We start from the raw sequence: 57,671 nt of genomic DNA, 5'->3' as shown, positions 1-57,671 counted from the left end.
TCGAGTTCCTCGTCGTAAAGGGGGCGATGATGAAGCGGCGTTTCAGGCGATTCAGTGCCCCGAGCGCGTCCGGCCATGGATCGAGACGATGCCAGGCCAGGTTGAGTTCGCCGATCTCGGCGTCCGTCACGCCGGCAATACCGCTGCGCGCCAGCACCTTCACGAGGTTCTCGCGATGCAGAACGTCGAGGCGCACGTAAGACCGGCGGCCGCTGCGGATTTCCTCCATGGCAGGCGAATACTCGCGTCGCCAGGCGTCGGCGAACTCGAAAGCGTCGAGGTGCGGTGCGTGGCGGTGCAAAAACGCGGCGGCTTCCCTCGCGACGCCGCTTCGCCAGTCCACAACGGTGCCGAAGACGTCGAATACAAGAGCCTTGATTTCGGTACGGTTCGTCATAGGGGCCAGGGTGAGCAGTGGATCGAAGCACGACAGGGTGAAGCGCCAGGGCCAACCGGCAAAGGCGGCGCAACGTACATTGAAGCACTTGAGCGGGGTTCTTGCTCACTGTCGGCGGGGGCGGCACGATCGTCCAGCCAGTTGGACAAAGAGACCTTCCTTTGGACGCGCACGCGCATCCGCCCTACGATGCGTGTCGCCACGCTCACTCCGAAACGCCCGCCATGTCCTCAACATCCGCTTATCTCCCGCACGATCTCGATAGCGCGCTGCTCGTCGGCCGTGTCTGGCGGCCCACCCCGGAGGGCGACGGACCCTGCGTGGTCGTCGTGCGCGGCGGCATGGTCTTCGATATTTCGGAGGCGGCGCCCACCACCGCCGACTTGTTCGATTACGACGATCTGCTCGATGTCGTGCGGCATACGCCCGGCGAGCCGCTCGGCACCGTAGAGGCGCTGCTCGAACACAGCTTCGCGGGCGATCGCCCCGCGGATCGCCCCTGGCTGCTCGCGCCGTGTGACCTGCAGGCCATCAAGGCCTGCGGCGTGACGTTCGCGGTGAGTCTTCTGGAGCGCGTGATCGAAGAACAGGCCGGCGGCGATCCCGCCAAGGCACAGGACGTGCGCACCGAGATCACGAAACTGATCGGCGCCGATCTTTCGAAGATCAAGCCGGGTTCCGAGGCCGCGAGCAAGCTGAAGGAGGAACTTCAGCGCCGTGGAGCGTGGTCGCAATACATGGAGGTCGGCATCGGTCCTGACGCCGAGGTGTTCTCGAAATCCCAGCCGATGTCCGCGGTGGGCTTCGGCGCCGATATCGGCCTGCATCCCGCCTCGGCGTGGAATAACCCCGAACCCGAGATTGTCCTCGCGGTCAACAGCCGGGGCGAGGTGGTTGGGGCGACGCTCGGCAACGACGTCAATCTGCGCGATATCGAAGGCCGCTCGGCCCTGCTGCTCGGCAAATGCAAGGACAACAACGGCTCGTGCGCGATCGGTCCGTTCATTCGTCTATTCGACGAACACTTCACGCTCGACACGGTTCGCACCACCAGCGTCTCGCTGCGCGTGGAAGGCGCCGGCGACAACTTCCTGCTCGAAGGCGTGAGCCATATGCAGGAAATCAGCCGCGACCCGCTCGATCTCGTTTCGCAGGCGTGGGGCCGCCACCATCAGTATCCGGACGGTTTCATGCTGTTCCTCGGCACGATGTTCTCGCCGATCAAGGACCGCGATGCGCCTGGCGGCGGCTTCACGCATCACCTCGGCGACCGCGTCACGATCAGCGCGCCGCCGCTTGGCGCCATCGTCAACACCGTGCGCCTTTGCACCGAAATCGAACCGTGGACGTTCGGCGTACGCGCCCTTTATGCCAATCTCGCCGAGCGCGGTCTTTTTTAATCTGGAGTGGATGCCGTAATGCAGACAGAAAACAACGCGACGTTCGCGCGTATCGACGAAGCCGCCGCGCTCGCACACGAAGCCCAGGCCTTTTACGGCGCCGCTTCGCGTGCCGTGCGCAGCGCCCTGCTGCGCGGCCTCGCCGACGCGCTCGAGCGCGACGCCGCCCAGCTCGTCGCGATCGCCGACGAAGAAACGTCGCTTGGCGCCGCACGCTTGAATGGCGAACTCGCGCGCACCGCGTTTCAGCTGCGCGGCTTTGCCGAGCGCGTGGAAGCGGGCATCGCCAATCGCCACGTCGACGACGCAGCCGTGCCCGGCGCGCCGCCCGCAGGCCGCCCTCACCTCACGCGTGTGCAACTGCCTCTCGGACCTGTCGCCATGTTCTCGGCGAGCAATTTCCCGTTTGCGTTCTCGGTGCTCGGCGGCGATACGGCCTCGGCGCTCGCTGCGGGGTGCACGGTGATTGTGAAGCCGCACCCGGGCCATCCCGAACTGTCGCGCCGCGTGCATGCGCTCGCTGAGCGCGTGCTGCGCGAACAGGGCCTGCCGGAGGGCGTGATCGCGTTCGTCGATCAGGCTTCGCGCGAAGCGGCCGTGTACCTCGTCGGTCATGCCGATGTCGCGGCGGTGGCGTTCACGGGCTCCTATCAGGGTGGCGTGGCCCTGTGGCGCGCGGCCAATGCGCGTCGCCGGCCGATTCCGTTTTATGGCGAACTCGGCTCGATCAATCCGCTCGTCGTGCTGCCGCACGCACTCGCGGACGGCGTCGACACGCCTGCCGCGACCCTCGCCGCCTCGATCACGATGGGCTGCGGGCAGTTCTGCACGAGCCCCGGGGTGATCGTCGTGCGCGACGACGCCGATGGTGAGCGCTTTGCGCATGCGCTGGCACAAGCGTTGTCCGCGCAAAAGCCGCACGCCATGCTCACGGCCGCGATGCGTCACGGTTTCGAAAGCGCCGCCGCGCATATCGCGAGCCAGGCGGGCGTGAGCGTGCGTCTCGCCGCGCCGGCGCACGACGAAGAAGCCGCTGCGCCCGCGCCGCGTCTGTTCGAAACCGACGCGCAGACGTTCATCGCCAACGCGGCGCTGCACGAAGAGATGTTCGGCCCGGCCGCGCTGATCGTGAAGGTGCGCGACGAAGCGCAGACACTCGACGTGCTCGGCGCGGTGGAAGGTTCGCTCACGGTCACGCTGTGGGGCGCGCAGGCCGATACGCCGGCCAATCGCGCGCTCGCAACGGCTGCGCAACGTATCGCAGGGCGCGTGCTGTTCGGCGGTGTGCCAACTGGCGTTGCCGTGTGCGATGCGCAGCAGCACGGCGGCCCGTGGCCCGCTTCGACGCAGCCGCACACCACCTCCGTGGGCTATGCGGCGATCGAGCGTTTCCTGCGCCCCGTTGCGTTGCAGGATGCACCGCAGTGGGCGATTGCCGCGACGAGTGGAACGGCAACGGCATAAGGCAGCACAAGCAGGATCGAAGCGTTAAAAGAAGCGGAGACCGGATGTCGAATCCGGTCTCCTTTCAGCGTTGGGTCTCTATCTTTCCCAGCGACGCCGACCGTTGCGCATGACTCGCACCAATACCAATCAGTCGTAAAGCACCGCCGCGATCTTCGGGTCGCTCATATTGGTCTTGTCGTACCAGTAAAAGCCCGTGTCGATTTTCTTCGGCAGCGTTTCGCCCTTCAACGCCTTCGCCGCGGAATCGACGACGCACTTGCCGATGCCGACCGGGTTCTGCGTGATCGCGCCCGCCATCAGGCCGGACATGATAGCTTCCTTCTGCTCCTTGCCCGAGTCGAAGCCAATCAGCACCAGCTTCTTGCCCGACTCCTTCACGCCGATCGCCGCGCCTTCCGCCGAGCCTTCATTGGCGCCGAAAATGCCCTTGAGGTTCGGATTCGCCTGAATCATGGCCTTGGCGATTTCCGCCGACTTCAGGTGGTCGCCCGCCCCGTACTGCACGGAAACGATCTTGATGCCCGGATGCTTCGTCTTCATCTCATTGAGGAAGCCGTCGCGCCGGTCGATACCCGTGCGGCTCGTCTGGTCGTGCACGATCACGCCGACTTCACCGGAATTGCCGATCATCTCCGCCATCTTGTCGGCGGCGAGCGCGGCGGCGGCGAGGTTGTCCGTGGCGCAGGTCGTGAGCGGAATATCGCTGTCGACGCCCGAGTCGAACGCAATCACAGGGATCTTGCTGGACTGCGCGCGTTTGAGCAGCGGAATGGCGGCCTTGCTGTCGAGCGCGGCAATGCCGAGCGCCTGCGGCTTCTTGGCGAGCGCGGCCGAAAGCATGTCGATCTGCTTGTCGACCATGGCCTCGGTTTCAGGACCTTCGAACGTGATCCTGACGTTGTTCGCCTTCGCCGACTGTTCCGCGCCGGATTTCACGGCTTGCCAGAACTGATGCTGAAATCCCTTCGAAATGATCGGAATATAGGGTTCCTCAGCGTAAGTCAGGCTGGACGCGCCCACGAGCGCGCCCACTCCGATCACGGCACCGATCAGTTTTCTTTTCAACATGACATTTCTCCTCCTAAGGTGGGCCATAGACCTCCAGCCGTTGCGGGAGCCCTGTTCGACTCCCCGTTCTTTCCGTGCTCCTGCCGTCTCCTCTTCTAGCGCTTCTTGCGGCGCAGGATATCCGCGTAAACCGCGAGAATGATGATGAGGCCCGTCACCACGATCTGCCATTCCTGCGCGACCGACATGATGCGCAGGCCGTTGGTCAGCACGCTCATGATGAACGCGCCGATGATGGTGCCGAGTATCGTGCCCGAGCCGCCGCTCAGCGACGTGCCGCCGATCACCACCGCCGCGATGGCTTCCAGCTCATAGCCCTGGCCAAGCGCCGGTTGAGCCGAGTTCAGGCGCGAAGCGATCAAGAGCCCTGCAATACCGCAGATCGCGCCGCCGAGACCGTAAATCGCGATCTTCCAGCGATCGACATTCACGCCGGAAAGGCGCACGGCCTCTTCATTGCTGCCGAGCGCGAACGTATAGCGCCCGAGCGCCGTGCGGTTCAGCGCGATCGAACTCATAATGGCGAGCACGAACAGGATCAGCACGGCGTTCGGCACGGGCACGCTGGGCAGGAAATAGCCGATCAGCGAGTCCTGTGAAATCATGTAGAAGTTTTCGGTGTCGGTGAAATAGATGGGCTTGTCGGACGAGACGACGAGCGAGAGCCCTTTGAGCAGCAGCATCATGCCGAGCGTAGCGATGAACGGCGGGATTTTCATCTTCGCCGTCAGCGTGCCGGAAATGGTTCCGCACACCGCCCCCGTGCCGATTGCGGCGAGCACGCCGATCCACATCGGCAAATGCCAGTAGGTCAGAAACACGCCGCAAATCACGGCCGTAAAGGTCATCAGCGTGCCGACCGACAAATCGATGCCGCCTGTGATGATGATGAACGTGCTCGCAATGGCGAGCACGCCGTTCACGGCGGTTGCCTGCAGAATGCCGAGGATGTTGTCCATCTGCATGAAGGCAGGCGAGGCGAAGCTGAAAAAGATCAGCAGCAGGATCAGGCTGGCGAACGCCAGCATTTTCTGCAACGCAGTGGGCGAGAAAATGCGCGCCTTCAAACCGGACGACCGTTTCTGGTCGGCCAGCGCCGCAGTATCCGATTGCATAGTCATGGATTCGACCTCTTGAGGCTCATGCCGCTTGCAGGGTTTCGCGCTGGGTCGCGAGATGCATGATGCGCTCCTGGGTCGCCTCGCTGGCGGAGAGTTCGCCAGTGATACGGCCTTCGCACATCACTACGATCCGGTCGCTCATGCGCAGGATTTCCGGAAGTTCCGACGAGATCATCACGATCGCCTTGCCTTGTTCGGCGAGCGCGCGCAACAGCTTGTAGATCTCGCTTTTCGCGCCGACGTCGATGCCGCGCGTGGGCTCGTCGAAGAAAAGCACGTCGCAGTCGCGCTCCAGCCACTTCGCAATGACGATCTTCTGCTGGTTGCCGCCCGAAAGCAGACGCACCGGCTGCGTCGCGGAAGGCGTGCGAATGGCGAGCAGACTGATGAAATGCGCCGCCGTCTTGCGGATCTGCATGCGGCGCAGGAACACGTTCAGCGAGAGGAATTTGCCGAGATTGGACATCACGATGTTCGATTCGACGTCCATACCTGTCGCGAGACCAAAGCGCTTGCGGTCCTCGGAGAGATACCCGATGCTGTGCGCGACCGCGTCGCTCGGCGTTTTGATCGATGCCTTCGCGCCTTTCACGAAGATGTCGCCGGATTCGACCGGGTCCGCGCCGAACACGGCGCGCGCGACCTCGGTGCGGCCCGCGCCCATGAGTCCCGCAAAACCCAGTATTTCGCCCTTGCGCAACGTGAAGCTCACATCCCTCACGAGCGGGCCTGCGTTCAGATGCTTCACTTCGAGCGCGACTTCGCCCTGGTGCGCCGGACCCTGATACGGTGCGGCATCGGCGAGCGTTCTGCCGACCATCATGCCGATGATGGCCTGCACGCTCGTATCGGCGGCCGCGACGGTGGCGACGTACTCGCCATCGCGCAGCACGGTGACGCGGTCGGCAATCTGCTTGAGTTCATCCATCTTGTGCGAGATGTAGACGATCCCCACGCCTCGTTCTTTCAACTGGCGAATGATGCGGAAAAGCTCGGCGATTTCCGCGTCGTTGAGCGCGGAAGTCGGCTCGTCCATGATGAGCACGCGCGAATCGAACGACAGCGCCTTGGCGATTTCGACCATCTGCTGGCTTGCGACCGTGAGCGAGCCGACCACGGTGCGCGGGTCGAGCGGCACGTGCATGCGGGCGAGAATCGCGCGCGCCTGCGCATTGAGTTTGTCTTCGTCGAGAAAGAGCCAGAGACGCCCGCGCGGTTCGCGGCCGATGAACATGTTCTGCGCGACGGTCAAGTGATTCATCAGCTGGAGTTCCTGATGAATGATGCCGACGCCCACGGCCTGGGCCTCGCCCGGACTCGCGAACGCCACAGGCTGGCCATCGTAGAGAATGTCGCCCGAATCTCGCGTATAGACGCCAGCGAGAATCTTCATCAAGGTCGACTTGCCCGCGCCGTTCTCGCCCATCAGCGCGTGCACCTCGCCCGCCATGAGTTCGAATTGCACTTCGTGAAGCGCTCTCACGCCGGGAAAGCTCTTGCTCAGCTTGTTGACGGAAATGAGCGGCGTCATGGCGCTAATCCGCGAAGAAAAGCCAGACACATTACCGGAGCCTCCTGATTGCGTGCGCGGCGTGGCTTGCAGCGCTGCACGATAGTGGTTGAAGGACGGGCGTTGCTCGACGTAAGACCAGGGCTCGTTATGAATGTCAACAGGCCCTGGCGTGCTCACGGTGCAAAGAGATCCGGCCGTTCTTTCGCGGACCGGTGCAATTCCTCGATCACCTGGTCGAGATGGTCGTGCATCGCTTTTGCCGCCGCGTCGGCGCGGCCGGCGCGAATGGCCTCGAAAATCCGTTCGTGCTCGTCGAGCGTGTGCACGAGACGCTCGGGACTTGCCAGCAATTGCCTCGCGCGGTCCAGCGCGTTGCGCGACACCGCAACGATCTCTTTCACGCGCGGCAGCTTCACTGCGTCGAGCAGGATTTCATGAAACGCCAGATCGAGCTCATGAAACTCGAACCGCTGGCCATTACCGGCGATCTTGCGCTGCGCATCGAGATTGGCTGCCAGTGCGTCGATCGTGGCACTGTCCTTCATGCGCGCGACACCGCGCACCGTTTCGACTTCGAGCGCGCTGCGAATGAACAGATGCTGGCGAATATCGTCGAGCGCGATTGGTTTGACGCGCGTTCCGCGCTGCGGCAACACTTCGACGAGACCCGCATGCGCGAGCTTCGCCAGCGCAGCGGAAACCGGAAAGCGCGACACGCCCATACGTTCGCAGACCGCCATTTTGTCGATCATCATTCCGGGTTCCAGCGCGAGCGTCACAATCGCTTCTCTCAGTGCCTGCTCGACCGCGTCGGTCAGGCTGCGATGCTCGCCGCCCCTGATCTTTTGCAGTGCGACATAAGGATTGCCGGCGACACTCGCCACTTCAGATGAAGAGTTCACGGCGCGCTTGATTTTGTGAAGACATGCTAGCATGCTAGGTAGCAGATTCAGCGTTGTCAACGCGTGCAAACGCCTGGTTTTCCCTACCCGAAAGCCGTCCCTTCCAGAGGGAGTTCGAATGACCACGATCAGCAGTCTGTCCGTTCGCGATATCCGCTTTCCCACTTCGCGTTCGCTCGACGGTTCCGACGCCATGAATGCCGCGCCGGACTATTCCGCGACTTACGTCACGCTCGAAACCGATTCTCCAGACAAATTCGCGGGGCACGGCCTCACGTTCACCATCGGGCGCGGCAATGAAATCTGCGTAACGGCGGTCAACGCACTGGCGCCTCTCATCGTCGGCAAGCGGCTCGAAGACATTACCGCGAACATGGGCGCATTCTGGCGCGCATTCACTTCGGATAGCCAATTACGCTGGATCGGACCTGACAAAGGCGCGATTCATCTGGCTACGGCGGCAGTCGTGAATGCGGTATGGGACCTGTGGGCGAAATCGGTTGGCAAGCCCGTATGGAAACTGCTCGCGGACATGAGCCCCGAGGCACTCGTGCGCTGCCTGGATTTTCGCTACGTGACCGATGCGATTACGCCGTATGAAGCGTTGGCCATCCTGCACCGCCACGCGACGACCAAGGGTGCGCGCGAAGCGGAAATGCTCGCGCAGGGCTATCCCGCCTATACGACTTCGGCTGGTTGGCTGGGCTACGACGACGACAAGATCCGGCGCCTCGCGCGGGAGGGTGTGGCGCTGGGCTGGACGCATTTCAAGCAGAAGGTGGGCGGCAATCTCGACGAGGACGTGCGGCGCGCGCGCATTCTGCGCGAGGAAATCGGCGAGAATCTGAAGCTGATGATGGACGCCAACCAGGTGTGGGACGTGGACGAAGCGGTGGCGAACATGCGGCGGCTTGCGGAGTTCGATCCGTGGTGGATCGAGGAGCCGACGAGCCCCGACGATATTCTCGGCCATGCGGAGATTCGCCGGCGTTTGGGGTCGATTGGGGTTGCCACCGGCGAGCACTGTCACAATCGCGTGATGTTCAAGCAGTTGTTGCAGGCGCAGGCGATCGATTTTTGTCAGGTGGATGCCTGTCGGTTAGGTGGACTCAACGAAGTGATCGTCGTGCTGCTGATGGCAGCGAAGTTCGGTGTGCCGGTTTGCCCGCATGCGGGTGGCGTTGGGCTGTGCGAGTACGTGCAGCATATTTCGCTGTTCGATTATTTGTGCGTTTCGGCTTCGCTCGAGAATCGTGTGCTCGAGTATGTCGATCATTTGCATGAGCATTTTGTTGATCCTGTTGTCGTTCGTAATGGGCGGTATATGCCGCCTCAGAGGCCTGGGTATAGCATCGAGATGATTGCTGAATCGCTTGGTCGATATCATTTTCCTGGGGGGGAGGCCTGGAGGAGTTAGGGGTGGATTTTTTTTTTGCGGTTCCTCCGCGGGTTGGTTGTAGCTTGAATTCGCGTCGGGACGCGGGCGTTGCCCCTGTGCGGGGCGGCACCTACTTTCTTTGCGGCGGCAAAGAAAGTAGGCAAAGAAAGCCGCTCAAACCGCCAGTGCCAGCCACGGTTCACCTCGCGCCGCCCCAGCTAGTGGCTCCGGAGCGTCTGTCACCACTCGCCCACAAACGGAGTGACAAGGCGCTCATGCTTCCGGCGGCGCTGCGCGCCCCGAAGGGCATAACCCAAACCCCGAGTCCTGGCAGACAGATCGGTTTCCCTTGCAGGCCCGACCGCTGCGCGCGTAGCGAGCAGCGGGAACGGATGAGTGCTTTGTCACTAGCTTGAGTGGCGCGAGGTGACAGACGCTCCGGAGCCACTGGCGATCACGGCCAGAGGTGAACTGTGGCAGGCATTGGCGGTGTGAGCGGCTTTCTTTTGCCTACTTTTCTTTGCCGCTGCAAAGAAAAGTAGGTGCCGCCCCGCACAGGGGCAACGCCCGCGCCCCGACGCGAATTCAAGGAAATGCCAAAGCAGTCCAAACAGTCAGGCACCCAAACGCGCCAACGTTTACTCACTCTCAGGCAGCAACCCAAGCGCCGCCCCCAACGCCCTGCCGCGCTCACCGGCCATCAGCTCGGCCAGCAGTTCCGGCAACGGCTTGCCGCCCCAGTCCAGCGCACGCTTGAGCATATAAGGCACAGGACTATGCGGCTCATACCGCATGAGGTAGTCCGCCACGACAGCGAGCAACCGATACGCCTCATCGCGCGACTGAGGCGCGTCCAGTCTCCGCGGGCCAGCCTGCTCCTGCACCGCGCCAGCCGCAGCAGCCTGAACCGCTGCAGGTTCAGCCACCGCGTGTTCCGGAATCGTTGCGACCTCAACCATCGATATGTCCTCCCACTCGGGATGCGCCGTAAGCCAGTCGCGCAACACACTCTCCATGCGCTCCAGCGTCTCCAGCAGCACTCCAAACGACGGCGCCTCCGCACCGAGCCGCTGCGTGCACCACGCATCGAGTTTCACGATGGGCACGCGCGCCGCGCGCAGCGCCTGTAACTGGTCGCGCAACGCGGCAGGCTCCGCTGCATGCGCAGCCTGAGCCAACGCCTGCGCCACGCGTGCGGCCTCCTCGCGCTTCGCGGCCGGCACATCTTTGCGGTCCTTCAACGCAACAGCCTCGCGCTGCGCGCCCTGCCAACGCGCAAGCGTCAGCGCAGATCCGTCAGGCCCCGCGCACAACGCGATCCTGCCGCCGAGCAAGGTCGGATACTGCTGGGCAACCCACGCGAGCGGCGCGGCCCGAAAGCCCAGATCGCCATCGCGCGGCAACGGATGAATGTCGTCCCAATAGCGCGCACACAATTCGCTCAGCAAGACGAAGCTATCCGGCAAGGCAATACATCCATACCGATGCAGCCAGCTCTCGCCCAGCCATGCTGCGAGCGTCAAGTCCTTGCTGCGGCGCGCGAGGAGGTCCTCGCAGCCCGCTTCGACGGCAGCCCAGTCGGCGACCTTGAGCGCGGTTTGCCAGATGCCCGCAGGCAATGCCGGATCGTCCTCGCGCCGAGCCGCCTTGATCGCGTCGAAGGCGGCGTCGTGCAGGAGCGAGACGCCGGCCGGCGCGCCGCCCGGTATCGGTTGAACGAGTGCTTTGATGTCGAATGCCGGGTTCATCCGCGCCCTGCCTGTGTGTTCGACGGATACGGTCCATAGGTGACCGCAGGGGCGCCGTATGCGCTGTAGCCCGGCGCCGCGTACGGCAAGTCGGGCCACGCGAGCGCCGTTTTCGATGCGCCCGTCATCCCCACGCGCATGAACATGCGCGCCGTTTGCGTGCCGCCGTTGCGGTCGCGCACCGGCACGCTCAGCACCATGCGCGCGTTGCCCGTGCCCGTGCCGCTATCCAGACCATCGTCCGGCACCGCGTGCAGGCGCACGAGGCGCAATAGCGACCACGCGTCGTTCGCCGCCCATGTGGCCGCTTCGCCGTCGACCGAGAGCGTCGGCTGCAAAGCGTCCTGCATGGGCCGCCACGGGCCGTCTTTCGCCCAGCGCAGGCTCAGCGCGGCAGGCTGGCCCGGCGCCCAGCGCAGCGGCGTGCCAGCCGCGGCGGGCCAGGCAAGCGTCTGGCTGCCGCTCGCGAGCGACCATTGGATGACCTGGTCCGCACCGGCTTCGTCGGCGCGATCGATACGCCAATCCACCGCCACATCCACACCCACGAGCGCGCCGTCCGCGCCGCGCGCCACCAGCGCGTCGAGCCAGGGCTTCGCGCGCGCGAGCTTCGCCAGAAATTGCTGCGCGAGCGCTTGCGAGCCGCCGCTGGCCGCCGCGGCGCTCATGCCGCGTTGCGCGTCCGCGAGCTTCGCGTCGAGCAGCGCCACGAAGGCCGCCGTCTGGCGCAGGTCGGCGGCCTGCGCGTTCGCATCGGCTGAGAACGGGAAGCGGCCGGCCAGATAGCGCGCGAAATAGCTGCGCAACTGTTCGTAGGCCTCCCCGCCGGTGCCGATCTGCAGCCGGTAGCAGCGCTCGCGCGCGGACGATACGAGCCGAGCGCCCGCGCTCGCGACGATGTCGCCCGAGCCCGGCACGTCCACCTGCGCGAGCGAGGCGCCGCACGTGTCGAGGTCCATCTTGTCGAGTTGGTTGGAGATGATCGACGGCACCGCCACCAGCGCGCTCGCCGGGCTGCGGGCGCGGTATTGCGCGAGGTCCGCGAAGAGCGCCTTCCAGCGCGCCACGAGTCGCGCGTCCGCGGTGGAGAGCGGCGGATTCTGCGTAGTCAGCCAGTCGAGCGCGCTCGACGCGAGCGTGGCCGTATCCGCCACCGCACTCGACTGCGCGGCAAGGTAGGTTTGCAGCGCTTCAGGCGTGGCGGCGCCGAATGCGCGCATCGACCCGCCGGCGTTGCCGTTCCACGCCGAGAAGTCGCCGCGCAGCGGTCGAAACGGTTCGAGCGATTGCAGCTGCACGTCGGTCGAGCGCAGCACGTCGAGCGCGGCGTCGCTCACGCGCAGGGCGACCGCTTGCGCGAGATCGGCGCGGCCGAGCGAGTCGAACGCTTCCACGAGGTCGGTCGCGTTCTTGCGCAGGATGTCGAAGGATGCGCCCTGCGTCTGCGGCGTGTAGGCGACATTGCGCGCGCCTGCTGCCGGCGTCCCCGTCGTTGCCGCCGTTGCAACCGGTGCCGAAAGCGCGGCCACCATGCTGTGCACGGTCGCGTTACCCGCCGCGGCGAGCAGCGCGCCGCGCCACGCTTCGGGCGCCTGGGCGAGAAGACCGGCGGAGTATTGCTTGTAGGCCGGCAAGATCGCCAGCGCACGCTGCGCCGAGTCGGCATCCACACCGCGAATTTCGGCCGACGCGCTGCCCTCGCCCGCGACGAACGACTGCCCGAGCAGGGTGCGCAACGCGTCGCGCAGCGGCAGCAGGTCCGGCGCCAGTTGCAGTCCTGTGGTGGGTTTGGAGGCCAGCACGCCAGGCAGGTTGCCGCTTGCGAGCCAGCGCGCCGCAAACGCGCTTTGTTCGCTCTGTTCGTGCTCCAGCACGCTCGCCACGGGCGTCGCGCCGATCAGACGCAGCCCCTTTGCGGTGTCGAAGGTCGCCGTGAGTCCCGGCACGAGTTCCTGCCCGTGTGTACCCGCCCAGCCGTGGTCCGCGGTGTCGACCTGAGTCGCGAGCGTGTCGATGCGCGTGGCCAGCTCGGAGAGCGAAGCGGTGGTCGGCACGGCGCCGGGCGCCTTGAGATCGGCGAGCATGGCCTGGATTTGCGCGGCGTTCGTCGTGAGCGAGGAGTCCTGATAAATGTCGTCGAACCAGCGATCGAAGGTGTCCTCGAAGCACACGCTCGCCCGCGCCTGGGCGGCGCGCGCCTCGGCGCCGTCGAACGACAGCTCGCCGCCCTCGACCGCGGTCGCGCGCACGGCGTCGTCCAGCCCCGCGCGGTCGGCCACGAGATCGGGCGCAAAGCTCACGCCCACCGCGCCGCGCATGAGCTGGGCGAGCATGACGGTGTTGCCCGAATCGCGTTCCACCAGTTCGTTGTAGTTCGTGATCAGCCGCTCGGTCTGCGCCGCGTTCGTGACGAGCCGTGTGCCCCGCGTGTACTCGGGCAGGTCCTGGGGACGCCGCGCGGCGGCCGCGAGGCTCGCGTTGCCGCCCGGCCCGGTGGCGCCGTCGCAGTTCAGATCGGCGAGGCGGCCGAGGAGCCGCGCGCGCAACGGCGTGAACACGAGCCCGCTCAGCACGCGGTATTGCGCCTCGTCGAGCCGGCGGCGCAGGCCGAAATACGAAAGCGGCATGAACGGCGTGGCGAGCTGCCAGCGCGGCACCTTGACGAAGGCGTTCGCGGCGCTGCCCAGCGCGTTCGCCGCCGCCTTTTCGCTGCTGCTCGCGCCCGCTTCGTGCCAGGCGGCGCTCGCGAGCGCGAGCGCGTCGTAGCTGCCCGCGAGCGAGCGCGCATCGCTGCGCACGTGCCAGGTGGCGACGCCGAGACCCACGCACCAGCACACGCCCAGCGCGATCGCGGCGAACGTGGCAATACGGTACCGCCGCATGCGCAGCGCGAGCACGCGCGGAATGGCGAGGGCGAGTCCCTGCCCCGGCATCAGCACGTCGTGCCAGAGACGCGACGCGAAGGCCGGCGCCGCGCGCGCCTCGCTGCGCGCCGTATTCGTGATGGCGGGCTCCGCCCGCTCCTGCGCCTGAGGCATCGCACCCACGCACCAGATGCCGCGCATGAGCGGCGCGGTGCCGTCGGCGGCGCCGCGCAAGGTGGGCTCGATGTACTCGCGCAACGGCTCGCGCAGTGTGTCGAGGCGCTGCGGCAGCAGGAACACGTCGCCGTCCAGGGCGCCGTCGAGCGTGCCCATTTCCGTGACCGTCGCCGCGAGCGCCCGGCTCATGTCGGCGAAGGCTTCGTCCACCCACGCGGGTTCGAAGGCGCGCCGCGGCGCATACGGCGAGGCCCAGCCTAGCGGCGTTTCGATGCGCTCGCGGCGCAGGCGTGCCGCGAGCGCATCGAAGCCCGGCAGCGCATCGCAGCCCGTCACCACCACGTAGAGCGGCAGCATCTGGCCCAGTTGACGTTGCAGCGCGAGCACCGTGCGCGAGGCTTCGAGCGCCGCGTCGGTATCTCCGCGCGCGGTCCCGCTTTCGTCGACGAGCGCATCGAGCGCGATCACCCACACGAGCGCGTCGAGCGGCCGGCCCGGCCGGTTGCGCAGCAGGCCGCGCAGCAAACGCCCGCCGGTCGAGCCGCGCCTGCGCTCGGCGGCCGCACGCGCGCCGAGCGAGTCCCCGGGCTCCGCGATCAGAATGCCTTCGGCGTCGTGCCAGAGCCTGCCGAACCAGGACGGTTCGCCGACGGGCGAGAGCCGCCAGCCAAGCGCCAGCGCGTCGAGCGCCGCGGGTGCACCCGTGGCCAGCACGCGCGGCACCGAGTACGGATCGCGCACGCCCATCGCGTTGTGCGCCGTACGCATCATGGCGGAGAAGTTGCGCAGCGGCCTGCGTTCGTCGCGCCCGCGCACCCAGCGCACGACGAGCGCGGCCGCGAGCCCCACGATCAACAGCGCGATGAGGACAATCAGGACGACTATCAGTGTGGTCGTCATGGCCGTGCTCCGCTCGGCGTGGCGTCCTGGCTGTTCTCGCCGGCTTCGTCGGCGCCCTGCGCGCTCACCGTGACGATGCGCCGTGCCGCGAGCGCGAGCGTGTCGGGCGCCAGCGTGGAAACCGTCGGCACCGCGGGCATGTCCTGAGCTTGCGGCATGGCCTGAACATCGGCAGGCACAGTCGCCGGCCTCAATCTGCGCACCGTCCGTGCGTGCGGCAGCACCATGCCCGTTGTGCTCGTATGGCTCGCCTGCGCCGGACGCCCCTGCGCCATCGACACGGTTTCGAACTGTTCGAGCGACGGCCGCACGGGCGCCGTCGCGTAGAGCCACAGCAGTTGCGACACGCCGAGCAGCACCGCGAATCCGCCGCCCACGAACAGCGCGAGGCGGGCGCGGTCGGGAAACATCTGCGTGAGCGGACGTGTTTCGCGCGGCGCCAGCGCGGCGCGCTCGAGCGGCGCGCCGAGCCGGTCGGGTTCGGGGTCGCGCTGCATGGCGAACGCGAACAGCGCGTGGCGCAACTGGTCGTGACGCAAGGCGCCCGCCTCGCCGCGCAGGCGCCCTCGAAAGCCTAGCGTGAGGCAGGCGAGATAGACGTTGGCGAGATCGCGCTGCGCCGGATCGCGTTGCGCGAGCAAGGTTTCGATGGCGGCCGGAATGCGCTCGCCCGCCGCACGCGTGCCGAAAATGCGCGCTTCGAGCGGATACGTTTCCCACGCGCTCGCGCCGTTCCACGCCGAAAACAGCAGCAATTCGTCGAGCAGCGCGACATAGGCGTACTGTGCGGCGGCAATGTCCGCTTCGCCCGCCGCGCCGGTCCAGGCCATCGCGTCGCGCGCGAGCTTGCGTGTGGCGGACTGCAGCTGCGTGGCGAGCGCGTTGGCATCGCGCTGAGGATCCGCAAGCGTCTCGGCGCTCGCGGCGTTCGCCGCGCCGGCTGCATTCGCTGCCTGCGCGACCGCACGCAGGCGCACGTTCTCCGCGAACGCGAACGCCACGACGAACGCGCGCATGAGCGGCAGGCGCTCGTCGCTCTGGCCGCTGGCATCAAGCATGATCGGCTCCCGCCTGGCGTGCGCCGTCGTCGGCGTCCGTGGGCGTGAAGAGTTGCACGGCCCAGGGCGCGCGGCCCGGCACGGTCGTGCGGACCTCGATGCACAACGGCTGCGCTCGGTCGAACCACGCATCCTCCACGGCTACCGCGAAGAGCGTCGTGTCGTCGCCCGTCGCGTAGGCCGCACGCTCCTCGCGCGCGAGCCGCCGGCGCGCGAGGCCGCGCATCCGCTGGCGCGCGAGCGTGGGTACGTAGGGCCGCGACGCGACGACGGCATGATCGAGCCACACGCTAGCGTCGTGCTCGCCCGCGTCGGGCGGCATGCGCAACCCGATCACCAGTTCGCGCGCCACGTTGCCGCCGCTTTCGAACGGCGGCGCGATCCAGAAGCTGCCGCCCTCCTCGGTGAATGCACGCACGCGATACCCCTGGCGGATCGTCGCGAGCGCTTCGTCCGCCCATGCGAGCAGCGGATCGAACGACGCGAGTAGCGCCATGTAATCGAACGTCGCGAATGCGGGCACGCCACGCGCGGGACGCAGCGCCGCGAGCGCACCCGTCATGCCGGCGACGGCGCGATACAGTTCGGCGGGATGCGCGATGCCGGTGACGAGGGTCGCCTCCACTTCGGGCAGGCGGCTCCAGAGCGCGCAAAGCTGGCGCTCGATCTGGCCCGCGTCGTCGCGCTCTTCCGCCCGTTGCGCCGCCTGCAGACGCCCGGCCAGGAACACGCATTTTTCGCGCACGCGCAGCAGCAGCTGCATCACGCGTTGACCGAGCACCGAGTCGGCGCGCACGAACGGACAAGGCGGAGCATAGTCCGCGATCGCCACGCCACCGCCCTGCTGCCTCACGCGCATGAGCGGCAAGCGGTCGAATTCGTGACGCCCGAGATCCGTCATGAGATGCAGGCGCGGCGTCCACGTCGTGATCGAAGCCGGCTCGCCGCCCGAGACCAGATCGGGAACGTCCGGACTCTCGCGCTGCGTGTAGCGCCCGGCCTGCGGATCGAGCTGGCCGCCGCGATACAGCGGCGGCACCGCGAGATAGATCGTGACTTCCTCGTCCGGCGCGCTGAATGCGTGGCTCACGTCGATCTCCAGGACGGGATCGTGCGGCGTGTGGCGGATGGCGAGGCCGTCGGCCAGAATCGCCTCCAGCGCGCTGATGCGCACGAGACCCTGGGCGAGCCCCGCGGCGTCGTGCTCGAGCGTTAGTACGCCCCAGTAATGCGCCCGCGCGGCGCCCGCGAGCAAGGCGGCGTGCCCCGCCGCGTGCAGCGCCTGGGTCTGGAAATGCTGCGGCAGCAAGGGCATGCCGTCGAACCAGCAGACCGGATCGGGAAACGAAGTTCGCATGATGTGTTTGCTTTCTATTGCTAAACGTGTCGTCGTGCAGTGTTGCCGCGCCGTCGTATGACATCGTCGTATGACACCGTTGCGTCACACAGTTTCGTTACTCAATGCGCGGCCTGCACGCTCAGATCCTGGTCGCCGAGCAGCAGCAGCGCGTGAGCGGGCCCCCTGTCGAGCCTCACGCGGTGCGCGCCCGGTGTCTGGTAGTCGGCAAACACCACCACGCCCGCGCCCCGCTTGCCGCCAAACGGAAACGGCGCCGCCGCGATCTGCTGGCCCGGCACGACTTCGAACGACACCACCGCGATGTCCTCGGGATGATCGCGGCGCCATTGATCGCGCTGCGCGAACCACTTCGCCGAAGGCAGGCCGAGCAAGGCGTCGAGCAGTTGCCGATTGCGCACGAGCACGGCGTCCACGGCAATGGGCGTGTCCTGATTCGCTTGAGTGGAAACGGCAATGGCCAGGGTATCTACCTGTACCTTGGGCAGCGACGAACACGCCGAGAGCCCCTGCGCGAGCGCGAACGCCAGCGTGGCGGCGCGCCAGCCGTACGGCTTCGCTGCGCGCGAAGCGCCGGCGAATAACGTGGTGATCACTGCGCAATCCCCATTGTGTGCGTCGCCTCTTGTCTGCGATGCCTCCTGCCCGCGCGCAGGAGAATTCATGCTAGTTCGTATTTCTAATCAAGACGCATGTTTTGCCCTGCGCAAGCTGTTTCGCGCGTAGTCTACAAGCGCCCCACGCGACATTGCAATAACGATTTTTATCGATCAATTCAAAAAACAATCCGTAAATAAACTTGAAAGACAATGAGTCTATGCGCCGTAAATATACTTTGAAATTCCCCGTTTACTGTCCTAAAGTCGTGACCGTCTATCTTCACGACTTCACGACGCGCGCGACGAAGCACAAGTTGAAGAGCCGATCAGCGCGAACGCTTGACGCCGTGAATGCTCTCGTCTGACGAATCCGGGGCATGCTTTAGCTGTGTTTTTTCTGAAGGACCGGGAATGCACGTGGCAATCGTTTAATTACGTTTTGCGGGGCATTGTCGTCTTAAAGAAAACGCATCATGAAAAGGGCAGATTGACGACAAACGCGCATCTCTCCCGTTACACAATGCAATAGAAGAACGACCGCCACCGAGGTGACCATGGCCGACAGTACCCAGCACTGGTTCGAACGGAACCGACCGCCGCGTGTCCAGATCACGTACGACGTCGAAACGGGCAATGCCATCGAAAAGCGCGAGCTGCCGCTCGTCGTGGGCATTCTTGCCGACCTGTCCGGCAAGCCTGTCGAGCCGTTGCCGAAAATGACGGAGCGCCGCTTCGTCGACATCGACCGCGACAATTTCAACGACGTGATGAAGTCGATCGGGCCGCGCGTGACGCTGCAGGTCGACAACACGCTCGCCGCCGACGGCAGCAAGATCAACGTCGAGCTGAAATTCGAGCATATCGACGACTTCGATCCCGTGAGCATCGTTCAGCAGATCGGCCCGCTCAAACAGCTCTACGACGCGCGGCTGCGCCTGCGCGACCTCCTCACCAAGCTCGACGGCAACGACGAACTGGACAAGCTTCTCCAGGAAGTGGTGCACGACCCGAAGGGGTTGAGCGAGATCCGTTCGGCGCACCCGCAGGACACGCCGGCTGCGCAGCTGCCGCCGCCCGCGGGCGAGGCCCCTGCGCCCGCCAGCCCTTCCAGTGACACGCCGGCCAGCTAAGCTCAACGCGAGGAGACGATCATGTCCGACATTCAGGCCGCCGCGACCGCGCAGGCGGGTACGGTCACGCTGCTCGACCGCATCGTGCACGAAGGACGCATGGCGCAATACGAGGAGCAGCAACAGCACGCACGCGAGCTGCTCGCCGAGTTCGCGCTGCAGGTGCTCGACAAGAACATGACCATCAGCCGCGACACGGTGGCGATGATCAACGATCACATCCGCAAGATCGACGAGCTGATCAGCGAGCAGCTCAACGAGGTGCTGCACCATCCCGACATGCAGGCGCTGGAGTCGTCGTGGCGCGGGCTGCACTTTCTGGTGAAAGGCTCCGAAACGGGCACGCGCCTGAAACTGCGCCTCCTGAACGCTTCGAAGAAGGACCTGCAGAACGATCTCGAGAAAGCGATCGACGTCGACACGAGCGCGCTCTTCAAGAAGATTTACGAAGAGGAATACGGCACGTTCGGCGGATTTCCATTCAGCGTGCTGGTGGGCGACTACTACTTCACGCGCCAGACGCCCGACGTGAGCCTGCTCGAAAAGCTCGCCTCGGTCGCCGCCGCCGCGCACGCGCCGTTCATTTCTGCGGCGCACCCGCAGCTGTTCGACATGTCGAGTTTCACGGAGCTGGGCGTGCCGCGCGATCTCTCCAAGGTCTTTGAGACGATCGACATGGCCCGCTGGCGCGAATTCCGCAAGAGCGAAGACTCGCGCTATGTCGCGCTCACACTCCCGCACGTCCTGATGCGGCGTCCTTATCATCCGGACAGCAATCCGGTGGAGGGCATGAACTTTTTCGAAGATGTGGACGGTACCGACCACTCGAAGTATCTATGGGGCAACTCCGCCTACGCCCTCGCGCAGCGCATCACCAACGCGTTCGCGCAGTACAGCTGGTGCGCGGCGATTCGCGGCGTGGAAGGCGGCGGCGCGGTCGAACGCCTGCCGGACCATATCTTCCAGACGGCGTCGGGCGACAAGGCCATGAAGTGCCCCACGGAAGTGGCGATCACCGACCGCCGCGAAAAGGAGCTCGACTCGCTCGGCTTCATTGCGCTCGTGCACAAGAAAAACGAAGGGCTCGCGGTGTTCTTCGGCGGCCAGACCGCCTGCAAGCCGGCGCTCTACAACACGCCCGAGGCCACGGCGAACGCGCGCATTTCGGCCATGCTGCCGTATATCCTCGCGGCGTCGCGCTTTGCGCATTACATCAAGGCGATCATGCGCGACAAGGTCGGCAGTTTCATGACGCGCGAAAATGTGCGCAGCTATCTGAACACGTGGATTGCCGACTACGTGCTCGTCAACGACAACGCGCCGCAGGAAATCAAGGCCCAGTATCCGCTGCGCGAGGCGCGCGTGGACGTGACCGAGGTGCCGGGCAAACCCGGCGCGTACCGCGCGACGGTGTTTCTGAGGCCGCACTTCCAGCTCGAGGAACTCACTGCCTCGATCCGGCTCGTGGCGACGCTGCCGCCGCCGGCGGCCGCCTGATCCGCCCGCGGAAAAAAAGCGGTTTCGATGAAGAGACGACGGCCGGGCGGCGCATGAGCGCCCCTGGGTCCCTGAACGCGCCTGGCGCCGCGCACGCGGCCCGCGCGGTTCTTTACGGCTTCGGGAGCAGCAAACCATGGATTCGATCATTCTCGACCTGGGCAGCGACATCAAAGGCGAGTGCACGCTGGAAGGCTATACCGACAAGATCGAGCTGATGTCGTACAGCCACAACGTGGCGATGCAGGTCACCAATGACGTCAGCAACTCGGAGCGCACCTCGGGCAAGCCCCATCTCGGCGAATTCACCGTGACGAAGTTCGTCGACGTCGCCACGCCCACGCTCAACGAGTATTGCTGCTCCGGCAAGGCCATTGCGAGCGCGACCGTCGTGGTGGGCCGCAACGCCGCCGAAAGCGACGGCAAGATCATGCCGTTCATCACCTATACGCTGAACAATGTCGTGCTGAGCAACGTGAGCGTGTCGGGCGGCGCGGGTGGCAAGCCCGTGGAAACGCTCTCGATGAACTTCACGAAGATCAAGTGGGAACTGACCGCGCAGAAGGACGACGCCACCAAGGAAGGCACGGCGGCCACCACGTGGGACCTGGCCGCGAACAAGGTCGTGAAGGCGGCCTAGCGCGCAGCGCCTGTGGCGAACGCCCGCGCCTTTATCGCCGTCGCGCCGATGCCGCTCTTCGAGCGGCTGGCCGACGACGCGCCCTTCGATGCGCATGAGTCCATCGACGAGCTGGCCGCGCGCACGCTCGACGCGGCCGGCTTGCGCGCGTCCGTGCGCTCGGAGTTGCTGCGCCTTCTCAACACGCGCCGCGGGACGCCACGCATGCCGCGCACGCCGGACGTCCTGCTTTACGGCCTGCCCGACTGGAGCGGGCAAAGCGCCGCGCGCGCGGAAGACCGGGCGGTGATCGAGCGCGAAGTGGCTGAGGCCATCCGCGCGTTCGAGCCGCGCCTTCGCGAGCCGCGCGTGAAGATCGAACCGGACGCTGCCGCACCATGGCGCCTGTGCCTGCGCATTCGGGGAACGCTGCGGGGCAGCGACGGCGTGGAGCACGTCGTCACCTACGTCGCCGGGCAGGACGGCGAAACGCAGTCCATCGGGATCGTCGATGAACGACTCGCTTGATGCGCAATTGCTCGACTACTACCAGCGCGAGCTGACTTATCTGCGCCGCGCGAGCGAAGGCTTTGCGCAGCGCTATCCGAAGATCGCCCGCCGGCTCGAACTCGGCCCCGGCGAGAGCGCCGATCCGAACGTCGAGCGGCTGATCGAAAGCTTCGCGGTGCTGACCGCCCGCATCCAGCGCACGCTCGACGACGAATACACCACGCTCACGGACGGCCTGCTCGAACAGTTCTATCCCTACGCGTCGCGGCCCGTGCCCTCCATGACGATCGTGCAGTTCGAGCCGGACCCCACGCAAGGCAGCATCGCGGCGGGGTATCGCGTGCCGCGCGACACGCCCCTCATGCACGTGGACGCGAGCGGCGCGACTATCCACTGGCGCACCAGCAGCGACGTCACGCTCTGGCCGATCACCCTCGCCGCAGCCCAGCTGCTCGACGCCGAGGAAGCCCAGGCGCTCACCGGCAATGCGTCGCTGCAAGCTGCGCTGCGGCTCACGCTGCAGGGCAGCGGGCCGCACAAGCTGGGCGCGCTGCCGGTCGAGCGCTTGCGTGTGCGCCTCGCGGGGTCGCCCGTCACCTCCGCCGCGCTCTACGATCTGCTCGGCGCGCACAGCGCCGCCGCCTGGCTGCAGATGCCCGAGGGTACGCTGCACGCGCAACGCGGACTGCCCTCCCCGGTTGGCTTCGACGAGCAGGACGCGCTCCTGCCGCTCGAAGACGGCGCGCATCCGGCCTGCCGTCTGCTGGTCGAGTACTTTGCATTTCCCGAAAAGTTCGCGTTCTTCGATCTGCCGTTCAAACCGCCTGCCGATGCGCTCGACAGCCTCGATCTCGTGATCGGCTTCACGGCGGCTCCGCGCGGACGCTTCACGTTGCATAGGGACGATATCCAGCTTGGCTGCGCTCCCGCACTCAATTTGTTCGCGCGCACCTCCGAACCGTTGCGGCCCGACGGCACGGCGCGCGAAATGCGCGTGAGTCCCGACGCGCATCGTGAATCGGGCACGGAGATCTACGCCGTGCGCAACGTGCGCGCCGTGGCGGGCCGCACGGTGACGGACGTGCCGCCCTGGTACGGCTCGATGCACGGCGCGGATTCGGCTGTGTACTGGCACGCGCGGCGCGTGAGCGGGCTGCATGCGTCGCGTCCCGGCAGCGACATCATGCTCACGTTCGTCGATACGCGCTTCAATCCCGCCGCGCCCGCGGCGCGCACGCTCACTGCGGACCTCTTGTGCACCAACCGTCATCTGGCCCACCGGCTCGCACCGGGCGCCGCGCTATCGTTCGAAGTGCCGGGCCCGGTGGCAAGCGTGCGCATTGCGCATCGGCCCACGCCGCAGATCGTGGCCGCGCTCGACGGCACGTCGCGCTGGCGCCTCGTCTCGCAACTCGTGCTCAATCACACGTCGATCGTGGAAGGGCCGCAGGCGCTACCGTCGTTGCGCGAAATGCTCATGCTCCACAATCTCGGCGCACATGCCCCCTCGCAGCGCCAGATCGCGGGACTCGCAGCGGTGTCGAGCGAACCGCTCGTCGCGCATGTCGGGGCGGACCGCTGGCGCGGCTGGCGCAATGGACTCGGCGTGCGGATCGAACTCGACGAAGCGAGTTTCGTGGGCGCGAGCACCGTGCTCTTTTCCGGCGTGCTTGCGCAATTCTTCTCGCTCTATGCGAGCGTCAACCGTTTCGTACAGACCTCGCTCGTGCGCGACGGTCGGGAGATCCGCACATGGCGGCCGACGATGGGCAGCCCCCTCGTTCTCTGACGCAGCGGCTGTTCGACGAACCGCACGCGTTCGAATTCACCCAGGCCGTGCGCCTGCTCGAGTTGTTGCAGCCGCATGCGCAGCCGCTCGGCACCGGGCTCGACCCAAGCCAGGAAGCGCTCGCGTTGAGCGGCAATCTTTCTCCCGCGTTTCCGGCGAGCGCGCTCGGGCCATTGCGGCGCGGCTTGCCGCGCTCGCTCGCGTTTGCGCCTGAGGCTGGCGAGGAACCATCCGCACCATCCGCACCATCCGCACCATCCGCACATGCGGGACCGCCCCAGCTCCAGGTCAACGCGTTCGCGCTGGGCGGCCCGAACGGCCCGCTGCCCGGTGCCTGGCAAGAATGGCTGCAGGACCGTCTGCGCCGCAAGGACCGCTCGGCGGCGGCGTTTCTCGATATCTTCCAGCATCGGCTGCTGGCACTGCTCTATCGTGCCCAGCGCAAGTACCGCAGCGCCGAGCCGCTGCCCGCCACCGCGCAGCGCTCGGCCGACGTCGTGCTGCGCGCGCTGACTGGCAACGCCTCGCTGAGTTCGCTCGCCTGGCACGAGCGGGCGGCGCGGGAAGCGGCAGCACCGCCGGAGCCGCTCGATATACGCGCCGTACTGGCGCGCACAGGCCTCTTCGCGAACCGCCGGCGTTCGCTCGCGGGTTTCGACGTCATGGTGCTCCATCATTTCCGCGTCCACGTGCGCTCCACGCCGTTCGCGGGCGGCTGGCGCACGCTGCCCCCGGCGAGCCGCACGGCGATCGGCTCCGGCGGGCGCAACCGGCGGCTCGGCCAGGATGCCGTCGCGGGCACGAGGATCTGGGACGAACACCAGGGCATCCGCGTGCGCCTCGGGCCGCTCAGGCGCGAACAGTACGAAGCCTTCCTGCCTGGCGCGCCCGCCCACGAAGCGCTGCAAACGCTCGCCGCCGAGTGGTTCGGCGCCGAACTCAGGGTGCATCTCGAACTGCAGCTCGGCGCGGGCGAACTGCCGCGTGCACGCCTCTCGCGGCATGCGCCGCTGAGGCTAGGCTGGACCGCCTGGGCCGGCGCGGCCGAATCGGCGCCCGCGCGCCTCACGTGCCTCGCGCCCGACGACATTCAGGGGCGTACCGGGCCGTGACGCTCGATCTCAAGACGCTCGTCGCGCGCCTCGAGCGCGAACCGCGCGAAGCCCTCGAACGCGCCGCGCAGCAGTGCCTGCGCGAAACGCATTTCGTGGTCGAGATCGAGCACTGGCTGCTCGCGCTCGCCGAACCCGAGGGCGGCGATTTAGCGTGCGTGCTGCCGCACTTCGGCGTGGACCGCGCCGCGCTCGGCGCCGAGATCCGCATCGCTATCGCACGCTTCAAGCGCGGCAACACGGGCATGCCGTCGTTCTCGCCCGACCTGCTCGTGTGGCTCCAGGACGCGCTCGTGCAGTCCACCGTCGTGCTCCAGCAGCCGCGCGTGCTCGCGGCGACGCTGCTCATCGCCCTGCTGGAAAACGACGCACTGCGCGCGCGCGCCGTGCATGCGGCACCCACGCTGCAGCGCGTGGCGAGCGCCGCGCTGCGCGCCAACTTCGCCGTCTGGCTCGCGCCCATCGAAGCGGCGGCGCCGCTCGCGTCGACACCGCCGGGCGCCCCGCTCGAAGCGGCCATGAACGACGACGCGAGCATGCCCGCGCTGACCGGTGCCCTGGCGCCCGCCGCTCCGTCGGCCGCCGTGCTCGACCAATACACGCTCGACCTCACCGCCGAAGCGCGGGCCGGCCGCATCGACCCGATCATCGGACGCAATGCGGAGATCCGCCAGATGCTCGACATCCTGTTGCGGCGGCGGCAGAACAACCCCTTGCTCGTTGGCGCGCCAGGTGTGGGCAAAACAGCCGTGGTCGAAGGACTCGCGCTGCGCATCGCGGCCGGCGACGTGCCGCCGCCGCTTGCCGAGGTCTCGCTGCGCATGCTCGACCTCGCGTTGCTGCAGGCGGGCGCGGGCCTGAAAGGCGAGTTCGAGCGCCGCCTGCGCGCGGTGATCGACGAGGCGCGGCACTCGCCCCGGCCCGTGGTGCTCTTCATCGACGAGGCCCATACGATGATCGGCGCGGGCGGCACGGAAGGCGGCAGCGACGCCGCGAACCTGCTCAAGCCCGCCCTTGCGCGCGGCGAACTGCGCACGATCGCCGCCACGACATGGCTCGAATACAAAAAGTACTTCGAACGCGACCCCGCGCTCGCGCGGCGCTTCCAGCTCGTGCAGATCGAAGCGCCCGACGAGCCCACGGCCATCGCCATGCTGCGCGCGCTGGCGCAAAAGTTCGAGGCGCATCACAACGTGACGATCCTCGACGCCGCCATCGTCGATGCGGTGAAACTCTCGCACCGGTACATCTCCGCGCGCCAGTTGCCCGACAAGGCGATCGCCGTGCTCGACACCGCGTGCGCGCGCGTGGCGCTCGCGCAGCACGACACGCCGCCGCAACTGGAAGCGGCCAGGCACCGGCAGCGCGCGCTCGACGACGAACTGCTGCGCCTGCGCACGGAAACGGTGCTCGGCGCGAACCACACGCAGCGCCTCGCCGCGCTCGAAGCCGAACATGCGCACAACGCCGCGCTCGTCGAGACGCTGGAAGCACGCTGGCGTGACGAGGCCGCTGCCGTGCGCGAGATTCTCGCGGTACGCGCGCGCCTGACCGCCCTCGACACAGCGCTTCGCGACAGCGACGGCCAGCAGGAACCGCCAGACAGCACAGACGCGAGCGAGACCAACGAGGCGGCCGACCCGCGCGAAGACCTCGCCGCCGAACTGGCGCGCCTCGAAAGCGGGCTCGAAGCGATTCGCGACGACGACCCCATGGTCCCGGTTTGCGTGGACTCGAAAGCCATCGCCGCCGTGATCGCGAGCTGGACCGGCATTCCGGTGGGCAAGATGCTCGCCGACGAAGCCCACGCCGTGCGTACGCTCAAGGGCCGTCTCGCGCAGCGCATCGTGGGGCAAGACGCGGCGCTCGAGCGCATCGCCATGCGCATCCAGGCGTGGCGCGCGGGACTTGCCGACCCGCTGCGCCCGGTAGGCGTGTTCCTGCTCGTGGGGCCGACGGGCGTGGGCAAGACCGAGACGGCCTACGCGCTTGCGGATGCGCTCTACGGCGGCGAGCGCAATCTCATCGTGATCGACCTCGCCGCGTATCAGGAAGCGCACGCCGTCTCGCAGCTGCGCGGCGCGCCGCCGGGCTACGTGGGCTATGCGAGCGGCGGCCAGCTCACCGAGGCCGTGCGCAGGCGCCCATATAGCGTCGTGCTGCTCGACGAAATCGAAAAAGCACATGTCGACGTGCTCGAAGCGTTCTACAACGTCTTCGACAAGGGCGTGATGGAAGACGGCACCGGCCTCGTGGTGGATTTTCGCAACACGGTGATCCTCGCCACCAGCAATGTCGGCGCCGAGCTGTTGCTCAATACGCCCGCCGCCACGATTGCCACCGACGCCTTCGCGCGGCGGCTCCACGAAGAACTGCTGCACGCGTTTCGCCCGGCGTTTCTCGCACGCATGACCGCCGTGCCTTATGCCGCGCTCGACGATGCGGTGCTGCGCACCATCATCGAAAAGAAGCTCGAGCAGCTACGCATGCGCTACCGCGACGCCACGGGCAAGCAGTTCGCTTTCGACAGCAGGATCATCGACGCCGTGCTCGCGCGCTGCCGTGCCGCGGGCGGTGCGCGCGAGATCGACAACGTGCTCATGAACGAACTAGTCGGCACGCTCGCGCAGTGGGCACTCGAATGACGATGCACGGGCCTCGCCAGGCCGTTTAACTCAACCCGATCCCCGCGATGAACCGCCCCATTTCCGCCGACACCGATGCGCGCATCAGCCTCACCGGCAGCGCGTTCAGCACGCTCTTTCCCGCCCGCTTCGATGCGCGCGAGGCGCTGGACGCTCCCACCACGCTGACGCTCCACGCTCACGGCGGATTGCCGCCGCCGGCGCCCTCGGGCATGACGGGCAGCCATGCAACGCTCTCGCTCGCGTGGGGCGAGTCGCCGCGCCTCATCGACGCCGTCTGCACGCGTGCCGCGCAGTTGCCCTCGACGATAGACGCCAGCCACTTCACCCTGGAACTGCGTTCATGGTTGTGGCTGCTCACGCTCTCGCGAAACAACCGCATATTTCAGGGCAAAAACGCGCAGGAGATCATACAGGCCGTATTCGGGGGGCACGGCTTGACGGACTATTCCTTCTCCGTCACGGGCACGGCCGCTGCACGCGAATGGTGCGTGCAGTACGCCGAGTCCGACTTCGCGTTCGTGAGCCGCCTGTGTGAAGAGGAAGGCTGGTTCTATTTCTTCCGCCACGATACGGGCAGCCATACGCTCGTCATCGCCGACAGCAACGACGCCTTCACGCCCCTGCCCGGCGACGCGACACTGCACTACACAGGCGGCACGGCCGGCACGCGCGAATCGACGCAGATTGTCCATTGCGAGGTCGTCGAAGAGACGGCCAGCGGTCTCTTCTCGCACACCGACTACGCGTGGGAGACGCCGGCCGCACAACTCTATTCGCAGGCACAGGCGGCATCGAACGGACACAGCGTCTACGAGTATCCGGGGCGCTACGCCACCAGCAGCGATGGCTCCACGCTCTCCAAGCACCGCGTGGACGCGCTGCGTACGCCCGCACGGACCCTCATTGGCGAAAGCGATTGCCGCGCGCTCGCGCCAGGCTGCCGCTTTACGCTGGCCGATCACGAATCCAGCGACGCCAACGTCGAATGGGTCGTGCGCAGCGTGATTCACGAAGCCGATCACAACCACTATCGCAACCGCTTCGAAGCGTTCCCGTTTGCGACGGCCTGGCGCCCCGCGCGCACGACGCCGCGCCCCTTCATGCCTACGCAGACCGCCACGGTAGTCGGCAAGAGCGGCGAGGAATTGTGGACCGATCAGTATGGCCGCGTGAAGGTCCAGTTTCACTGGGACCGCGACGGCCAGAACGACGAACAGAGTTCGTGCTGGATTCGCGTGGCGCAGCCCTGGGCGAGCAAGCGCTTTGGCATGCAGTTCATGCCGCGCGTGGGCGACGAAGTCGTGGTGACCTTCATCGACGGCGACCCGGACCGGCCGCTCATCACGGGCAGCGTGTATAACGGCGCGAACCTGCCGCCCTATACGCTGCCCGACAACCAGACGCAGTCCGGCATCAAGACGAATACCTCCAAAGGCGGCAACGGCTTCAACGAACTCCGCTTCGAAGACAAGCAGGACAGCGAAGCAATCTTCCTGCAGGCGCAAAAGGACCTGAACGCCAGGGTGATCAACGACGCCACGTGGACCATAGACCACAACGAAACGAGCACGATCAAGAACGACCGCGCGCATACGATCAAGGAAGGCAACGATACGCTCACGGTCGAACAGGGCAACCGCACCACGACGGTCAAGACGGGCGACGAAACTGTCGACATCAAAGGCGCACGCATCGTGAAAGCCGGCGGCAACGAGACGCGCACGGTGGGCGGCAACCTCGAACAGACGGTGACGGGCAACATGACGCTCACCGTGGACGGCAACCTCACCATCAAGGTGAGCGGCACGCTGACGCTGCAAAGCACGGGCAACCTCACAGCGAAGAGCGATGCATCGCTCACGAATCAGGCCGGTGTGTCGCTCACCAATCAGGCCGGGACGTCGCTGACCAACAAGTCGGACGGCACGCTCTCGAACGAAGCGCAAAGCGTGACGAACAAGGGCGCCGTACAGCAAACGGTGGACGGCGGCGGCATGCTGGTGGTCAAGGGCGGCATTGTGAAGATCAACTGAGGCGAGCATGGAGACGATTCAGCCTGTCACGATACAACGCGACGACACGCGCATCGAGGGCGCGACGCTGGGCGGCGCGCTGCACGGCCCCGTGCGCATCGAGTCGGAAGGACGCCCCGTTGCGACGATGCGTTACGCGAATGGCGCGCTCAGCGGCCCGGCCACTTATTTCTATCCGGAGGGTAACCCCTCGGCGCAGGTGCAGTATGCGAACGGAAAGCTCGACGACAAGGCGCGCTTCTACTTCCCCGATGGAACGGTCCAGCGCGAGACGCACTACGCGCACGGCGTGCTGCACGGCGTTTCGCGCACGTGGCTGGCCGACGGCACGCTGCTCGAAGAAGCGCACTACCGCAACGGCAAACTGCATGGTGTCTTGCAGCGCTTCCATCCGAATGGCTGCCTGGCGCTGCGGCAACCGTTCAGCGCGGGCAAGCCGCTCGAAGCGGCGCAACGCTATACGGACGATCGCCGCCCGATAGCGGCGGACGGCAAGCCGCTGCCGCGCTGGAAGCAATGGTGGCAATCGCTCGCTAATCCGTCTTCGGTCTGATTCTGCCGCGGGCAACGCATAAGGAGGGACACCATGACCAGTCCGCAAGTTTGCGCCGGCGCCACGCTGCAATGCTCGTTTGGCGGCGCGCCGGGCACGCTGAACGTTCTACCCCTCAATCGCGTGCTCGTGAGCGGTGTGCCCGCTGCGACGATTGCCGATTCGATTCCCATCGCCAATATCACGCCGTTCGCGCTGTGCCAGAGCCCGGCGAACCCAACGGTGATTGCCGCGACCGCAGCGGCACTGGGGGTGTTCACGCCCATGCCCTGCGTTCCGGCTACACCGTCGCCGTGGATTCCGGGCGGCGCGCCAACCGTGACGCTGGGTGCGATGCCGACGCTGGATGCTCAGGCTACCCTCGTTTGCATTTGGGGCGGCGTGATCAAGGTGGTGCAGCCGGGGCAGGTGTCTACGCTTGTTCCGTAGGCATCGTTCTTCGACGTGCCGCGCGGGAGGCGCGTTGCGCGACGCGAAATCTCGATGTTTCTGACCAGCTCGAATGGAGGCTAATCATGCCAGGCAAGGCCGTAACCGATGACCAGATGACGCTGCTCAATACCGGCGATGACATCATCGCAACCGCAAAGCAGCTTCTGCCTTTTGGGAGTGGCAATCAGCAGGCCGCCGACCAGATGTTCCCGCTTGGGGAAAATCGGGTCCTCACGGGGCTCGCCTACAGCTTCTATAACCACGCAAAACCGAGGCACACCGCTCTCGCCGCAGTAACGGCGGGCGCCGGAAACTGCGACCACTTCGGAGCGATAGCGTATGTCATGTGCAGAGAACGACTGCCGGCTCAGTTCCGCGTGGCGTGGGTGACCGGGCCCGGCCACAGCTTTGCGATTGTGGGAAAGTCCGGGTGGAACATCGGTCAATGTGTGGCGGTGGACCCATGGCCCATTCAAGCCCAGGCCGTGCTGTTTGAAGATCACTTCATGAGTGGGTCGACCCTCAACCACCTTGCCGAAAAGGATTGCAAAGGCCAGGCCTTCAATTCGGCAAAATATCAGGCATTCGTCGGTGCGGTGCGGGTTCAAAGAAATGCGATTGAACAATCAAACTGGACAAATAACGTTCCCCCGTCCGGGCATACTTACGACCATCAATATTGCACGGCGAACGGCAGCTATATGAATTACTACGTTCCAATGGATGTCAGCTGAGCGTTGGCGCTGAAAGGCGGTCGCGTCCTGCGCGGCTTGTTCTGATTGGTGAGCGAGTATCGAATTACCGCGAAAAGTCCCGCGACGCGGTGACTTTTTTCGGCGGCACGCGCGGATCGCAGGCTTCCCGCCAGCGCCGGCATTCCGTAGCTTGACGCCAAAGCCCCGAATGTGCGCCACCGCACGTTCTCGCGCGACACTTGCGTACGTCGTTGCGCTTGCCCGTCTACTCTGCAGCAACCGGCTTTCACTTCGCACTCTCGCCCGCCAGGAGGCGTTCATTCCATGCATGAGTCAAGCGATATTGTCCGCGCGTTTATCGAGGAAGTCCTGAATCAAGGGCAGATCGACGCCGCAGGCCAGTTTTTCTGGGAGGACATGGTCGAGCAGGTGCCGTTCCCCGGCCAGGGCCCGGGTGTCGAGGGCCTTAAGGATGTCGTGCGAGGGATGCGAGCCGCGTTCCCTGACATGCATTGGCGCGTCGAGGAACAACTCACAGAAGGCGACCGCGTGCTGACCCGCTTCGAGTGGACAGGCACGCACAGGGGAACGTTCCTGGGCGTGGACGCAACGGGGCGCTCCGTCAAGGTATGGGGCATGGTCGTCGACCGCTTTCAGGATGCCAGGATCAAGGAAACCCGCCTCATCATGGATACGCTTGGGCTGATGATCCAGCTAGGCGCGGTTCGTCCACCGGGCCAGTGAAACCGCGAGAACCGGGTTGGTCCTGCGACCCGTCGCAGGCGCCAACCCGGCATGCAGCCCTTATCGATCGCTACAACGACAGCTTGCACGCCTCATGCAGCGAAGTGAGTCTGCGCACCGGCTCCGCCACGTACGGGTTGCTCTCGTCCCACGCGTAGCCCGCCAGCACCGAGCTAATCATCCGGCGGATCAAGGGCGTCTGGCGCGGGTAGTAAATGATGTCCTGCAACTCGCCGGTGTACCAGCGCTCGACGAAGGCGCGGAACGTGTCGATACCCTTGCGCAACGGCACGTCGTATTCGGCCTGCCAGTCCACGACCTCACCGCCGAGCGCGCGCTCGAGCACCTTCACGGCCAGATGTGCCGAACGCAGCGCAATGGTGACGCCCGAAGAAAACACCGGATCGAGAAACTCGCCCGCGTTGCCGAGCAGCGCGAAGCCGGGCCCGTGCAATCGTTCGACGTTGGCCGAATAGCCGCCGATCTGGTTCACGGGCATGAGAAAAGGCGCGTCGCCGATCAGGCGGTTCAGGGTCGGCTCCTCGCGAATGAGCGCGCGCAGCCGCGCCTCGCGCTGCGCTTGCGGGACATCGAGGAAGGCGGCTTCGGCAACACAGCCCACCGACGAGCGGCCGCCCGCGAGCGGGATCATCCAGAACCACACGTCGCGGTGCTCGGGGTGCGTCGCGATGCAGATCTTGTTGCGATCGAAGGCGTCCAGCGGCAGCCCGTCGCGCACATGACTGAAGATCGCGGCTCGCGTCGGCAGGCCGGTGGGCGCCTCCAGATTCAGAAGGCGCGGCAGCACGCGGCCAAATCCGCTCGCGTCGAGTACGAAACGCGCGTGCACTTCATAGCGCGCCTGGTTTTCGTCGATCACCTCCAGCACCGGCGCGTCGCCCGTGCGCATGCCCGTCACCGTGTGGCCGAAGCGCACTTCGGCGCCCTGCTGCGCGGCGCAGCCGATCAACAGCTCGTCGAACTTCGCGCGCTCCACCTGGTAGGTCGTGCCCCAGCCCGCCGAATGCTTGTCGCGGAAGTCGTACGACGATACCTCGTTGCGCCACACGAAATGCGCGCCATTCTTGTACTGAAACCCGGCCTCCACCACTGCCTGCAGCATGCCGGCCTCTTCGAGGTACGCCATGCTTTGCGGCAAGAGGCTCTCGCCGATCGAAAAGCGCGGGAAATGCTGGCGCTCGAGCACCAGCACCGAGCGTCCGGCCTTGCGCAACAGGGCCGCAGCCACCGCGCCCGAGGGGCCCGCACCGATGATCGCCACGTCGACGGCTTCGCGTCGAGCGGGTGGCGCCGTCACTGCTTCTCCAATCCTCTTTTCCATCGTCATATCCTTCTCTGCGTCCTGACGCGCACTGTTACGTTCTGTCACGTCCTGTTACGGCTTGTATGTCCAATGCAAGCGCACCGCGCTGCGCGAAACCGTGATTTTGACACCCCGCGCTGCGCCCGTGCATTTACAATGCTCGCGTCTCCCGACGCGCCCGAAATCGTCGATGTCGGTTACGGTCAGGGCAAGTCATTTCGCCTGCTGGCCGAGGCTTTCCGCTCGCGCCGCATCGTCGCCCTGCAGTCTGCCTTCAATAATCCTGCCCCCTATTCCCCTCGCCCCCCCATGCTTCCCATTTCCACCATCGGGCTGATGGCCTCGGGCTGCGCGATCGTGCTGCTCATGCCGGGGCCGACCAACACCCTGCTCGCCGCCGCCGGTTTGAGGCAGGGCCTGAGGCGCTCCGCGCATCTGTGCGCAGCCGAACTGGCCGGCTACCTGGTGTCGATTACCCTTTGGGGGCTTTGCTTCACCCATGCGTCGCAATCGCTCGGCTGGCTGCCAAAGGTGCTGCGCGTGACCAGCAGCCTCTATCTGGCGTGGCTTGCCTTGCGCCTTTGGTTCACGGCGAACTCGATCGAAACGTCGGCCAGCGGCGTGGTCAGCACGCGCACGCTGTTCAGCGCCACGGTGCTCAATCCCAAGGCCATTTTGTTCGCCGGTTCGATTTTTCCGTCCGTGGCGTTCGCGAGTGTCATCACGTGGCTCCAGGCCATGGCGATCTTCGCAGTCTTGCTGATTCCGATTGGCCTGACGTGGATCGCCATTGGCGCTGCGCCGCGCAACGGCCGTGCGCCGTTCATTCGACCCGCGTTCTTCCAGCGTTGCGCGTCCGTCGTGGTGGGCGCCTTTTCGGTGTCGCTCATGTGGGCGCTCGCGCACTGACGTTATCGTCCCATTCCCGGGCTCAAGCGATTTGCGGCGGAACGAGTTCGGCAACGCTGAACCAGCGGCTGCCAGCCGTGCCTGCCAGGCGCTGCAGCGCCTCGGCGTCGGTCGCGCCGCATTCCACCGGAAAGGACTTTGCCGCGTAGGCGGCCAGCCAGAGGGTCCGCATCACACCGTCAGTGAACGCAACGTACGGTACGGCGGCGCTCGCCCGGCAACTGACTTCCGCAAGCGGCACAGGGTCTTGCTCGCCGAAGCTGAAACCCTCGGCCGCCAGTTCGAAGCGCGGGTCGGCGCGCCATGTCTGCGGCGTTCCGTTTGCGAGCCCGGTGTGCTCGCCGCGTGGTCCGTCCCGCCAGAGCTTCAGGAAGCGCGCGCAATCCACTTCGACCACGGCCCGCTCCTCGTTGCCGTAGTTCGAGCGGCTCACCGACATATACACGTCGGCGACCGATGTGCGCACGCGAAAAAGCGCGGCACGCTGCCCGTTCAACGCGTTCGCCTGCAAACCCAGGTAACTCTCCATCTCCGCTCCAGATGATCCGCAGGCTCATGCTTGCCGAAGAAAAAGGCAGCAGATAGCAGGAATGCGACAACCATAGGGGCAAAAGTGCCCTTCTTCATGCTGGCGGCGCGTTGGCGCAGGTGTGTCGCCGGGTTGGCGAATTCATTCTCGCGATACAGCGCGTGGGTTCTATGTGGCACACGCCGATTGATGGCTTACTTGCGCCATCAAGCCAGCGCCGCGGCACGAAGCACAAGCTGCAGCGGACGCACCACGACACGAGGAGAACGCGCATGCCCACAGAAAACCCGCAGCACCGCTACGTGCTCACGCTGTCCTGCCCCGCCGCCGCCGGGCAGGTTGCCGCGGTCGCCGGCTTTCTCGACGCGAACCGCGGCTATATCGACGAACTCACGGTGTTCGACGACGACATCAGCACACGCTTCTTCCTGCGCTGCGTCTTTCACGAGGTTGTGCAGACTGGCGCAAGCGAGCGCTTCGATCTCGCGGGCCTGAGGGACGGGTTCGCGAGCGTCGCGCGCAGGCACGAAATGACCTGGGCCATCCACGACCTGCGGGTGCGTCCCAAAGTGCTCATCATGGTGTCCAGGCTCGAACACTGCCTGGCCGACCTGCTGTTTCGCTGGCGCATGGGCGAGTTGCAGATGGACATTGCGGGCATTGCCTCGAATCACCGCGACTTCGAGCCGCTCGCAAGGCAGCACGACCTGCCGTTTCACTATCTCCCCGTTACGCCTGAAACGCGGCGTGAACAGGAAAACGCCATCCTCGACCTGTTCGCCTCGACCGGTTCGGAGCTGCTGATTCTCGCGCGCTACATGCAGATTCTTTCCGACGAAACGAGCCAGAAGCTGGCCGGCCGCGCCATCAACATCCACCACTCCTTCCTGCCGGGCTTCAAGGGCGCGCGCCCCTATCACCAGGCGCACGTGCGCGGGGTCAAGCTGATCGGCGCAACGGCGCACTTCGTCACCGACGATCTCGACGAAGGCCCGATCATCGAGCAGGAAGTGCAACGGGTCGACCACTCGCTGAACCCCGAGCGTCTGCTGGCCGTCGGGCGCGATGTCGAATGCGTGACGCTCGCGCGCGCCGTGCGGGTATTTCTCGAGCGCCGGGTCTTCATCAACGACGGCCGCACCGTCGTGCTGTGAGCGAGCGCGTGGGCGTTCACGCCGCCATGCTGTGGCGGCGCTGCGCCTGCGCTACCAGCGCCGCGAACGCGCCCTCGCTCATCCGGCTCGCCACCCGCTCTGCATAGTCGTGATGCCGCCGCGCGAGCGGGGCGCCCACGCAACGCGCCTGCAGATAACGCAGCAGGCCGATACGCCCGTGCCCGCGCGCCATGCTCTGCTCCAGCAGGGCGAGCGCGGCTTCGGCATCGCCGTGACCGGCGCGTTTGTTGAGTTCGACAGTGGCGGTGCGCGGCATGACGGCAGGTCTCGTGGATGGGGCGGAGTGGGCCATGTGCCCGCTGGCGAGTTGACCAAAGCCGCGGCGGCGCCGCTAGAACGAATGCGCCAGGACGGCGGAACCGCCCCGCCATGCGGCGCGTATTCCTTCAGGATTTCGCTTTTGCGAAGATCGATGGCGGAAAACGACAAGCGCCTCCGTGTCATATCGTAGAAGCTTGGCAGAAACCGCATCGCCGCTATCCTGCCTCCATGTCCGACACACTCGCCACCGCCGTTTCCATCGATGCCGCTCCCAAGGAGCGCATCCGCTTCGGCATCGTGCTGCTGCCGAACTTCACGCTGACCGCGTTTTCCGGTTTCGTCGACATGCTGCGCCTGTCCGCCGATGAAGGCGACTACAGCAAGCCCGTGCACTGCTCGTGGCGCGTGATCGGCGAAACACTCGCGCCCGTGCGCGCAAGCTGCGGCATTCAGATCGCGCCTTGGGAAACCTTTGCCGACGCCGAACCGGTCGACTATCTCGTGGTCGTGGGCGGACTGCTGCATTCCGGCCCGCACGCAAGCGAAGCCACGCTGAAGTACATCCGCCACGCGGCCGGCGGCGAGACGACAGTCGTCGGAATCTGCACGGGTGTTTTCGCGCTGATGCGCGCCGGTGTGCTCGACGGTCATCGTATATGCGTGAGCTGGTTCCACTATTGGGACTTCATCGAGCGCTTCCCCAACGTCAATGCCGACGCCATCGTGGCCGACCGTCTGTTCGCGATCGACCGCCGCCGCATTACCTGCTCGGGCGGCCGCGCGTCGATCGACGTCGCCGCCGCCATTTTGCTGCGCCATTTCGACCACGCGACGGTGCAAAAGGCGCTGCGCATTTTGCTGGTCGGCGAAATGCAGAAGGGCAATGCGCCCCAGCCTCACCCGCCTGGCCTCGAGCCCGCCACGCATCCGAAGGTCAAGCGCGCCGTACTGTTGATCGAGCAGCAAGTCGGGCGCAACGTGCCGCTGGAGGAACTGGCCTGCAAGCTGAACCTCTCGCCGCGGCAGCTCGAACGCCTTTTCAAGGCGGAAACGGGCAAGAGTCCGCGCGCGTTCGCCAATGCCTTGCGCCTGCGTACAGCCGCCTGGCTACTCACGAGTTCGGACCGCACCGTTGCCGATATTGCTTCGAGTTGCGGGTTTTCGGATGCTTCGCATCTTGGGCGTGAGTTTCGTAAGCAGTTCGGGATGCCGCCTGTTATGTTTCGCGCGCAGCGGAGTGGGCAGGATTCTGTGCAGTTGGCGGATCTTGATGCGCTATTGCGGAATGAGCCGCTTCTCGGCGGCCAGGAGGCGGAAGGGGGCGCTGTTAGCACTTCGCTGCATTGATTGAGTGATGCTGGTCTCTCTGCTTTTTTGCGGTTCCCCGCGGGTTGGTTGTAGCTTGAATTCGCGTCGGGACGCGGGCGTTGCCCCTGTGCGGGGCGGCACCTACTTTCTTTGCGGCGGCAAAGAAAGTAGGCAAAGAAAGCCGCTCAAACCACCAGCGCCTGCCACGGTTCATCTCTGGCCGTTATCGCTAGTGGCTCCGGAGCGTCTGTCACCCCTCGCCCACAAACGGAGTGACAAGGCGCTCATGCTTCCGGCGGCGCTGCGCGCCCCGAAGGGCATAACCCAAACCCCGAGTCCTGGCAGACAGATCGGTTTCCCTTGCAGGCTAAAATTGCCCAACGCCCATAAACTGAAAATCCCCTCTCAAACCTTTGCCAGGCAAGGTTGACAGCAGAAGTCTGGCACATCTAGCCGTAAACCTGAGCGCGAAGTGTGTCGATGCGTTGCGCCATTGGCTCGAAGATTTCCTGCACAGTTACACGCGAGAGTTCGGCAACGTCGGCTGCCTTCAGGATTTCAGGCAACTGCGCGAGCAACGCGCTCCATTGCTGATATGTTTCCTCAAGCAGTTACGCCTGCACCCAGAGATCGCGTTGTGGGCGAGCATCGAGCATCGTCTGGAGTTCGCGCTCAAGCGTCGCGCCGTCCGAAAGCAGCCGCAGAACTGCCGGCTTGACGGAATCGGGCAGTGTCGGTGGTGTGGGTGTCATTTTGCCCTCTCCGGCGAGCCATGCCTGCTCGAAGATGCCGCCATAACGGTATAACCCGGGATAGGTATGGCACAGCGCGACGAGAAGCTCATCGGATGTGCTGTTCCAGAGCCGATGCAGATCGGGCGTGTATCCAGCCATCGGTTCCAGCAGTGCCTTTCCGCAGATACCGTTTGCTTCGAGCTGGCGCACGCGCTGATCGATCGCGGCGGCGATGCGATGCTCTTCGGCGAATTTCCGCTCCTGACCGGGAACATGGATCTGTCCTGTGGCCACGCCTGTGGCGAGCGTTTCAACGATTTTCGCATAGCGATAGACGCCACCGAACTCCTGTCCGAGAAAATTGATAGCAGGGTTGTTGAGGCTTTGCATCAGGCGGTGGAAATCGGACATGTGATCGACCATCTGCCTGCATCCGGCGGTCCGGGGAAATGTGTGCGGACGGATTGCGAGGTCATAAGTTTTGCTTACGAAACCCATTGCACCGGAAGCTCACGCATCAAACAAAAGTGCTGATGGCTATTTGAGCGGCGGGTGATGCCTTGACCAAGGGTGGGTTTCGTTATTCACGCCTTCAATCTTTTCGTCTCAGCATGTAGAAACACAAAACAATTGCCAATACCGAGACAGCATCGACCACCGTCAATAGTGGCAACGGGCTGGACCATTTATCCATGTTCGTTGTTCGTGAATAATACGGGGGGCCACTGCCATAGGCTTCGCTAAAATTGATCACGTTGAATGTGATGACCAATCCCAGAAAAATAAGTAAGGCCGCTCCGCAAAGCACATGAACAGATCGAATTTTTGCCATATCAGTACTGAACAGTCAGGGGAATATAGCAATCTGGCGACCCAGCGGTTACGTCTTTCAAAACGTGAACAAAGTCTTCCATTCGGGCGTGCAGGTTGATGCAGCCTGCGCTTCCTGCATGCGTGCCGCCATGGATAAAAAATCCGCCACGACCATAGGTTTGCGTGCCTGGTAAAACGTGAATCGTGAGCCGGTGATCTCCCCATGCCGCACGCGGCGCGAGGTTGTACCAGTGGTTCGTCCACATCTGCGACGGCTTAACCCAATACTGTCCCTCGGGAATTGGTCCTGTGCGGCTCTCGTGTTGTCTGGCAGGAGAATAATCAAACTCACCCCCGTCAGTGGGGCGACCTGAAACGGCAGCATAGGCTCGCCCTCCCGGACCAATCATGGTCAGGAACCGCCCGTTAAACCGTAATGAAATGCTCGACCTGGCACAAAGCGGAGCGCTCGGGATGCCCCGTTCCGCCGCGTATGGATTCGACATATCAACTATCGCTCATTCCAGTCATCGGTGAATTTGATATTGCCATCGGTATAATGCCATGTGATGCGATCGTACATCAGTGACACCAGTTCAATATGATTGGTTTGTGAGTCACTGGATTTTGCGTTCGCCATGCCGGGGTTAACGCCGGTAACCTTCACCCCTTCGATCAGCATGATGAAGTGATCCTTGGTCAGCGAGGGTTGAACGAGTGCGAAGCGCTGGCGAGCTTATCGCGCATGCGGGGTAAGCAGGTTGATGTGCATCAACACGGCGGGTGTGTCGCTAAGTGTTCTTAGCAATATGCACCTGTTTCCCGATAAAACTCACCTTTCGCAAATCGCGTCACACCCAGCCGGTTCACCGCGATCATTTCGTTGCCTACAATGGCAGGATGCTGATCGATCCGGTTTCCCTGTCATTTCCTGCCCCTGCGAGCCTATCCGCCTTGCGCGCGTGGTACGCAGGCGTCGACTCGCGCAAAGCCGTTCAGCGCTATTGTGCGCAGGCGCTTGAGGGCAGGCAGTCGGCGCGCGGCGGGATCGGCCGGACGCGTCGGCAGATCGTCGCGTTTGCCCTCAGCCGTCATCGCGGCGATCTCGCCATGCCGTTCCAGTGCAGTGCGGATGAGCGTACATGTCAGATCGAGCAGATCTTTACGCGACGCCCGTCGGCATAAATGCCACCCCGGATTGACCACGCTCCCGGCACGTCGAGACTCGCCACACGCACCGTCAAAGCCTTGTCTGGCAAAGGTTTGAGAGGGGATTTTCAGTTTATGGGCGTTGGGCAATTTTAGCCTTGCAGGCCCGTCCGCTGCGCGCGTAGCGAGCAGCGGGAACGGATGAGCCCTTTGTCACTAACGAGAATGGTGCGAGGTGACAGACGCTCCGGAGCCACTGGCGATTACGGCCAGAGGTGAACTGTGGCAGGCATTGGCGGTGTGAGCGGCTTTCTTTGCCTACTTTCTTTGCCGCCGCAAAGAAAGTAGGTGCCGCCCCGCACAGGGGCAACGCTCGCGCCCCGACGCGAATTCAAGAAAAGGCAATAAAGCAAAAAAACTCACTCCGAGCCACGCCGCTCATGACTAGGCGCATGCCCAAACTGCACCCGATACGCCTTACTAAAATGGCAAGGCGAATTAAACCCGCAAATAGCGGTCACACGCGAAATCGAAGTATCGGTCGTACGCAACAATTCCCGAGCACGCTTCAGCCGCAACGTCAAGTAATAATGCGTAGGCGAAACGTTCAGATACGCCTTGAACATCCGCTGCAAATGCCGTTGCGAAAGCCGAACGAGCCGCGCGAGTTCTTCCAGCGACAGTGGCTCCTTGATATTCGCCTCCATCAACCGCACGACCTCCACCAGCTCCGCGCGCGAAAAACCCACGCGCGCATCCACCGGGATGGGCTGCAGATCGGTCGAGCCGCGAATCCGCTCCAGAATAAACTGTTCCGATACCTTGGCGGCAAGACTTTGCCCAAGGCGCGCGCCAACGAGTTCGAGCATCAGGTCGAGCGGCGCCGTGCCGCCTGTGCAGGTGAGCCGGTCGCGATCGACGACGAATAGTTCGTCGGCGAAACGCACGCGCGGAAACTCTTCGTGCAGGACCGTGAGATCTTCCCAATGCACGGCGCAGCGATAGCCGTCCAGCAGCCCGCTCGCCATCAGCGCATAAGCACCGGTGCAGATGCCGCCAAGCGGCACGCCCTGCCGCGCCGCCATGGCGAGCGCGGCGCGCACGCCTTCGCTCATGATCTCGCGAATGCGAATGCCGCCGCACACGATCAGCACGTCGGGCAGGCACGCCGGGTCGAGCGCCTGGGCGGGGCGCACCGTGATGCCGTTGCTCGCGCGGGCCGGTGCACCGTCGAGCGAGTAGATCGACCAGCGGTAATGGTCCGCGCGTCCCACGTAGTTCGCCATGCGCAGAACCTCGACCGCACTCGAAAACGCGATCATCGAAAAGTTCTGCAACGTCAGGAAACCGAAATGCCTGAGAGACGATGCCGTGCGCGCTTCGGGCTCGGGCACGACGATGTCGGTCGTCACATTGCGCTCCTCGGGAATGGCGGTTGATGGTGTGATTCCGACGCTTACGCCTCTACGACCGCGGGACGCACGCGCATCAATTGCTTGAGTCCCGAGAACAGCGGCGCTTTCACGGCTCCCGGCGCCCGGCCAAAGCTCTCGGTAATCCGGTCGAGAATGATGGCGAGCAGCACAACGGAAAGCCCGCTTTCGAAGCCGAGGCCGATATCCAGCCGCTGAATGCTCGCGAGCACGTCGTTGCCAAGACCACCCGCGCCCACCATCGAAGCGATGATGACCATGGAAAGCGCCATCATGATGGTCTGGTTCACGCCTTGCATGATGGACGGCAGCGCATTGGGAAACTGCACCTTGTACAGTAGTTGCCACGGCGTGCAGCCGAACGCCTGCCCTGCTTCGACGATCTCGCGGTTCACGTGCTTGATGCCGAGGCTCGTAAGGCGAACGGCTGGCGGCATGGCGAAGATCACGGTGGACAGAATGCCGGGCACGCGGCCAAGACCAAACAGCATCGCGGCAGGAATCAGATAGACGAAGGCCGGCATGGTCTGCATCAGGTCGAGAATGGGGCGCACGATGGTTTGCACGAGCTTGCTCTTCGCCGTCCAGATGCCGAGCGGAATGCCGATCACGAGGCTGATCACCGTTGACGAGAGCGTGAGGCCGAGCGTCACGACGGTCTGATCCCAGAAGCCTGTTGCGTAGATCAGCAATAGCGAGCAGGTGACGAAGATCGCGAAGCGCCAGCCCACGCGCCACAGGCCGATTGCGATGAAGAACGCCATGAGCGCCCACATGGGAATGGCCTGCAAGCCGTGCTCGACAAGTGCGGCAAAACTCTCGATTGCCTTGCCGACGGCGTCGAAGCTGTTGGCATCGTGGTCGAGCAGATAGTGAACCGACTGATCGACCCACTGGCCGACGGGAATGATCTCAGACATGGGCGGCACCTCGATTACGCGTAATGACCTTCAGGACGGCGGCCTGATCGATGGAGCCGCAATAGCGGCCCTCGTCGTCGACCACGGGCAGCGCCGTCGTGTTCGCGCACACGCGCGAGACGACCTGCTCCAGCGGCGTGCCGAGCGTGATGCATTCGACCTGCTTCAGCGCCGGCTGCGCAGCGCCTATCGCATCGCGCGTGACGAAACCGCTGATGCGGTGCTGCGCGTCCAGCACGAACGCGTAATCGGCGCTGCCGTTGAGCGACGAGGCTACGCTCTTCGCGTCGAGCGAGCGGATGAGCGGCACGGCTTCCCGCTGCATGAGGTCGCCGGCGGTGAGATAGCGGCTCGTATCCACGCCGTCGAAGAACGCCCGCACATAGTCATCGGCAGGATTGCTGATGATCTCCTGCGGCGTGCCGATCTGCACGATGCGGCCACCTTCCATGATCGCGATGCGGCTGCCGATGCGCAGCGCCTCTTCGAGGTCGTGTGAAACGAACATGATCGTGCGGCGCTGCTCTTTTTGCAGTTGCAGCAGCACGTTCTGCATTTCCTTGCGCTTGAGCGGATCGAGCGCGGAGAACGCTTCGTCCATGATCATGAGCGAAGGATTCACCGCGAGCGCGCGAGCGAGGCCCACGCGCTGCTGCATGCCGCCCGAAAGCTCGGCGGGCAGCTTCTGCGCAAACGCCGCGAGGCCGACCTGCTCCAGCACGGCCAGCGCGCGTTGCTCGCGCTCCTTGCGGCCCACGCCCGCCACTTCGAGGCCGAACGCGGCATTCGCGAGCACGCTGCGCTGCGGCATGAGCGCGAACGACTGGAACACCATGCTCATGTCGGTACGGCGCAGCGAGACCAGTTCCGAGCGCCGCACGGCCGCGATATCGCGCCCGTCGATGATGACCTTGCCGGCCGTCGGCTCCACGAGCCGGTTGATGAGCCGGATCAGCGTGGACTTGCCCGAGCCGGACAGCCCCATCAGCACGAAAATCTCGCCCTCGTGCACCTCGAACGAGGCATTGTTCACACCGAGCACATAGCCGGTCCTGGCGAACAGCTCGTCTTTCGTCGCGCCCTTTGCGAGCAGCTCACGTGCAAGCTTCGGGTTGGGCCCGAATACCTTGCATAATCCATCGACCACGATCTTGGGGGATTTCATCGACTCCATCTCCTCGAACGGCAGGCGCCGGCCCGCACGGTATGTCTACATGGTTGCCAGAAAAAACCCTGCCGGGATGGCGAATTGCGACAAACGCTTACGCAAAAGCGACACGGCGCCGCATCAGAAAAGTGACATGCTGCATAGGCACAATCGCAGCGCGCGGCCCGTAGCGGGCACGGGTCTGGCGGGGCCGCTACGGGCCCCCTGCCGTTGATTGCCTGCGATTACTGCGTGCCCGCCCAGGCATTCACGCGATCGCCGTGCGCGGCGATCCACGTGTCGGCCGCGGCATCGGGCTTCTCGCCGTTCTGGATCGCGAGCATGACGCTGTCGATCTCACCCGGCTTCCACTGGAAGTTCTTCAGGAACGTGACCACCTGCGGGGCCTTCTTCTCGAGTTCGGGGTTGGCCACGTTGTCCACGTGCTCTGCGGCGCCGTAGACGTTCTTCGGATCGTCGAGGAAGCGCAGCTTGTACTTGGCGAACATCCAGTGCGGCGTCCAGCCCGTAACGATCACCGGTTTCTTCGACCCCACCGAACGCGCCAGCTCGGCCGTCATCGCGCTGCCCGAACTCGGCATCACGCTGTAGCTGAGGTCGTACTGCTTGACGGCCTCGTCGGTCTTGCGCATCACGCCCGCGCCGGCGTCGATGCCGACGATGCGGCCGCCGAACGCCGACTTGTCCGCGTTGAGATCGCTGATACTCTTCGCACTGACGTAGTCGGGCACCACGAGACCGATCTTCGCGCCCGGGAAGTTCGTGCCGAGGTCGACCACCTTGTCCTTGAACTGCGCCCAGTACGCGCCCTGCGTGACGGGCAGCCAGGCGGAAAGCGTCGCGTCGAGGTCGCCGCGCGCCACGCCCTGCCACATGATGCCCGCGGCCACGGGCACGAGCTGCACCGGATAGCCATAGCGCTTCTCGATGATGCGCGCGGCCACGTTGGACGTCGCGACGCTGTCGTCCCAGCCTTCGACATAACCGATCTTCACGGTCGGCTTGCCGTCGGCAAACGCCGGGGCGCTCAAGCACACCATCGCCGAAAACACACCGGTCCAAACAAGTTTTCCAGACAGCTTCATGGTCGATCTCCTGTGATATGGGCAAGCGCCCCGTGCCTATGCAGATTCGCCCGCCACAATCTGCCGCTAACGTCGATTTACGACGTGTTCTTGTCGTTGCGCGACGCGCGCGCTATTTGTCGACGACGAGGTCGGACAGCGGTTTCGAGCAGCACAGCAGCGCCATGCCCTGATCGATTTCGCGCTGGCGTATGCCGCCGCTGTGCTTCATATCCACCTGCCCGGAAACGAGCTTGACCTTGCAGGTTCCGCACATGCCCTGGCTGCACGAGGAAGCCAGACGCACGCCGGCCTGGCGCGCGGCGTCGAGCACGGTCTGATGTGCGCCGCACTGAATCTCGCGGCGGCTTTTGGCGAAGGTGATCTTGAAGCTGGCCGTTTCGGCGGACGATTCCGCCGGGGGCTGTTCCACCGGCGCCTCGGCTTGCGCCGTAAGCGTTTCGAACGAAAAACTCTCTTCGTGGTAGCGTTCGCGTGCGAAGCCGGCCTCGTCGAGCAGATCGCGCACGGCTTTCATGTACGGCGCGGGCCCGCAGGTGAAGATCTCCCGCTCCATGAAGTCCGGGGCAATCAACTTCAGGAGCGGCAGCGAGAGAAAGCCCGTCACGCCCGACCAGTCGGTGCGCGCACCCACTCTTTCACAGACGAACGACGTGCGGAAATTCGCGCGGCTCGAAGCGATCAGTTCCAGCTCGCGCGCGAAGATGATGTCGTCGGGCGTGCGGGCGCTGTGCACGAAAACGATATCGCGGTCCTCCGCGAGATCGTGATGCGCGCGGCTCATCGACATCAGCGGCGTGACGCCGGACCCCGCGGAAAGAAACAGATACTTCGGTGCGGGGTGACGTGCACACGTGAATTCGCCGGCCGGCCCGAGCACGCGTAGCGAAACGCCCGGGCGCAGGTTGTCGTGCAGCCAGTTCGACACCTTGCCGCCCGGCACGCGCTTGACCGTAATGGAAATGGTATGAGGTCGTGCGGGCGACGACGAAATCGTATAGCAGCGGTTGACGGCCTCACCGTCGATCTCGAGTTCGAGCGTGAGGAACTGCCCCGGCTCGAACAAGAATGTGCGGCCCTGCGGCGAGCGCAGGAAAAAGCTCTTCACGTCATGCGTTTCCTGCCACACGTGGCAGCACACGAGGGTTTCCTCGACCTCGCTCGTCCACCGCTCGGGCAGCGCGCCCCAGAACGCCGGGCGCGTCACCCGGCTGTCGCCGGGATCGAGTGGATTGAATTGGGCCGCGTCTCGCATCATGTCAAACTCCGCTATCTTTGCCGCATTTTTTGCGCTTTGCGGGCGCGTTATGCGCCAATCTGCCTGGCGAGGCGGCCGATATACCAGGCCGAGAACTTTTCGACGAGCCCTTCCGTGTACGGCGAATACGGACCCGGTTCATAGGCGCTGCTTGCGGCGCCGCGCTGCGAATACTCCACGAGCGTGCGGTCCTGGTTGTTGGTCGCATTCCACACGGCGGTGAGGTTCTCCACGTCGTAATCGATGCCTTCGCGCGCGTCCTTGTGAACGAGCCAGCGCGTGCGTACGAGCGTTTCGCCGGCCGAAAGCGGAATCACGGAAAACGACACGATGTGATCGCTCATGAAGTGATGCCACGAATTCGGCTGCGTCCAGAACGAGAGGCCGCCGAGATCGGCGGTGCGAAACTCGCCGAGCAGCTTCTTCGACGCGACCTTCGCGTCCAGTGTTTGCGACTCGCCACAACGGTCGAGCGGCAGGCGCTGCGTGCGAAAACCCGTGACGTCCAGCAGTTTTTCGATCTCGACCGACGGCAGGTCCATCGCTTCCCACTGCTTCGCGCGCTCGTTGCAGGTGCGCTCGAACGCGTCCATGCCTTCGGCGTTGGCTTCCGTGCGCGCGTAGCCGAAGCCGTACTCGTAGAGCGAAATCGTCAGCTCGGGATGATTTGCCACGCAGTGATAGCACTCGCGATTGTTTTCCATCACGAGCTTCCAGTTGCCTTTCTCGATGATGTCGACCTGCGCGGCGACCTTGCAGCCCGCCAGGTCGTGCGGCAGCAAATACGGCTCCATCTCGGCGCGCATGAGCGCGAAGTCCGCGGGCGGTTCTTCGGCGAGACACACGAAGATCAGGCCCGCGAGATTCTCCACGTGCACGCTCTTGAGACTGTGCTTGCAGCGGTCGAACTGCTCGCCCATGTGCTCGGCGAACATCAGCGCGCCGGTGAGGTTGTAGGTCCAGCTGTGATACGGGCAAACGATATTGCCCACCGACCCCTTCTCTTCGTTGCACAGGCGCGCGCCGCGGTGGCGGCAGACGTTGTGGAACGCGCGCACCTGCATGTCGTCGTCGCGCACGATCAGGATCGAGTCGCCCGCCAGATCGACGGTCACGTAGTCGCCCGGTTCGGGAATTTCCGCTTCCGTGGCGACCTCGATCCAGTGTTGCCGGAAAATCGTCTCCATATCGAGCGCGAAAATCTCCTCGCTCAGGTAGAAAGGCGCTTCCAGGCTGTAACCCGCCTGGCGGCGCTCGATCAGTGCGCGAATCTCTGCCGTTACTTTCATGTGTGCTCCGGATTTTTCATCCCAGTTCGTTGCCGACAGGCCAGCAAAATCAGTAATCGATGAGTTGATGCTCGCGCAAATACGCGAGGATCACTTGTGCTTTTTCGACCGAACTCCCTTCAATTACGACGTTGCCGCCCCGGCTTTCGGTCGTGGTCGCCGAAAGCATGCGCGCGTGGCCCGAGCGCTTTTCCGCCGCGGCCAGCCGCACGGGTTTGCGCTCGATCGGGCCGACCGTCCATGCGCAGGCTTCGGTCGATTCGGCGCCGCTAGCGCGCGTTGCGTTCGCAGTCCGCACCGCGCCCGCGCGCAGCCGTGCATAGGCGTAACGGGGCTGGGCGTTCGCGAGCGGATGAACGGCGATCACCGCGGGCAGCGCGGTCTGCACGCGACGGCGCAGGCCTTTGGGCAGAAACTGGCGCACCACCGCGGCGCGCGCAGCGACGTCCACGTCGATGTCGACCGCGCCGCCCACGATCGGCGCGCCCAGCGCAGCCGCCACACGGTACGGCAGCATGCCGCTGTCGTGCGCGCCCTCGGCGCGCGTGCCGGTCAGCACGAGGTCGTAGCCACGCACGCGCTCGGCGAGCATGCGCGCCGCGTCGCCGGAAGGCGCGCAGGCCAGCACCTCCACTTCGTGCGCGCCTAGTGCGAGGTATTCGGCGAGCGCGGGATCGGCGGGGTCGCCTGCGTGCAGCACGTCGAGACGCGCGTGATGCCGTTCGGCCAGCGTCCGCGCGAGGTCGAGCGCGAGCGCATCGTTTCGGCTGTAACGCGGCGTGCCGCTCACGGGGTGACGCCCCGCCGATACGAGCACCGCAATGCGCTCGATGCCGCGTTGAGGATCATGGCGTGCGTTCATGCGGCGACTCCTGCGGAATGCGTTTCGTCACGTACGGCGCTCGCCCCGCCAGGCTTGGCGCGTGCGGCTTGCACCTGCTCGATCAGCGCGGCGATCGTGCCTTGCGCGTCGCCGACCACGGTCAGGTTCGCGCGCTTCGCAATCGGCGCGCTGCCGTCGAGATTCACGGCGATCACATGGCGGCAGTCCTTGATGCCCTGCAAGTGCTGCACGGCGCCCGAAATGCCGAACGCGATATACACGCTCGCCTCGACCGTCTTGCCCGTCGCGCCCACCTGCTTGTCGCGCGTGAAGTGCCCGTTGTCCACCGCCACGCGGCTCGCGCCGACTGCCGCGCCGAATGCGCCCGCGAGCCGCCCGAACGCGGCGATGTCGGTTACGCCGTTGCCCGCCGAAACGATGAAATCGGCTTCTTCGAGCGCAACCTGGGCAGCATCGATGGCTTCGAGGCCCAGGTCCTGGTATGGCGATGCGAAGTCAGCAGCCGGCCGGATGAAATCGCCCGCGAGGCGTTCGCCCGCGCCGACGAAGGGCAGCTTCGCCTCGACAGCGTTCGGCGCAAGAAGGATCACGTCGGGCAGCGAGCGCACGGCCCACGCGCGCTTCGCCTGCTCATATACGCCCACATGCTTCGGGTCGATCTCGACCACGTGGGTCGCCACGCTCGCACCGGCGGCGGCCGCATAGCGGCGTCCGAGGTCGCCGTCGCCGCTCGCGTTGTCGGGCAGGAATATGTGCTTCGGCGCGAGCGCCGCCGCGCAGGCCTGCAGTGCGCGCAACGCGCTTTCCGGCGCGAACGTGCGGCGCTCGAAATCAGGCAGCTCGATCAGCTTGTCCACGCCGAGCGCGCCGGCATCGTCCTTCAGCTCACCGAACACGAGCAATGCCACTTTGGTTTGCGCATCGGCGAGCAACGCGGCGGCGGCAACGGCCTGGCACGCGTGATCGTCGAGCGCGCCGCGTTCGGCGTGTGCGACTACGAGCAGGACATGATCGGGATGACTAATCACGCGGCGTGGCTTCGCCGCGCTTGCATGCGCGTGCTGCGCGAGCCATTGCGCGGCGCTCGCGTCCGCGCTGCCTGCCGCGCCCAGCGTGATGCGCTTGAGGCCCGCCGCCGTGACGACGAAGGGGCGGCGCGGATCGATTCGTTTAAGGGTATTCATCGATTCACTCCAGCGAGGCGGCCACGAGTTCGGCCACGTCGAGCACATCGGGGCGCGGGCCCACCACGCCTTCGAGCATCGCCGTGCACTGCGGGCAGGCCACGGCGACTACCTCGGCATTGACCGCGCGCGCGTCGGCGATACGGATGTCGGGAATGCGCTGCTTGCCCGGAATATCCGTGAGCGGCGCACCGCCGCCACCGCCGCAGCAGCGTGCGCGCATGCCGTTGCGCTCCATCTCCACGACCTTGATGCCAATGGTCCTGAGCAGCTTGCGCGGCGCTTCGGTCTCGCCGTTATAGCGGCCCAGGTAGCAGGGATCGTGATACGTCGTGCGCTTTTCCGTGAGCGCCTGAACGGCCTTGGGTGCGATGCGCCCGGTCGCGGCGAGTTCCGCGAGGTAAGTCGTGTGATGCAGCACTTCGTAGCGCCCGCCAAGCGCGCGGTACTCGTTGCGCAGGCTGTGCATGACGTGCGGATCGGCGGTCACGATACGCGCGAAGTCCAGCGTGGCGAGCGTCGCCATCATCTCCCTGGCCATCTGCTGGAAGGTGGCTTCGTCGCCGAGGCGGCGCGCCACGTCGCCTGTGTCGGTTTCCCGCGCGCCCAGCACCGCGTAGTTCGCGCCCGCCTTGTTGAGCACCTTCACGAGCGCGCGCAGCGTGCGCTGATAGCGCATGTCGAACGCGCCCTCGCCCGCCACCACGAGTATGTCCACGCGCTTGCCCGGTTGCGCCACGGGCGCGTTGAGATCGACCGACCAGTCGTAGCGCGCCGCCTTGTCGTAGCCGCCCGCCGTACCCGTCTCGCGCAGATTGGCAAGCACCTCGGGGCCTTTGCCCGGCACTTCGCCGTGCACCAGCGTCTGGTTGCGGCGCATGTCGACGATGGCATCCACGTGCTCGATCAGCATCGGGCACTCTTGAACGCAGGCGCGGCAGGTGGTGCAGGACCACAGCGTTTGCGCTTCGATCAGGCCCGAAACGATCGGGCCATGCGGCGCGCCGCCATGCTGTCCGACCTTGATGCCGGGCGTGGGGCTGCCCGCATAGGCCGCATCGGTGCCGCCCGCCATGCCGACCACGAGATCCTGAATCAGCTTCTTGGGGTTGAGCGGCTGGCCCGAGGCGAAGGCGGGGCAAGCGGCCTCGCATTTGCCGCACTGCACGCAGGCGTCGAAGCTCAGCAGCTGGTTCCAGCGAAACTCGACGGGTTTCGCCACGCCGTATTCCTGCTTCTCTTCGATGTCGGGGAGCTTCAGCGCCGTGGGGGGCGTAGCCGTGCCGTTGCCGGTCCAACTCTCGCGCGTGGCCGCAAAGCGCTCCTGGCGTGGATGGAACGCGAGGTGCAACAGGCCCGCCACGGCATGCTTCATCGGGCCGCCGTGCGCCGCGCCGAACGTCATCGCGAACGCGCCCACCGCGATCAGCACCGCGCAAAGCACCGCGAAGCCGCCCGACATGGCGCCCGCCGGCACGACCGTGAAGAGCGCCACGCCCAGCGCGAACGAACCGAGCAGCCAGGGCAGCGTATTCCAGGGCCCACGCGAGAGGCGCGCCGGCACCGCTTTCGCGCGGCGGCGGCGCCACACGAACACCACGCCGGTCAGCATGGCGAGCGCCGCGAGAAAGATCAGCTTGTCGAGCCACGGCGAGTAGATCGCGAACCCGTAGTTGATGAACACGAGCGCGAGCGCCGCGATGGCGCCGCCCGCGGTGGCGACGTGCGTCTTCGCGATGTACGGGTCGCGCGCCACCACGTGGTGCAGATCGACGAAATAACGCTTCGGGATACTGAACAGCTTGCCGACGCCGACGGAGCCGGGCGCAGCCGCGCGCCCCACCCGCCAGAAAGCGGCGCGCTTCGCGAGCGCGAACGCGAGCCCCGCCATCGACACCCACAGCAGCGCGGTAATGAGCCAGGTCGGATTCATGGTTCAGAAGTCCTTGGCGAGCCGCAGCGCGTCGTAAATCGCGCCGTGGATGTTATGCAAGGAGATGCAGTCGCCCACGCGGAAGAGCAGAAAGCGGCCGTTGCCGAGTTCTTCGGAAAGGCACGGCTGCGCCTCGGCTGCGAAGAGCTTGTGCACATCCACCTGCCCGCGGTTGACCGATTCTGGCTTGAGCTTCCAGTACAAGGCGTCGTTGGGCGTGCTGCCGTTTTCGATCACCACCTGATCGACGGCGCGCTCTTCCTGTTCCTCCGTGTACTCGTTGCGCAGCACGGCGATCTTCTTGCCGTCTTCTTCATACACACGGTCGAGCCAGTAATTCGGCGTATGAATCACGCCCTGCGCATAGAGCCGGCGATAGAAGATCGGGAACGTGGTGCCGCCCACGTCGTCGGCGACCTTCACGTCGGGTGTCACGATCTCGACCTTCGAGCCACGGCTCGAAATAAAATCGGCAACGCCGGCGCCCGCGTGCGTGCTCACGCCGTCGTAGACGAGCACGTTCTGCTTCGGCTCGACCTTTCCGCTCAGGATGTCCCACGCGCTCACGGCGAGCCCCGCTTCCACGCCCCAGGCCGGAACCTGCTGCGTGAAGCTCGACCCGCCCGTGGCCAGCACGACGATGTCGGGCTTCTCCGCAAGAATGGTTTTCTCGTCGGCCATTACGCCAAGGCGGCGATCCACGCCCAGGCGTTTCGTCTCCATGTCGAACCAGCGCACGATGCCCGCCATCTGCTCGCGCTGCGGCGCTTTCGCAGCCAGCAGAATCTGGCCGCCCACGGCGTCGCCCTTCTCGAACAGCACGACATCGTGGCCGCGCAGCCGCGCCACGCGTGCGGCCTCCAGGCCCGCCGGGCCCGCGCCGACCACCACGACCTTGCGCTTCGGCCCGCGCGATTTTTCGATGACGTGCGGCATGGTCGCCTCGCGCGACGTTGCCGCGTTCTGCACGCACAACACGTCGAGCCCGTTGTACTGGCGGTCGATGCAATAGTTCGCGCCCACGCACTGCTTGATTTCATCCTCGCGGCCATCGCGAATCTTGATGACCATGTGCGGGTCGGCGATCTGCGCGCGCGTCATGCCCACGAGATCGACCATGCCGCTCGCCAGCAGACGCTCGGCCTGGCCCGCGTCGCGAATGCTTTGCGCGTGCATGACCGGCAGCTTGACCACCGACTTGATGCCCGCCGCGAGATGCACGAACGGCTCCGGCGGCAGCGCCATGGGCGGCATGCAGTTCGCGAGCGTGTTGTGCGTATCCGCGCCGGAGCCGATCACGCCGAGATAATCGATGAGCCCCGTTTCCGACATCGCCTGCGCGATTTCCTTGAGCTGCTCGTGATCGAGGCCGTCTTCGTGAAATTCGTCGCCGCACATGCGCAAGCCGACGCAAAAGTCCTTGCCCACGGCTTCGCGCACGGCCTTGAGCACTTCCACGCCGAAGCGCAGACGATTTTCGAGCGAGCCGCCCCATTCGTCGGTGCGAAAGTTCGTGCGTGGGCTCCAGAACTGGTCGATCAGATGCTGGTGCGCGGCGGAGATTTCGATGCCGTCCATGCCGGCGTCCTTCACGCGCTTCGCAGCCGCCGCGAAGTCGCCGATGATGCGGCGGATTTCCTCCACCTCGATGATCTTCGCGTTGCCGCGGTGCACGGGTTCGCGCACGCCCGAAGGCGACATCAAATGCGGCCAGTGTTCGCCGTGAAAGGCGGAGCGGCGGCCCATGTGCGTGGCCTGGATCATGATCTTCGCGCCGTGACGGTGCATCGCCTCGGCCAGACGCGCGAGCGGATCGATGATCTTGTCGGTGGCAAGATTCACCGACTTCCACCAGCCCTGCGGGCTGTCGATCGACACCGGGCTCGAGCCGCCGCATACGGCGAGGCCCACGCCGCCCTTGGCCTTTTCTTCGTAATAGCGGATATAGCGGTCGCCCGGCAAGCCGCCCGGCTCCGCGTAGACCTCGGCGTGGGCCGTGCTGACGATGCGGTTGCGCAGCGTGAGCTGATTGAGCGTCAAGGGTTTGAACAGATTGGGGTAGCGCATCGCAGACGACCTCTGGCGTTCGTGTCTTTCGGTATGTCCTGTGTTACGGAAGGCGCGCGGTCGTTCAGGCGGCGATCGGCGAGACTTCGAATACGCAGTGCGCGTGGCCTTCGGCGGCACACTGCACTTCTTTCGATTGCGAACGCGGCGCGTGCTTTGCGCCTTCCGTGGTGTCGTTCACCCAGTCCATCGCCCCCGCGAACCAGCCCGCGAACATGTAGCAGAGCTTGCCTTCCTTGCCCGGCTGCGCGAGCACGAACGACGAATGACGCAATTCGATCGTCGCGCGCGCGCTTGCCGGGTCGGCCTCGCGTATCGTGAAGAGGCCCCAGCCGCGCTGCGAAAGACGCTTCAGGTAATGCTCGAACACAGCCATGCCGGCAATGCCGTGCTTTTCGGCTTCCTTTGCGCACCAGTGGTACGCCGACTTGTAGCCGGCCTTGTAGAGAATCCCGGCGTACGCATCGCGGCCCAGCGCCTCTTCCACGGCGGTGTGATTGTTGGTGAAGAAGTGACGCGGCACGTACAGCATCGGCAGCGCGTCCGTGGTCCAGACGCCGGTGGCGGGATCGACATCGATCGGCAATTGCGGTTGCATTTCGTGGGGCTCCAATGATTCGGTGAGCGTTTTTAGTTAGGGTTTCCAGGTATTCAAGGTGGCCTTTCCGTGTTGTACGGTCGGGCCCGGCGGTCAACCGCCCCAGACTTCGCCGAACACGCGCATCCAGTTCTCGCCCATGACCTTCTTGATGCGCGTCTCGCTCCAGCCGGCTTTTTGCATGGCGGCCGTGAGATTCGGAAATTCGCCGATCGTGCGGATGCCTTCCGGGTTCACGACCTTGCCGAAATTCGTGAGGCGGCGATAGCGGCCCTTGTCGTGCGTGATCCAGTCGAAGAACTCGGTGCTGTAGCCTTGCGTGAAATCCGTGCCGATGCCCACGCGGTCCTCGCCGATCAGATCGACCACGTATTCGATCGCTTCGAGATAATCTTCGACGGTCGAGTCCGGGCCTTTCTTGAGGAACGGCGCGAACATCGTCACGCCCACGAAGCCGTTCGCGTCGGCAATCTCCTTCAGCTGTTCGTCGGTCTTGTTGCGCGGATGCTCCTTGAGGCCCGACGGGCAGCAATGCGAATACGTCACCGGCTTCTTCGAGCAAGCAATCGCGTCCGACGAAGTCTTTCCGCCCACGTGCGAAAGATCGACGAGGATCCCCACGCGGTTCATCTCCTGGATCACTTCGCGCCCGTAGCCCGAGAGCCCGCCGTCCGGTTCGTAGCAGCCCGTGCCGACAAGGTTCTGCGTGTTGTAGCAAAGCTGCACGACATTCACGCCGAGTTCCTTGAACACCTCGATATAGCCGAGGTTGTCCTCGAACGCGTACGAGTTCTGGAAGCCGAAGATAATGCCCGTCTTGTTCTCTTTCTTCGCGCGCAGGATGTCGTCGGTCGTGCGCACGAGCGTGAGGATCTCGCTGTACTCGCGAATCTGCTGCTTCATCTGTGCAATGTTGTCCACGGTCTTCTGGAAGTCCTCCCACACAGAAACCGTGCAGTTGACGGCGGTGACGCCGCCCTTGCGCATGTCTTCGAACACCGATCGCTCGAACTTCGAAATGTTCAGACCGTCGATGATGATGCTGTTGTCATGCAGAGTGCTCATTAGCCGCTCCGAAACTCGCAAATGAAATTGAAAGGCGGTAGTGTGAGGAATCAGGCTTGCGTATAGATCGGGAAGCGCTCGCACAGCGCGAAAATCTCGCGGCGCACGCGCTGCTCGGTGGCGGCGTCGCCTTCGGGATGTGCGCGCAGTGCGTCGAACACTTCGAGAATCAGGCGGCCGATCTCGCGGAATTCGTCCACGCCGAAGCCGCGTGTCGTGCCGGCGGGCGTGCCCAGGCGAATGCCCGAGGTGACCGTGGGCTTTTCGGCGTCGAACGGAATGCCGTTCTTGTTGCAGGTGATGCCGGCGCGTTCCAGCGCCTGCTCGACCTGATTGCCCTTGAGCCCCTTGGGCCGCAGATCGACGAGCAGCAGATGGTTGTCGGTGCCGCCCGTCACGAGGTCGACGCCGCCTGCCTTCAGCACCTCTCCCAGCGCCTTCGCATTGGCGAGCACGCTGTCGATATAGGTCTTGAAGCCCGGATCGAGCGCTTCGCCGAACGCCACCGCCTTGCCCGCGATCACGTGCATGAGCGGGCCGCCCTGCAGGCCGGGGAACACGGCCGAGTTGATCTTTTTGGCGATCTCCTCGTCGTTGGTCAGCACGAAGCCGCCGCGCGGGCCGCGCAGCGTCTTGTGGGTAGTCGAGGTGACGACGTGCGCGTGCTCGACGGGGTTCTGATGACGTCCCGCCGCGATGATGCCCGCGATATGCGCCATATCGACCATCAGCTTCGCGCCGACCGAATCGGCGATGGCGCGAAAGCGCGCGAAGTCGAGCGCACGCGGATACGCGGAAAAGCCCGCGATGATGAGGCCCGGCTTGTGCTGCTGCGCGAGCGCTTCGACCTGGTCGTAATCAATCAGCATGGTTTCGCGGTTCACGCCGTACTGCACGGCGTTGAACCACTTGCCGGAAAGCGCCGGCTTCGCGCCGTGCGTGAGGTGGCCGCCCGCGTCGAGCGACATGCCGAGCACCGTGTCGCCCGGTTTGGCGAGCGCGAGCATGACCGAACCGTTCGCCTGTGCGCCCGAATGCGGCTGCACATTGGCGAAGCCGGCGTTGAAGAGTTGCTTGATGCGGCCGATGGCAAGCGCTTCCACCTCGTCGGCGAACTCGCAGCCGCCGTAATAACGCTTGCCCGGGTAGCCTTCCGCGTACTTGTTGGTCAGCACCGAGCCTTGGGCCTCGAGCACGGCGCGCGACACGATGTTTTCCGACGCGATCATTTCGACCTGCGACTGCTGCCGCTCGAGTTCTTTCAGGATGCTGCTGCGAACCGCCGGATCGCGCTGCGCCAGCGTTTGCGAAAAGAAAGGTTGGGTGTTCGACATAGGGCTTCCGTGACGATGAATGAAGGACTTCCTGCAATGCTGGAGGCCCCGTCGCGACTGGCTTGAGAGCGGCTTTGAACCCGCTGACCGGCTGGGGACCGACGGTTCTATTCTTGTCGTTCGAATTGGCGCTCAACGTCGAAATTCAGACGCGTTCTTTTCCTTTTCCGCCATCGGCGTCCATTTTTCACAAGTGGCTCCGCCTCGCGCCCGCTGGCGGTGCACCGTGCCCCACGTTTTCCAATCCGAATGATTTATCGTGCATGCAGCGCACCAATCCCGCACCTTCGTCCTTTTTCCTGCGTCCGGCTTTTTTGTCCAGATGACTCAGGGTTTTGCCGCATGGCACACTGGACCCGCCAAATTCGAAAATTGCGATAGCGTAGCCGGCCTCTGGCCTTACCGGGCCTGCACTGGGCGCCAGGCTACCGATCTCAAGGAAACGTTCCCCATGCTGCCGGATCGCACAGCGTCGTTAGCGCACTTCGCTTTCATGCCGCTGCCCGACTTCACGATGATCGCGTTCACGAACGCGATCGAAGTTCTTCGTATGGCTAACTACCTGAGCGGGCAGCCGCTTTACAGGTGGTCGATCATCAGCCCGGAGGGCGGCCCGGTCGCGTCGAGCAACGGGCTTTCGATCGACACCGGCCCGGCCGAATGCGTGGGGCAGCCCGATATCGTATTCGTCTGCGGCGGCATTGACGTGCAGCGGGCCACCACGCCCGCCCATCTCGCTGCGCTGCGCCGCTTCGCGCGCATGGGGGTTGCGCTTGGGAGTCTTTGCACGGGAACCTATGCGCTTGCGAAGTCCGGCCTGCTGGCCGGGTATGCTTGTGCGATTCACTGGGAGAACATGTCGGCGCTGAAAGAGGAGTTTCCGTCCACGCGTTTTCTCAAGGAGCTCTTCGTCATTGACCGCGACCGCGTGACCTGCACCGGTGGCGTCGCGCCGCTCGACATGATGCTGCACCTCATCACGGCGCGTGTGGGGACGGCGCGCGTGACGCAGATCGCCGAGCAGTTCGTGGTCGAGCATGTGCGCGATACGTCTGCGCAGCAGCGCATGCCGCTTGTTGCGCGGCTCGGGTCTGCGAACAAGTCGCTTTTCGAAGTGATCTCGCTTATGGAGAACAATATCGAGGAGCCGCTTTCGCGTGAGGAGTTAGCGCGGCTTGCGAATATGTCGCAACGGCAGTTGCAGCGGCTCTTTCATGAGCATCTCGGCATGACGCCGACTCATTATTATTTGACGCTGCGGTTGCGGCGCGCGCGTGAGTTGCTGTTGCAGACCGATATGTCGATTATGCAAATTACGATGGCTTGCGGGTTTCAGTCGGCTTGTCACTTTAGCAAGAGCTATCGGGATGCGTTTGGGAGTGCGCCGACTGGGGAACGGCGGAAGCGGATTGCGCCGCTTTCTGGGTTGGATGCGCCTTCTGTCGCGGTTCTTGCGCCTGCGACTGTTCATGTTTGAAACTTTTTTTCGCGTCGGGACGCAGGCGTTGCCCCTGTGCGGGGCGGCACCTACTTTTCTTTGCAGCGGCAAAGAAAAGTAGGCAAAAGAAAGCCGCTCACAC

The 57,671-nt window shown here is 64.9% G+C and carries 47 protein-coding genes and 3 pseudogenes (1 of these 50 running past the window's edge); 20 read left to right on the top strand and 30 right to left on the bottom strand.

Annotated elements, in window-relative coordinates; all coding sequences use genetic code 11:
- Both C7411_RS14190 and C7411_RS38130 read right to left on the bottom strand, forming a co-directional pair.
- On the bottom strand, positions 1-77 hold the 5' portion of the coding sequence (locus C7411_RS14190) for a tetratricopeptide repeat protein (protein WP_110384914.1). It extends 1,114 nt beyond the left edge of the window; the window shows 77 of its 1,191 coding nt (coding positions 1-77); it begins with the start codon at positions 75-77; the stop codon falls past the left edge of the window.
- Positions 5-397: pseudogene (locus C7411_RS38130) on the bottom strand (HAD family hydrolase); the annotation flags it as partial. The pseudogene C7411_RS38130 and the gene C7411_RS14190, both read right to left, overlap by 73 nt.
- A 224-nt stretch (positions 398-621) precedes the next feature.
- On the opposite strand from C7411_RS38130, the gene C7411_RS14180 reads away from it, so the two are divergent.
- Together C7411_RS14180 and C7411_RS14175 are read left to right on the top strand one after the other, a co-directional pair.
- The gene (locus C7411_RS14180; RefSeq protein WP_110385060.1) at positions 622-1,797 is read left to right on the top strand and encodes a fumarylacetoacetate hydrolase family protein; all 1,176 of its coding nucleotides are present in this window, start codon (positions 622-624) and stop codon (positions 1,795-1,797) included.
- A gap of 18 nt (positions 1,798-1,815) precedes the next feature.
- The gene (locus C7411_RS14175; protein WP_110384913.1) at positions 1,816-3,261 is read left to right on the top strand and encodes an aldehyde dehydrogenase (NADP(+)); all 1,446 of its coding nucleotides are present in this window, start codon (positions 1,816-1,818) and stop codon (positions 3,259-3,261) included.
- A 129-nt stretch (positions 3,262-3,390) separates the two neighbouring features.
- On the opposite strand, the gene C7411_RS14170 is transcribed toward C7411_RS14175, so the two are convergent.
- From C7411_RS14170 to C7411_RS14155, 4 genes are all read right to left on the bottom strand, one after another.
- The gene (locus C7411_RS14170; protein ID WP_110384912.1) at positions 3,391-4,332 is read right to left on the bottom strand and encodes an ABC transporter substrate-binding protein; all 942 of its coding nucleotides are present in this window, start codon (positions 4,330-4,332) and stop codon (positions 3,391-3,393) included.
- 95 nt (positions 4,333-4,427) lie between these two features.
- A complete protein-coding gene (locus C7411_RS14165) occupies positions 4,428-5,453 on the bottom strand; it encodes an ABC transporter permease (protein WP_110384911.1) in 1,026 nt (341 codons plus the stop codon).
- 19 nt (positions 5,454-5,472) lie between these two features.
- Positions 5,473-6,984, bottom strand: a complete 1,512-nt coding sequence (locus C7411_RS14160; protein WP_110384910.1) for a sugar ABC transporter ATP-binding protein — start codon at positions 6,982-6,984, stop codon at positions 5,473-5,475.
- Between the two features lie 155 nt (positions 6,985-7,139).
- Entirely contained in the window at positions 7,140-7,901 is a 762-nt protein-coding gene (locus tag C7411_RS14155) for a GntR family transcriptional regulator (protein ID WP_110384909.1), read from the bottom strand.
- A gap of 85 nt (positions 7,902-7,986) precedes the next feature.
- Between C7411_RS14155 and C7411_RS14150 the strand changes: the two genes are divergently transcribed.
- On the top strand, positions 7,987-9,285 hold the full coding sequence (locus C7411_RS14150) for an L-fuconate dehydratase (RefSeq protein ID WP_110384908.1): 1,299 nt from the start codon (positions 7,987-7,989) through the stop codon (positions 9,283-9,285).
- A 599-nt stretch (positions 9,286-9,884) separates the two neighbouring features.
- Here the strand turns inward: C7411_RS14150 and tssA are convergent.
- From tssA to C7411_RS14125, 5 genes are all read right to left on the bottom strand, one after another.
- Positions 9,885-10,994: a type VI secretion system protein TssA gene (gene tssA / locus C7411_RS14145; RefSeq protein ID WP_110384907.1), complete on the bottom strand. Its 1,110-nt coding sequence runs from the start codon at positions 10,992-10,994 to the stop codon at positions 9,885-9,887.
- A complete protein-coding gene (locus tag C7411_RS14140) occupies positions 10,991-14,935 on the bottom strand; it encodes a type VI secretion system protein (protein ID WP_110384906.1) in 3,945 nt (1,314 codons plus the stop codon). Before C7411_RS14140 ends, tssA begins: the two co-directional genes overlap by 4 nt.
- Entirely contained in the window at positions 14,932-15,993 is a 1,062-nt protein-coding gene (locus tag C7411_RS14135) for a DotU family type IV/VI secretion system protein (RefSeq protein WP_165822805.1), read from the bottom strand. Before C7411_RS14135 ends, C7411_RS14140 begins: the two co-directional genes overlap by 4 nt.
- Entirely contained in the window at positions 15,986-17,350 is a 1,365-nt protein-coding gene (gene tssK, locus C7411_RS14130; RefSeq protein ID WP_110384904.1) for a type VI secretion system baseplate subunit TssK, read from the bottom strand. The genes C7411_RS14135 and tssK overlap by 8 nt, the downstream gene beginning before the upstream one ends.
- Positions 17,351-17,451: 101 nt before the next feature.
- On the bottom strand, positions 17,452-17,946 hold the full coding sequence (locus tag C7411_RS14125) for a type VI secretion protein (protein ID WP_110384903.1): 495 nt from the start codon (positions 17,944-17,946) through the stop codon (positions 17,452-17,454).
- Positions 17,947-18,503: 557 nt separating this feature from the next.
- On the opposite strand from C7411_RS14125, the gene tssB reads away from it, so the two are divergent.
- From tssB to C7411_RS14065, 12 genes are all read left to right on the top strand, one after another.
- Entirely contained in the window at positions 18,504-19,079 is a 576-nt protein-coding gene (gene tssB, locus C7411_RS14120; protein ID WP_110384902.1) for a type VI secretion system contractile sheath small subunit, read from the top strand.
- Between the two features lie 21 nt (positions 19,080-19,100).
- Complete coding sequence (gene tssC, locus C7411_RS14115; RefSeq protein WP_110384901.1) at positions 19,101-20,576, top strand: type VI secretion system contractile sheath large subunit; 1,476 nt, start codon at positions 19,101-19,103, stop codon at positions 20,574-20,576.
- A 136-nt stretch (positions 20,577-20,712) separates the two neighbouring features.
- The gene (locus C7411_RS14110) at positions 20,713-21,216 is read left to right on the top strand and encodes an Hcp family type VI secretion system effector (protein ID WP_110384900.1); all 504 of its coding nucleotides are present in this window, start codon (positions 20,713-20,715) and stop codon (positions 21,214-21,216) included.
- A gap of 12 nt (positions 21,217-21,228) precedes the next feature.
- Entirely contained in the window at positions 21,229-21,723 is a 495-nt protein-coding gene (gene tssE, locus C7411_RS14105; protein WP_110384899.1) for a type VI secretion system baseplate subunit TssE, read from the top strand.
- Complete coding sequence (gene tssF / locus C7411_RS14100) at positions 21,707-23,494, top strand: type VI secretion system baseplate subunit TssF (RefSeq protein ID WP_110384898.1); 1,788 nt, start codon at positions 21,707-21,709, stop codon at positions 23,492-23,494. The genes tssE and tssF overlap by 17 nt, the downstream gene beginning before the upstream one ends.
- Positions 23,458-24,606, top strand: coding sequence for a type VI secretion system baseplate subunit TssG (tssG, locus tag C7411_RS14095; protein ID WP_110384897.1), 1,149 nt, complete (start codon positions 23,458-23,460; stop codon positions 24,604-24,606). The genes tssF and tssG overlap by 37 nt, the downstream gene beginning before the upstream one ends.
- Positions 24,603-27,251: a type VI secretion system ATPase TssH gene (gene tssH, locus C7411_RS14090; protein ID WP_110384896.1), complete on the top strand. Its 2,649-nt coding sequence runs from the start codon at positions 24,603-24,605 to the stop codon at positions 27,249-27,251. The genes tssG and tssH overlap by 4 nt, the downstream gene beginning before the upstream one ends.
- A gap of 47 nt (positions 27,252-27,298) precedes the next feature.
- Complete coding sequence (locus tag C7411_RS14085) at positions 27,299-29,287, top strand: type VI secretion system Vgr family protein (protein WP_110384895.1); 1,989 nt, start codon at positions 27,299-27,301, stop codon at positions 29,285-29,287.
- 7 nt (positions 29,288-29,294) lie between these two features.
- Positions 29,295-29,840, top strand: a complete 546-nt coding sequence (locus tag C7411_RS14080) for a toxin-antitoxin system YwqK family antitoxin (protein WP_110384894.1) — start codon at positions 29,295-29,297, stop codon at positions 29,838-29,840.
- 33 nt (positions 29,841-29,873) lie between these two features.
- Positions 29,874-30,269 carry a DUF4280 domain-containing protein gene (locus C7411_RS14075; RefSeq protein WP_110384893.1) on the top strand — a complete coding sequence of 132 codons (396 nt, stop codon included), beginning with the start codon at positions 29,874-29,876 and terminating at the stop codon, positions 30,267-30,269.
- Between the two features lie 86 nt (positions 30,270-30,355).
- On the top strand, positions 30,356-31,006 hold the full coding sequence (locus C7411_RS14070) for a transglutaminase-like domain-containing protein (protein ID WP_110384892.1): 651 nt from the start codon (positions 30,356-30,358) through the stop codon (positions 31,004-31,006).
- 285 nt (positions 31,007-31,291) lie between these two features.
- Positions 31,292-31,711, top strand: a complete 420-nt coding sequence (locus C7411_RS14065) for an ester cyclase (RefSeq protein WP_110384891.1) — start codon at positions 31,292-31,294, stop codon at positions 31,709-31,711.
- A gap of 70 nt (positions 31,712-31,781) precedes the next feature.
- On the opposite strand, the gene C7411_RS14060 is transcribed toward C7411_RS14065, so the two are convergent.
- Positions 31,782-33,053 carry an NAD(P)/FAD-dependent oxidoreductase gene (locus C7411_RS14060; protein WP_110384890.1) on the bottom strand — a complete coding sequence of 424 codons (1,272 nt, stop codon included), beginning with the start codon at positions 33,051-33,053 and terminating at the stop codon, positions 31,782-31,784.
- A 138-nt stretch (positions 33,054-33,191) separates the two neighbouring features.
- Here C7411_RS14060 and C7411_RS14055 point away from each other — a divergent pair, with 138 nt between their 5' ends.
- Positions 33,192-33,944 (top strand): LysE family translocator, encoded by a 753-nt coding sequence (locus C7411_RS14055; protein ID WP_243413155.1) that lies wholly within the window; start codon positions 33,192-33,194, stop codon positions 33,942-33,944.
- A gap of 22 nt (positions 33,945-33,966) precedes the next feature.
- Here the strand turns inward: C7411_RS14055 and C7411_RS14050 are convergent, their stop codons facing one another.
- Positions 33,967-34,473: a plasmid fertility inhibition factor family protein gene (locus C7411_RS14050; protein ID WP_110384889.1), complete on the bottom strand. Its 507-nt coding sequence runs from the start codon at positions 34,471-34,473 to the stop codon at positions 33,967-33,969.
- Positions 34,474-34,643: 170 nt separating this feature from the next.
- On the opposite strand from C7411_RS14050, the gene purU reads away from it, so the two are divergent.
- Entirely contained in the window at positions 34,644-35,627 is a 984-nt protein-coding gene (purU, locus tag C7411_RS14045) for a formyltetrahydrofolate deformylase (RefSeq protein ID WP_373682588.1), read from the top strand.
- Between the two features lie 16 nt (positions 35,628-35,643).
- Here the strand turns inward: purU and C7411_RS14040 are convergent, their stop codons facing one another.
- The gene (locus tag C7411_RS14040) at positions 35,644-35,904 is read right to left on the bottom strand and encodes a hypothetical protein (protein ID WP_042260349.1); all 261 of its coding nucleotides are present in this window, start codon (positions 35,902-35,904) and stop codon (positions 35,644-35,646) included.
- 233 nt (positions 35,905-36,137) lie between these two features.
- On the opposite strand from C7411_RS14040, the gene C7411_RS14035 reads away from it, so the two are divergent.
- A complete protein-coding gene (locus C7411_RS14035; protein ID WP_110385058.1) occupies positions 36,138-37,256 on the top strand; it encodes a GlxA family transcriptional regulator in 1,119 nt (372 codons plus the stop codon).
- 572 nt (positions 37,257-37,828) lie between these two features.
- Here C7411_RS14035 and C7411_RS14025 read toward each other — a convergent pair.
- The 3 genes from C7411_RS14025 to C7411_RS14010 all read right to left on the bottom strand — a co-directional run bounded on the left by C7411_RS14025 (position 37,829) and on the right by C7411_RS14010 (position 39,446).
- Positions 37,829-38,374, bottom strand: a complete 546-nt coding sequence (locus C7411_RS14025; RefSeq protein ID WP_110384886.1) for a hypothetical protein — start codon at positions 38,372-38,374, stop codon at positions 37,829-37,831.
- A 410-nt stretch (positions 38,375-38,784) separates the two neighbouring features.
- Complete coding sequence (locus C7411_RS14015; RefSeq protein ID WP_243413165.1) at positions 38,785-39,174, bottom strand: tlde1 domain-containing protein; 390 nt, start codon at positions 39,172-39,174, stop codon at positions 38,785-38,787.
- A gap of 101 nt (positions 39,175-39,275) precedes the next feature.
- A complete protein-coding gene (locus C7411_RS14010) occupies positions 39,276-39,446 on the bottom strand; it encodes an Hcp family type VI secretion system effector (protein WP_181431338.1) in 171 nt (56 codons plus the stop codon).
- Positions 39,447-39,664: 218 nt separating this feature from the next.
- Here C7411_RS14010 and C7411_RS14005 point away from each other — a divergent pair, with 218 nt between their 5' ends.
- Positions 39,665-39,949, top strand: a complete 285-nt coding sequence (locus tag C7411_RS14005; RefSeq protein ID WP_243413154.1) for a hypothetical protein — start codon at positions 39,665-39,667, stop codon at positions 39,947-39,949.
- 383 nt (positions 39,950-40,332) lie between these two features.
- On the opposite strand, the gene C7411_RS14000 is transcribed toward C7411_RS14005, so the two are convergent.
- The 13 genes and pseudogenes from C7411_RS14000 to C7411_RS13940 form a co-directional block, all read right to left on the bottom strand.
- Positions 40,333-41,325: a GlxA family transcriptional regulator gene (locus C7411_RS14000; RefSeq protein ID WP_243413153.1), complete on the bottom strand. Its 993-nt coding sequence runs from the start codon at positions 41,323-41,325 to the stop codon at positions 40,333-40,335.
- A 44-nt stretch (positions 41,326-41,369) separates the two neighbouring features.
- Entirely contained in the window at positions 41,370-42,266 is an 897-nt protein-coding gene (gene choW / locus C7411_RS13995; protein ID WP_110384883.1) for a choline ABC transporter permease subunit, read from the bottom strand.
- Positions 42,259-43,544, bottom strand: a pseudogene (locus C7411_RS13990) (quaternary amine ABC transporter ATP-binding protein); the annotation flags it as partial. The pseudogene C7411_RS13990 and the gene choW, both read right to left, overlap by 8 nt.
- Before the next feature lie 114 nt (positions 43,545-43,658).
- Positions 43,659-44,519, bottom strand: coding sequence for a glycine betaine ABC transporter substrate-binding protein (locus C7411_RS13985; RefSeq protein WP_110384882.1), 861 nt, complete (start codon positions 44,517-44,519; stop codon positions 43,659-43,661).
- Between the two features lie 112 nt (positions 44,520-44,631).
- Positions 44,632-45,777, bottom strand: a complete 1,146-nt coding sequence (locus C7411_RS13980) for an FAD-binding oxidoreductase (RefSeq protein WP_110384881.1) — start codon at positions 45,775-45,777, stop codon at positions 44,632-44,634.
- Positions 45,778-45,824: 47 nt separating this feature from the next.
- Positions 45,825-47,066 carry an aromatic ring-hydroxylating oxygenase subunit alpha gene (locus C7411_RS13975; RefSeq protein ID WP_110384880.1) on the bottom strand — a complete coding sequence of 414 codons (1,242 nt, stop codon included), beginning with the start codon at positions 47,064-47,066 and terminating at the stop codon, positions 45,825-45,827.
- Between the two features lie 49 nt (positions 47,067-47,115).
- On the bottom strand, positions 47,116-47,928 hold the full coding sequence (locus C7411_RS13970; RefSeq protein ID WP_110384879.1) for an electron transfer flavoprotein subunit beta/FixA family protein: 813 nt from the start codon (positions 47,926-47,928) through the stop codon (positions 47,116-47,118).
- Positions 47,925-49,094, bottom strand: coding sequence for an electron transfer flavoprotein subunit alpha/FixB family protein (locus C7411_RS13965; RefSeq protein ID WP_110384878.1), 1,170 nt, complete (start codon positions 49,092-49,094; stop codon positions 47,925-47,927). The genes C7411_RS13970 and C7411_RS13965 overlap by 4 nt, the downstream gene beginning before the upstream one ends.
- Before the next feature lie 4 nt (positions 49,095-49,098).
- Positions 49,099-51,027 carry a (Fe-S)-binding protein gene (locus C7411_RS13960; RefSeq protein ID WP_110384877.1) on the bottom strand — a complete coding sequence of 643 codons (1,929 nt, stop codon included), beginning with the start codon at positions 51,025-51,027 and terminating at the stop codon, positions 49,099-49,101.
- A 3-nt stretch (positions 51,028-51,030) separates the two neighbouring features.
- Complete coding sequence (locus C7411_RS13955) at positions 51,031-53,094, bottom strand: NADH:flavin oxidoreductase (protein WP_110384876.1); 2,064 nt, start codon at positions 53,092-53,094, stop codon at positions 51,031-51,033.
- Positions 53,095-53,158: 64 nt separating this feature from the next.
- A complete protein-coding gene (locus C7411_RS13950) occupies positions 53,159-53,692 on the bottom strand; it encodes a DUF5943 domain-containing protein (RefSeq protein ID WP_110384875.1) in 534 nt (177 codons plus the stop codon).
- 93 nt (positions 53,693-53,785) lie between these two features.
- On the bottom strand, positions 53,786-54,757 hold the full coding sequence (locus C7411_RS13945; protein ID WP_069267935.1) for a dipeptidase: 972 nt from the start codon (positions 54,755-54,757) through the stop codon (positions 53,786-53,788).
- Positions 54,758-54,807: 50 nt separating this feature from the next.
- The gene (locus tag C7411_RS13940) at positions 54,808-56,091 is read right to left on the bottom strand and encodes a serine hydroxymethyltransferase (RefSeq protein ID WP_110384874.1); all 1,284 of its coding nucleotides are present in this window, start codon (positions 56,089-56,091) and stop codon (positions 54,808-54,810) included.
- Positions 56,092-56,527: 436 nt separating this feature from the next.
- On the opposite strand from C7411_RS13940, the pseudogene C7411_RS13930 reads away from it, so the two are divergent.
- Positions 56,528-57,568 (top strand): annotated as a pseudogene (locus C7411_RS13930) (GlxA family transcriptional regulator); the annotation flags it as partial.
- Positions 57,569-57,671 lie beyond the last annotated feature (103 nt).

This window comes from Paraburkholderia silvatlantica (assembly GCF_003096715.1).
In the GTDB taxonomy this organism is placed as follows: domain Bacteria; phylum Pseudomonadota; class Gammaproteobacteria; order Burkholderiales; family Burkholderiaceae; genus Paraburkholderia; species Paraburkholderia silvatlantica.
Note: the sequence above shows the minus strand (reverse complement) of the source record. Positions and strands in the feature narration are given on the sequence as shown.

What these genes read in the sequence shown, in the direction of transcription:
- C7411_RS14055 (WP_243413155.1), top strand. Translation starts at nt 33,192, where the DNA reads ATGCTCGCGTCTCCCGACGCGCCCGAAATCGTCGATGTCGGTTACGGT.
- C7411_RS14150 (WP_110384908.1), top strand. Translation starts at nt 7,987, where the DNA reads ATGACCACGATCAGCAGTCTGTCCGTTCGCGATATCCGCTTTCCCACT.
- tssF (WP_110384898.1), top strand. Translation starts at nt 21,707, where the DNA reads ATGAACGACTCGCTTGATGCGCAATTGCTCGACTACTACCAGCGCGAG.
- C7411_RS14010 (WP_181431338.1), bottom strand. Translation starts at nt 39,446, where the DNA reads ATGCTGATCGAAGGGGTGAAGGTTACCGGCGTTAACCCCGGCATGGCG.
- C7411_RS13980 (WP_110384881.1), bottom strand. Translation starts at nt 45,777, where the DNA reads ATGATGCGAGACGCGGCCCAATTCAATCCACTCGATCCCGGCGACAGC.
- C7411_RS13965 (WP_110384878.1), bottom strand. Translation starts at nt 49,094, where the DNA reads ATGAATACCCTTAAACGAATCGATCCGCGCCGCCCCTTCGTCGTCACG.
- C7411_RS13940 (WP_110384874.1), bottom strand. Translation starts at nt 56,091, where the DNA reads ATGTCGAACACCCAACCTTTCTTTTCGCAAACGCTGGCGCAGCGCGAT.
- C7411_RS14065 (WP_110384891.1), top strand. Translation starts at nt 31,292, where the DNA reads ATGCATGAGTCAAGCGATATTGTCCGCGCGTTTATCGAGGAAGTCCTG.
- C7411_RS13945 (WP_069267935.1), bottom strand. Translation starts at nt 54,757, where the DNA reads ATGAGCACTCTGCATGACAACAGCATCATCATCGACGGTCTGAACATT.
- C7411_RS14035 (WP_110385058.1), top strand. Translation starts at nt 36,138, where the DNA reads ATGTCCGACACACTCGCCACCGCCGTTTCCATCGATGCCGCTCCCAAG.
- choW (WP_110384883.1), bottom strand. Translation starts at nt 42,266, where the DNA reads ATGTCTGAGATCATTCCCGTCGGCCAGTGGGTCGATCAGTCGGTTCAC.
- C7411_RS14180 (WP_110385060.1), top strand. Translation starts at nt 622, where the DNA reads ATGTCCTCAACATCCGCTTATCTCCCGCACGATCTCGATAGCGCGCTG.
- C7411_RS13955 (WP_110384876.1), bottom strand. Translation starts at nt 53,094, where the DNA reads ATGCGCTACCCCAATCTGTTCAAACCCTTGACGCTCAATCAGCTCACG.
- C7411_RS13985 (WP_110384882.1), bottom strand. Translation starts at nt 44,519, where the DNA reads ATGAAGCTGTCTGGAAAACTTGTTTGGACCGGTGTGTTTTCGGCGATG.
- C7411_RS13960 (WP_110384877.1), bottom strand. Translation starts at nt 51,027, where the DNA reads ATGAATCCGACCTGGCTCATTACCGCGCTGCTGTGGGTGTCGATGGCG.
- C7411_RS13970 (WP_110384879.1), bottom strand. Translation starts at nt 47,928, where the DNA reads ATGAACGCACGCCATGATCCTCAACGCGGCATCGAGCGCATTGCGGTG.
- C7411_RS14075 (WP_110384893.1), top strand. Translation starts at nt 29,874, where the DNA reads ATGACCAGTCCGCAAGTTTGCGCCGGCGCCACGCTGCAATGCTCGTTT.
- C7411_RS14005 (WP_243413154.1), top strand. Translation starts at nt 39,665, where the DNA reads ATGCTGATCGATCCGGTTTCCCTGTCATTTCCTGCCCCTGCGAGCCTA.
- purU (WP_373682588.1), top strand. Translation starts at nt 34,644, where the DNA reads ATGTGGCACACGCCGATTGATGGCTTACTTGCGCCATCAAGCCAGCGC.
- C7411_RS13975 (WP_110384880.1), bottom strand. Translation starts at nt 47,066, where the DNA reads ATGAAAGTAACGGCAGAGATTCGCGCACTGATCGAGCGCCGCCAGGCG.
- C7411_RS14160 (WP_110384910.1), bottom strand. Translation starts at nt 6,984, where the DNA reads ATGACGCCGCTCATTTCCGTCAACAAGCTGAGCAAGAGCTTTCCCGGC.
- C7411_RS14025 (WP_110384886.1), bottom strand. Translation starts at nt 38,374, where the DNA reads ATGGTCGATCACATGTCCGATTTCCACCGCCTGATGCAAAGCCTCAAC.
- C7411_RS14080 (WP_110384894.1), top strand. Translation starts at nt 29,295, where the DNA reads ATGGAGACGATTCAGCCTGTCACGATACAACGCGACGACACGCGCATC.
- C7411_RS13950 (WP_110384875.1), bottom strand. Translation starts at nt 53,692, where the DNA reads ATGCAACCGCAATTGCCGATCGATGTCGATCCCGCCACCGGCGTCTGG.
- C7411_RS14110 (WP_110384900.1), top strand. Translation starts at nt 20,713, where the DNA reads ATGGATTCGATCATTCTCGACCTGGGCAGCGACATCAAAGGCGAGTGC.
- tssC (WP_110384901.1), top strand. Translation starts at nt 19,101, where the DNA reads ATGTCCGACATTCAGGCCGCCGCGACCGCGCAGGCGGGTACGGTCACG.
- C7411_RS14165 (WP_110384911.1), bottom strand. Translation starts at nt 5,453, where the DNA reads ATGACTATGCAATCGGATACTGCGGCGCTGGCCGACCAGAAACGGTCG.
- tssG (WP_110384897.1), top strand. Translation starts at nt 23,458, where the DNA reads ATGGCGGCCGACGATGGGCAGCCCCCTCGTTCTCTGACGCAGCGGCTG.
- C7411_RS14070 (WP_110384892.1), top strand. Translation starts at nt 30,356, where the DNA reads ATGCCAGGCAAGGCCGTAACCGATGACCAGATGACGCTGCTCAATACC.
- tssA (WP_110384907.1), bottom strand. Translation starts at nt 10,994, where the DNA reads ATGAACCCGGCATTCGACATCAAAGCACTCGTTCAACCGATACCGGGC.
- C7411_RS14040 (WP_042260349.1), bottom strand. Translation starts at nt 35,904, where the DNA reads ATGCCGCGCACCGCCACTGTCGAACTCAACAAACGCGCCGGTCACGGC.
- C7411_RS14050 (WP_110384889.1), bottom strand. Translation starts at nt 34,473, where the DNA reads ATGGAGAGTTACCTGGGTTTGCAGGCGAACGCGTTGAACGGGCAGCGT.
- C7411_RS14155 (WP_110384909.1), bottom strand. Translation starts at nt 7,901, where the DNA reads ATGCTAGCATGTCTTCACAAAATCAAGCGCGCCGTGAACTCTTCATCT.
- C7411_RS14085 (WP_110384895.1), top strand. Translation starts at nt 27,299, where the DNA reads ATGAACCGCCCCATTTCCGCCGACACCGATGCGCGCATCAGCCTCACC.
- C7411_RS14135 (WP_165822805.1), bottom strand. Translation starts at nt 15,993, where the DNA reads ATGCTTGATGCCAGCGGCCAGAGCGACGAGCGCCTGCCGCTCATGCGC.
- C7411_RS14175 (WP_110384913.1), top strand. Translation starts at nt 1,816, where the DNA reads ATGCAGACAGAAAACAACGCGACGTTCGCGCGTATCGACGAAGCCGCC.
- C7411_RS14015 (WP_243413165.1), bottom strand. Translation starts at nt 39,174, where the DNA reads ATGATTGGTCCGGGAGGGCGAGCCTATGCTGCCGTTTCAGGTCGCCCC.
- tssB (WP_110384902.1), top strand. Translation starts at nt 18,504, where the DNA reads ATGGCCGACAGTACCCAGCACTGGTTCGAACGGAACCGACCGCCGCGT.
- C7411_RS14140 (WP_110384906.1), bottom strand. Translation starts at nt 14,935, where the DNA reads ATGACGACCACACTGATAGTCGTCCTGATTGTCCTCATCGCGCTGTTG.
- C7411_RS14060 (WP_110384890.1), bottom strand. Translation starts at nt 33,053, where the DNA reads ATGGAAAAGAGGATTGGAGAAGCAGTGACGGCGCCACCCGCTCGACGC.
- tssK (WP_110384904.1), bottom strand. Translation starts at nt 17,350, where the DNA reads ATGCGAACTTCGTTTCCCGATCCGGTCTGCTGGTTCGACGGCATGCCC.
- C7411_RS14170 (WP_110384912.1), bottom strand. Translation starts at nt 4,332, where the DNA reads ATGTTGAAAAGAAAACTGATCGGTGCCGTGATCGGAGTGGGCGCGCTC.